Source organism: Pseudomonas sp. 3296 (assembly GCF_031456615.1).
Taxonomy (GTDB): Bacteria; Pseudomonadota; Gammaproteobacteria; order Pseudomonadales; family Pseudomonadaceae; genus Aquipseudomonas; species Aquipseudomonas mucoides.
Genome location: NZ_JAVDUY010000004.1, coordinates 574,818 through 615,240, shown reverse-complemented (window position 1 = coordinate 615,240; position 40,423 = coordinate 574,818). Strand labels below are relative to the sequence as shown.

The following is a 40,423-nucleotide window of genomic DNA, read 5'->3' as shown; positions in this document are numbered from 1 at the left end:
GTTGACCCGGCGACTCCGCGCAGAGGGCGTCAAAGTGCCTATTGTCGGGGTAACGGCCAATGCCCAGGCAGATGAAGGAGAGCGCTGTTTGCAGGCCGGTATGGACGGTCATCTGACCAAACCCGTTTCGCTTGCGAAACTACGAGAGGCCTTGCAGGCAGTAGGGGCTTCTGTCGCAGGTGTTCCAAAGGTAAATGTGATTGCACATCTGAACGAAATCAGACCGGCGATGCGTGATTTGTTTATTTCGACAACGAGGCACGATTGGACGGCCATGATGAATTCGTTGTCAGAGGGTAATGCTACGGCAGTTACTCAGCATGCACATCGGATCAAAGGAGCGCTTGTTACGATCGGTGCGATGGACGCAGCCCAGTTTTGCTCACACCTTGAAGAGATTGCCGCATCTGGTCATCTGTCTCTGATTGACGAGTACCTTGGTAGCTTAAAGGAATATTTGAATCCAATTTTGGAGGAGTCTTCATGACCCTTAAGGTGATTCTGGCAGACGATCATCCGATTGTTCTGTTTGGGGTGCGTATGGCCCTTGAACGTGAGCCAGGAATTGAAATTTGCGGGGAAGCACAAGACTCGACTGCACTGGTCGAGTTGATGGACAAGGTGAGCCCGCATGTGCTGATCAGTGATTTTTACATGCCAGGCGGGAAACATGGAGATGGGTTGACGTTGGTTTCGTTTGTCAAACGGCGCTATCCAGACGTCAAGCTGATCATTCTCACGATGATGACTAATCCATCAATATTGGAAAATATCGTTAATGCGGGTACGGATGGGGTTTTGCTCAAGAGTGGAGGGCACGATAACCTTGTGGATGCTATTCGGGCTGTTGTCAACGGCAAGAAGTATATAGGCGCTGCCGTTAAGACAATGCTCGATGATGCCAAGGTTAGTAACTTGAACTCGCGTGGAGACCCGGGACAAAAGGCTTTATCGAACAAAGAGTCGGAAGTCATGCGACTGTTCGTGGGCGGGCATACCGTTTCTGAAATAGCCAATATGCTCAATCGCAGTGTGAAGACCATCAGTCATCAGAAAATATCAGCTCAGCAAAAGCTGGGGATCGCTAACGACAAGGAGCTGTACGAATACGCATTGCGAAATGGCCTGCTTTGAAAAGCGTCGTTCCACCGATCCTGAATCAGGCAGTCGTTTTTACTTTAAAGTTGGCGCGCAGTATCCGTGTCGTACCTGGTTTTTCGTCTGCGCCTACACAGAGCTTTGATCATTTTCAGGCAGTGACTTAAGCCCAGTAGCCCATCGCCGATGCTGCAATCCAGGATTTTCGTTGAAGTGGCGTGAGTCGGAGAAAAACGCCAGCATTTTGGCTCAGATGTATTCCAACGTTACGATCATGGCATGGGGAGGGACGGCTAGTGGTAAGGAGACCACCGCCTGTGAGTGCATTACTCGCATCTTGACCAATGCACTTGTAGCGCCAAGAGTACTCAAGGAAAAGCTGACGAGGCTATCGCAGTTAGTAAGATGGATTTGCGCAAACTGTCGTTCACTTGGTGTCGTTGGAGCGTCGATGCTGACGTTGCAAGGAGGTGAATAAAGTCCACCTGAAAATTGAATGACACCATCGGCTGCCTGAACAGAGACGAGCGTTGAGAATCCAAAAACCAAGGTGAAACAAGTCAGTTGATAGGTTGATTTTCTCATCGTGTCGTACCTCTTGTTTTAACGACTCGTAAAGACGAGTGTGTACGTCCAGTTTAGCGGCAGGGCGATAAGTAACTTGAGGCCGCTTTTCCTTGGCGGTTGAACCACGATTCCGCGTGCTTATGTGGATCGCCTTACAACAACGAAATCGGGTAGCTGATGAAGAGGCGGTGGTTTTTGAAACCTTGGCTTTGGCGGCAACCCCCAGGCGCCCAAAGTTGTCAGCAGGACGTGCATCGCTATCGATCGGCAAAAGTTGTGTGCCAGCAGTACCTTTGCCGCCATCAAGCTTCTGCGAATAAAGCCCCAGTACATCAACACCAAAACCTACCGGCCCTTGGGTATAGCCGGAGCGTGCATCGAGGATAAAGTTTTGCGTCCATTCCTCCGCTTTGTTTTGTGGGGCGGCAGCATTCGGGTAGGCAGGATTGACGAAGTTCGATTGATGCAGGCGTTGCGCAGATTGAGAGTGGCCGCAGCGCCTTCGATGAAACCGCTGTTTTCATCGGCCTGAGCGACCGTTGCAGAGCCAGCACTGAGTGCCAGGGTCAGGCCGATCAATGAGTAGTGGGCGGGCACGTTACGGCGAAAATAAGTGTGGTGCATGGGGGCTGTCTCGCGATGAATTATTAGCGTCTGGAGAAGAGGTGTATTAGTGGTTGGAAACCCGACGACGGAGCAGGTCATCGATGGCCCTGATCGCCAGCGGATAACCGTCCGCCCCCATGCCGCAGATCACCGCATTGACCACGCCGGACATGATCGAGTGGCGATGCAATTCATCGCGGGCATGGATGTTCGACAGGTGCAGTTCGATCAGCGGTGTGTCGAGCAGCTTCAGGGCATCGAGTACCGGAATCGAGTGAAACGAAAAACCGGCCGGGTTGATGATCAGTGCAGCGCCTTGTTCAAACGCTTCCTGAATCCAGTCGACCATCACGCCTTCGTGGTTGGTCTGGCGAAAGTCGCAGACCAGGTCAAGTTCCTCGGCCAGCCTTTCACTGATCTGGCGAATTTGATCGAGCGTGGTGTGGCCGTAAATCTGCGGCTCGCGACGACCCAGCAGGTTCAAATTAGGGCCGTTGAGGATGAAGACGGTGCGGTTCATGGTCGTCCTGCTGCGTTATTTGGAAAGAATGGCTGAAGCGCGAGTGTCGACGGCGTCGTCGTTGGCGACCGCGTTAAGGTCGATGCCGCGGGTTTCCGGGCCGATGACGATCATTGCCAGCGAGATCAGGTTGATGACCGCGCACAGCGTCACCAGAGGCCATGGCGAATTGTTTGACTGGCTCATCATCCAGACGGCGATCATCGGCATAGGGCCGCCAATCACCAGGTTGGCGCCGGTGTAGGCCAGTGCCGAGCCCGAGTAACGAACCTGGGTCGGGAACGCTTCGGCGAAGGCCACCGGTTGAATACCGCTCTGAAACTGAGTGAAGCCCAGGAACAGCCCCATGATTGCCATGATGGCGGGGACGTTGAGCGTGTTGAGGATCGGGAAGTAGACGAACAGGATCAGCAAGGTCATGCATGAACCCAGGGCCAGCGCCTTTTTACGGCCCCAGCGATCCGCCAGATAACCACCGGCCAGCGCACCGAAAATGGCGCAGACGTTAGCCACCATCAGCGACATGAAGCCCGTCGACTGGCTGAAGCCCAAGTGCTTGGTCAGGTAGCTGAGGGAAAAAATCACGATCAGGTAGAACAGCGCAGCCGGCGAGCAGAAGAACAGCATCAAGCGCAGGATGGTTTTGTAATGGCTGCCGATGGCCGATTTGAGCGGGCTTTTTTCCTGCTTCACCGGGGTCTTTTTCAAGGCGACGAAGGCCGGGGTTTCATCGACTTTCAGGCGGATGAAGATCGCGACCACCACCAGTACGAAGCTCATGAGGAAGGGAATTCGCCAGCCGAAGCTTTCGAATTGCTCACTTGAAAGTGTCGCTGCCAGGCCCATCAACACGCCATTGGCCAATATCTGGCTCAGCGGTGAGCACAACCCGAGCATGCCCGAATAACGTCCGCGGCGATCGGGGGACGCGTGCTCCAGCGCCATCAGTTGTGCCCCGGTGGACTCACCGCCCAGGGCGAAACCCTGAACGATCCGCAGCAGCACCAGAAGGATCGGCGCCCAGATCCCCACCTGGCCGTAGGTGGGCAACAAGCCCATCAATACCGATGCCAGGCCCATCATGGTCACGGTGGCCAACATCAGGTTGCGGCGGCCGAGTTTATCGCCGAGGTAGCCACACGTAATCGCGCCCAATGGCCGCGCGGCCAGGCCGACGCCGAAGGTCGCCAACGAAGCGAGCAGGCCGGCAGTCGGTTCCATCACCGGGAAAAACAGCTTGGGCAGGATGGTCGCCGACACGGCGCCGTAAAGCGTGAAGTCAAACCACTCCAGGGCGGTGCCGATGGTTGCGGCGGTCACCGCTTTGCGAGGCATTCGCAAATCATGAGTCTCGTGACTGGTTGTGCTCATTGAGGTGCTCGTCTTTTTTTTATGGTTATGGGGTACTCCCACGATCCAGCACGGGCGAGCGCGCCAGCAGAAACGTCGAAGTGAGTGGACGTTAACCCATACGGTCGGCAGAATAATTATCGAAATCCAGACAAATAGATAAGCTGGCCTTATGGGTGCGGATTATGGAACTGCGTCACCTGAAAGCCTTTGTGGTCGCGGCCGACCTGCAACATTTTAGTCGCGCGGCCGAGCAACTGGGCATTGCGCAACCGGCGCTGAGTCAATTGATGCGCACGCTGGAATCCGAGCTGGGGCTGGTATTGTTCCGCCGGGAGAACCGTGGGGTGGCGTTGACTGCTGCCGGCGAGGCTTTTCTACCCCATGCGCGGCAGTCCATCGAGTCCAGCGAACTGGCAATCGCCGCTGCCCGGCGTGCCAGGCGGGGAGAGGTGGGCGAGATCAACATCGGCTACCACTCGGCATTGTTCGAGGCCAATTTGCCGCAATTGCTCCGGCATTACTTCAGCACGTTCCCCGAGGTCAAGGTGTCACTGGTTGACGCCGGTATTCGCGCGCAGTTCGACATGTTGCTCGACCACAAGCTCGACCTGGCTTTTGCCAGGGTGTTCAAGGATCACCTGCCGGACCGTCTGCGCACCCATCATTTCAGCCAGTCCAGACTCGTCCTGCTGATCCCGGACAACCATGAACTGGTCGACAGCTTCAACGGAGACCTGGCGACGCTACGCCATGAAAAGTTCGTGTTCTTGCAAGACAGCGCCGGCATCGGCCTGACCTCCCACACGCTCCAGGCCTGCCGGCAGAACCAGTTGCACCCGCAGAACATCATGTACGTGCCGTCGCTGATGAGCATTCCCGGACTGGTGGCTGCCGGCATCGGTCTGAGTATCGTGCCTGAAACCATGACCCGCCTGACCATGCCGGGCATACGAATCGTGTCCCTGGCTCAAGCGGAAATGGTCAGTGAGCTATCGCTGATTTCGCGGATTGACGAGCGATCCAGTGCGGTGCTGCACTTTATCGAAGAAGCTCATGGCTGGGGATGACCGATGTCGCAACGTCGCTCAACATTGATTGCCCTTTTGGTCGCGGTCACGTTCTTCATGGAGAACCTCGACGCCACGGTCATCGCCACCGCGCTGCCGGACATGGCCAAAACCTTTGGCGTGCCGGCGGTGGATGTGAACATCGGCATGAGCGTTTACATGCTTGCGGTGGCGGTGTTCATTCCGATCAGTGGCTGGTTGGCCGATCGCTTCGGTTCACGGCTGGTGTTCAGTTCGGCGATTGTTCTGTTCAGTCTCTCTTCGTTGCTTTGTGGCTTGAGTGACAGCTTGCCGGCCTTTGTCGCCGCGCGCGTACTGCAAGGCATCAGCGGCGCGATGATGGTGCCGGTCGGGCGTCTGGCGGTACTTCGCACGACCGAGAAGAAAGACCTGGTGCGGGCCATCTCCTTTATCACCTGGCCCGGTCTGGTTGCACCGATACTCGGTCCACCCTTGGGCGGGTTCATCGTCACCCATGCGTCCTGGCCGTGGATTTTCTACCTCAATTTGCCGTTGGGCGTGTTGGCCGTGATGGCTGCACTCGTGCTGATACCCCGGCGAGACCAAGCCATTGCGCGGTCCTTCGATTTCACGGGTTTCGCGCTTGCGGGCGGCGCCAGCGCTGCGTTGCTATTTGGCATGGAGCTGCTCGGGCAAAGTCCGGCCAATGGGCTGTCGGCACTGGTGCTCAGTAGTGCAGGTGGGATGCTCGGAGTCCTGGCCTGGCGTCATATGCGACGGCATGGGCAGCCGTTGCTGGCGCTGGAAGTATTGGCCATCCGCACCTTCAGCGTCTGTCTGTTGGGTGGGTCGATCTTTCGCATTGCCATCAGCACTTTGCCGTTTCTACTGCCGCTGATGTTTCAACTGGCCTTCGGGCTTTCTGCGCTGGATTCAGGGCTTCTGGTGCTGGCAGTCTTTGCTGGCAATCTGGCCATGAAGCCGTTCACAACCATGGTGATGCAACGTTGGGGCTTTCGGCCGGTGCTGATGATCAACGGTGTCCTTGGCGTACTGGCGATAGCGGCCTGCGCCTTACTGGACAAGCAGATGAGTTGGGCACTGGTCATGTGCATTCTGTTTGTCGGCGGTTTGTCGCGATCCATGCAGTTCACCGCGTTCAATACCCTGGGTTTTGCCGATGTCCCCAAGGCGCAGATGAGCGAAGCCTCGACCTTGTTCAGTATGTTCTTCCAGCTGAGCATGGCGATGGGGGTTGCCACGGGCGCGTTGCTGCTGCGCCTCTCAATGACCATCCATGGCAATACCGGAACCGCAGAGACGGTCGACTTTCAGCTGACATTCCTGTGTGTCGCCGTGGTGGCGGCGCTCGCATTGCTGGACATCTTGCGATTGCCATCGAAGGCGGGTGAGTCGGTATTGCAGCGGACTTAGATGGGAGCACGCCCAAGTGCTGAGCGCGGCCCCACGGGAAAACAGGAGGCATTCGTGGAGCAAAATATTCACAGATAAGTGGTATTGAAATAAATACTCCGCTAATTTACTCTCAGTTCCACGTTGTACGAAATCAACCGCTGTTAGCACCTAAAAAAACAAACAATCGGGAGCAAACATGAAAGCGAAAGTGATGTTGGGATTGTTCATGACGGCCGCAGTCTCACTGCCAGCCTGGGCCGCGGACTGGACCGTAGGTGCTAACGTTGGCAACGTGCCCTGGGAGTTCCAGGATTCCAAAGGTGAGTTTGTCGGCTTTGAAGTCGATGTTGTAAAAGAGGTGGCCAAACGCGCCGGAAAAAGTGTCGAATTCGTCAATATCCCCTTCAACGGCCTGTTCAGTGCCGTGCAATCCAAGCGTGTCGAGATTGCAATTTCTTCGATCACCATTACCCCTAAACGTCTCGAGTCGGTAGCCTTCGCGCAGCCTTACTTCGACAGCGACCAATCCCTCACCGCATTGACTACGTCCAAGGTCAAGAGCCTGGCCGATATGGACGGCAAAGTGGTTGGCGTCGATACCGGCTCCACCGGCGACATGTGGATCGGCCAACACAAGGACGAGTACAAATTCAACGATGTCTCGCGTTATGAAGGGCTATCGCCGGCCATGCTCGATCTGGCTTCCGGACGAATCGATGGCTACCTCAGCGACATTCCTGCGGTGCTCTATTACATCAAGGACAAACCGCAGTATTCCATCGTGGCGCGTATTCCCACTGGTGAACGCTACTCGCTGATGCATGCCAAAGGCTGGGCGATGAGCGATCAGGTCAACGACATCATCAGCAAGATGAAAGAAGACGGCACCTTAGGGAAAATCCACAAACAGTGGTTTGGCGCCGAAGCCGACAAAGACTCGAGCACCCTGCAGGTGACCGCTGTCCTCAAGTAAGCCCTGCCGAAAATGCGTGAAAGTGGCGACGCCCGTTCGCCACTTGTATTGACCGAGGTATCCCATGGATCTTTTGCAGACATTCTTCAACTGGAACGTGCTCGTCGATTCGCTTCCGCTGATGATGCGCGGTCTGGGCGTGACCATTTTGCTTGGAGTGGTGAGCATTGCCCTGGGCCTGGTGGGCGGGCTTTTGCTGGCATTGCTGCGGTTGTACTCCTACGCACCTGTTCGAGCGCTAGCGCGTATCTACATCGATATCATGCGCTCCATTCCATTGCTTGTTTTACTGGTACTCATCTATTACGCGCTGCCCTTTGTCGGCATTCGACTGTCGTCGTTTGCGGCCGCCGCCAGTGCGCTCTCGCTGGTCTCCTGCGCCTACAGTGCGGAGATTTTTCGTTCAGGCATCGAGGCTATTCCCCGTGGCCAGTTCGAAGCATCGGCTTCTCAAGGCATGAGCTTTTTCAACACCATGCGCGACGTTGTTTTACCGCAGGCTATCCGCATCGTGATGCCGCCCATGACCAGTAATTGCATCAACGTGATGAAAGACACGGCGCTCGCCTCAGTCGTAGCAATGCCTGACTTGCTGAAGCAGGCGACCCAGGCTCAGGCACTGGCTGCCAACCCGACACCGCTGGTAGGGGCTGCCTTGCTGTACCTGTTGCTGCTGTTGCCGTTGGTGCAGATGGTCAGTTGGGTTGAACGGCGTAATGCCTCTGGAGGGAAAACCGCATGAGCACCTTGATCGACATTGAAAAACTCGACAAGTATTACGGCAACTTCAAGGCGTTAAGCGATATCAACCTGCAGGTCGAAGAGGGTGAAGTGGTGGTCATTCTTGGCCCGTCCGGTTCTGGAAAATCGACCTTGATTCGCTGCATCAATCTGCTTGAAGACTATCAGCAGGGCGATATTCGCGTGGGCGGTGAGCGGGTTGAAAACGGTCCGCGACTCAGCGCCATCCGCAGTGAAGTCGGCATGGTGTTCCAGAGCTTCAACCTCTATCCGCACCTCACTGTCCTCGACAATGTGTCGCTGGCGCCGATCCGTGTTCGAGGTCTGAGTCGCCGTGATGCGCATGCCAGGGCCAAGGAGCTGTTGCTGAAGGTTGGCATGGGCGATCACGCGCACAAATACCCGAGCCAATTGTCTGGCGGCCAACAGCAGCGTGTTGCTATTGCTCGCACCATGGCCATGGAGCCCCGCGCGATTCTATTCGATGAACCGACGTCGGCACTGGACCCGGAAATGGTTGGCGAAGTACTCGATGTCATGCAGAACCTCGCTCGCTCCGGCGTCACGATGGTCGTGGTCACTCACGAAATGGGCTTTGCCCGTCGCGTCGCCGACCGGGTGATCTTCATGGAAAGTGGACGCATTGTTGAGCAGAACATCCCTGAACCATTCTTTACCGCACCTAAGGAACCCCGCACGCAAGCGTTCTTGCAGGCCATCTTGCATCATTGACTCAGGCTGGAGAAAGTAGAGTGAATTCTCTCGATATTGATTACGTTCGCAAGCAATTTCCAGGTCTGGCCGATGGCTATGCCTTCATGGATAACGCCGGTGGTTCGATGGTGCTGAGCGCCGTAGCAGAACGGGTCGTTGATTACATGCTCAACAGCAGCGTGCAATTGGGCGCGTCCTACCAACCTTCCGTCGACGCTGGGGCGCGAGTGATGCAGGCGCGGTATTCGGTGATGCAGTTGATCAACGCCGAGCATCCCGAAGAAGTGATCATGGGTGGTTCGACCACCCATTTGTTGCAAATACTGTGTCGTGCCATCGCCCCGTCAATCGTTCCGGGTGATGAAATCATCGTCACCAATTGCGATCACGAGGCGAACATCGGCCCATGGGTCAAGCTTTGCGAAAGCCGCGGTGCGACCCTGCGTGTTTGGCAGGTCAACCAGGACAGTTGTGAGCTGGAGCTGGATGACCTGCAGGTCTTGCTCAATGACAACACCCGCTATGTGGCCATGACCCACACTTCGAATATTCTCGGGTCGATCAATCCAGTTGCCGAGGTTGCACGACGTGTACATGCGGCGGGTGCCAAGCTGTGCGTGGACGCTGTTGCTTACGCGCCACACCGACTGGTTGATGTCCAGGCCAGTGGCGCCGATTTCTACGTCTACAGCTTTTACAAAACCTTCGGGCCACACTTTGCTGTGCTATGGGGGCGTCGTTATCTGTTGCTGGAGTTGCCGAGCCTTAACCATTTCTTTATCGGCCAGGAGGTGGTGCCTTACAAATTGCAGCCGGGCAACGTCAACTACGAGTTGTCCTTCGGTTGCATCGGCATTACCGACTACTTGCTCGACATCAGCACTCGGCTTGGTGCACAAGGTAGCGAGCGCGAGTGCATGCAGGCTGCGTTCGATGCCTTCGAGGTGCAGGAAGATTTGCTGGCCGAGCGTCTGCTGGCATTTCTGCGGGAGCGCGAAGGCGTTCGCATCATTGGCAAAGCGCATACTCGCCATCGAGTGCCAACCATCAGTTTTGTAGTCGAAGGCGTTCAGTCAGAGGCTGTAGTGCGTAAGGTTGATGAGCACCGGATAGGCATTCGCTTTGGTGACTTCTACGCGCGGCGCCTTATCGAAGCCCTTGGGCTTGATCAGTTTGGCGGGGTGGTGCGGGTGTCGTTGGCGCATTACAACACGCTGCAAGAAGTCGACCGCCTCATCACTGCGCTGGATCAAGCAATCAATGCGTTGCGTTGACGGGCGTACACACTTCTCATTTTACGAGCCTTCATTATGGCCTTACCTGAAACCCTTGCAGAGCTGCGTGAGTGTATAGCGGCCCAACACGAGCAACTGACCGGTCGCTTGCGCGATGCTGCCCGATTCCTGATCGACAACCCGCATGAGATCGCACTCAACACGGTGGCCGAACTGGGTAAGCGCTCGAGTATTGCGCCTTCCGCTTATATTCGGCTGGCTCAGGCCCTTGGTTTTGCGGGTTTCAAGGATTTGCAGCGGCTGTTCCGCGCGCCGTTGCAACAGGTTGCCGACAACCACAGCGAGCGCATTCGGCACTACGGTGGTGAGACGTTGCTGGAGGACCCAAGTGACGTCGGCGGCATTCTGCGTGAGTTCAGCCAGGCCAACATCGTTTCTCTGGAACACCTGGCCGAGGGCGGCGAGCAGGCCAACATCGAAGCCGCCATCGGCCATCTGAAGGCCGCGCGCACCACTTTCGTTATCGGCATGCGCCGTGCCTTTCCAGTGGCGGCGTATCTGAGCTACGCATTGAGTCGTGTGGGCCGGCGAACCGTGCACATCAGCGGTGCTGGCGGCACGTTGCCGGAGCAGGTCAGCGCCATTGCCGATGATGATTTGTTGATAGCCGTCAGCTTTCCGCCCTACGCCAATGACACTGTTGAAGCCTGTCGTCAGGCGCGGGAAGCGGGCGTGACGCTGGTGGCGATCACCGACAGCGTTCTGAGTCCAATCGGGCAGATGGCGGACACGGTGATTGAGGTCAATGACGCCGAACTATTGGGGTTTCGCTCGCTCACCGCTTCGTTCTGTATTGCGCAAACCCTGGCCATGGGGCTGGCCTTCAGCGAGTGGCAATCGGACAGCACCTTTAGCCATGATCGGTTGAAAGATATCGACTGCTAAGTCGCGACTTTCGCCACGTACTTATTTAACCAGTCACTTCAGGAGAATATCCCGATGGTTTCACCTGCACGCGATTTAGTGGGTTACGCAAGACAACGCCCGCAAGGCACCTGGCCGAATGGCGCACGTTTGGCCATCAGCCTGGTGATCAACTACGAAGAAGGCTCCGAACGTTCGCTCGCCATGGGCGACCCGGACCAGGAATCAATGACCGAATGGGGCAGCTATTCAATACCCGACGGCACACGCAATCTGGCGATGGAATCGATGTATGAGTACGGTTCTCGCGTCGGGATCTGGCGAATCCTGGATATTCTCGACCAGCAAGCGGTTCGCGCGACCTTTCATGCCTGCGCAGTAGCCTTCGAGCAAAACCCGGATGTTGCACGCGCTGCCGTCGCAGGCGGTCATGAAATTTGCAGCCACGGTTATCGTTGGGAGGAAGTGTTTCGCCTGACCGAAGAACAGGAGCGCGAACACATACGCCTGGCTATCGAGTCGTTCGAACGCACCTGCGGCAGGCGTCCCGTTGGCTGGTATTGCCGGTATGGTGCCAGCGTCAACACCCGTCGCCTGGTCGCGGAGGAGGGAGGTTTTCTCTACGATTCCGATGCCTACAACGACGATGTTCCCTACTTTGTCCAGGTTGAAGGTAAGCGTCATCTCGTGGTGCCTTACACCGCCGACGTCAACGATTTCCGCTATTGGAACTCTCCGGGGCTGTCGCAGGCATCGGACTTTTTCGAGTACATGAAAGAAAGCTTTGAGGTCCTTTACGAGGAGTCGGCTGAAGGACCACGCATGATGTCGATCGGGCTGCACCCACGCATGGTGGGCCGTCCAGGGCGGGTCAGGGCGATCAAGCAATTCATCGAGTATGCCAAGCAACACGACGGAGTCTGGTTTGCTACGCGCGAAGAAATCGCCCGTGCCTGGCTTGAACGAACTTGATTGCCTGGCAATCACGCCGGATTAGAAATTGATATGCACTATTCCCCACTGTGTTGAAAGAGTTCAGGGGGAAGTTCACCGATGCCTTTGAGCCGGGTTTCGAGAAAGTCGCGCAATACTCGAACTTTTGTGGAATAGCGTCGGTTGGGAAGATAAGCCATATAAATGTGTTTCCCTGTCAGCGAGTTAACAAAACGATAGTTCGGAAGAACGATTTGCAGTTCTCCACTCAAGAGGAGATCACGCACCAGCCAGATTTCGAACTCGGCAATGCCCAGGCCTCCACAAACTGCTTCGAGTAGTAGTTCCGAATTGTCCGACTGAAGATTGCCTTTCGGGAAAATCGAGTGTTTCACGCCATCGTTGGTGAAGTACCAATGAGGGTCGCTGTCTGGGTGTAAGTAAATGAGGCAGTTGTACTGGCTGAGTTCGGCAGGTGTTTGGGGATGACCGCAGCGCGCAAGATAGTCTGGCGTTGCGCAGAGTAGCGAATCGTTGCGGGATATTGGATAGGCGATCAAGTTCTCAAGGTGGTTCTCGCCCTCATGTATATCGAGGTCAAATCCCCCGGTGATCATATCGTTATGGTTGTCGGTCAGACGTAAATCCATCTGGATGCCAGGGTACATCTGTAAAAAAGGGGCGATCAGTGGTGCAAGGAAGCGCCTGCCGAAAGCCACGGGCGAAGTCAGTTTCAGCGGGCCGCTTGGTGCAAGATTGAGGTCACTGACGACACGTAGCGTGTCGTCCAGATCCGCAATCATCGACAGCGCGCGGGCGTGATAAATCTGCCCCGCCTCGGTGAGGGCGACGATATGTGTTGTGCGATGAAGAAGCGTTGTATGCAACGACTTTTCCAGCGTCGTAATCATTCGGGTCAATGTGGAAGGGGAGACGTGCAACTCTCGGGCTGCCGCGGAGAAGGTGCCCAACTCCACTACTTTGACCAGAGCCCTCATTACTCCCAAGTGATCAATACGTGCACTGTCAGACGTCATGTTCAGAGTTGCCTTTGCGCTGGTTGCAAAACCGAATTCCATCGGACGATGTTCCATCCATTTTCGCCAGTATATAGACTCATTTCGATCGAAGTGCGCACACCGTTCATAACTTCCGCCAACGTATTTGCCCGAGAGAATCGTTCATCTGCGGGGCTCATTGGAGTATCGAGATCATTATGGATTTTCCTGCACATGTTCCATTGGCTGTGGCTACTCGAAACCAACATGTGGAGCGCATTCACTGGGGATCAGTGGCCGTTGTTGATACCGAAGGGGTTTTGCTGGCCTATGCAGGCGATCCGGGAGCGATGATGTTTTCCCGTTCAACGCTCAAGCCGTTCCAGGCCGTTCCTTTCGTTCGTGATGGGGGTGTCGAGCACTTTGGATTCTCCGATGATCAAGTCGCCGTGATGTGCGCCAGTCACTCGGGGGAAGCATCGCACGTGAATGCCGTGAGCAGCATGTTGGCGAAAATCCGGCACGAAGTGACTGACCTGGGATGCGGTTGCCATCTACCGGACTTCTACGGCGCGAACAATCTGCCGCCGGCCGGCTTCCACTTCGATCAACGCCACCACAACTGCTCCGGGAAGCACACCGGGTTTCTTGCCTATTGCCGCCTTCACGGATTAGCCAGTGAGTCCTACCTGGCACCGGACCATCCCTTGCAACGTGACATCCAGCGTGTCGTCGCATCGCTGAGCGGTGTTCCGGAAAATCAGTTCTGGGCGGGCACCGATGGCTGTAACGCGCCAAATCTCGGGATGCCTCTGTCACGACTCGCCTTGCTGTGGGCGCGACTGGCCAGCGGTGATGCCGGTTCCGACGCCAGCCTCAGCCCTGTTTTGCAACGTCTGTTTGACGCCATGCGCGGCAATCCGCAAATGGTCTCCGGTACCGGCCGATCCGATCTGGGGATCACACTTGCATCAAATGGCGACTGGGTCGCGAAAACCGGTGCCGATGGTGTGCAGACGGTCGGTATCCGTAGCCGAGGGTTGGGTGTGGCGGTGAAAGTCAGCGATGGCGATTTCCCTACCGTGTTCGCCATCACCATTGCCGTACTCAAGCAACTGGGAGTGCTGGAGCAGGGAAGCGATAACCCGTTGTTGACACCCTGGGCAGATCCGGCATTGAACAATTGCAACGGCGCGCCGGTAGGCCAGTTGAAGGCTACGGTGCAATTGAAGTTCGTCTAGTGCGGGTGCCTTAAGGGCATACATCAGACCTCTAACGCAGATCAGAAACCATGCTACCGACTCACGCCAAAAACCAGCCCCACCCGGCCATTTCACTACGTGCGGTCAATAAGTTCTTTGCCAGCCAGCAAGTCCTGTTTGATGTCGATCTGGAGGTTCAGCCAGGTGAAGTGGTCGTGATTATCGGCCCCTCGGGCTCAGGTAAATCGACCTTGTGTCGCTGCATCAATCGCCTGGAAACCATCACCAGTGGTGAGATTTTCTTGCACGGCGAACGCCTGCCAGAAGAGGGCGGGGCGCTGGCGAAAATGCGTGCCAAGGTCGGCATGGTCTTCCAGAGTTTCAATCTGTTTGCACATCGGAGCGCGCTGCAGAATGTTGCCATGGGCCCCCGAAAGGTCCTTGGCATGAAACGTCAGGACGCCGACGCGTGGGCAATGCAACAACTCGAACAAGTTGGTCTGGCACACAAGGGGAAGTCTTATCCGGCGGAGCTGTCGGGCGGCCAACAACAACGCGTTGCGCTGGCTCGCTCGCTGGCAATGAAGCCCAGTGTGATGCTGTTCGATGAGCCGACCTCGGCACTTGATCCGGAAATGGTCAACGAGGTTCTAAAGGTCATGGTGGATTTGGCCCGCACAGGCATGACCATGGTAGTCGTCACCCATGAAATGGGGTTCGCTCGCTCCGCCGCCGACAGGATTATTTTCATGGACGCCGGCCGGATTGTTGAGAGCGCTCCACCGGAAATTTTCTTCAGTGCCCCGCGCTCAGAGCGTGCCCGAGAGTTTCTTTCCAAGATCCTGGCTCACTAATCAACACACCTGAAAACACAATAAAAAGAGAGATCATCCATGCGCTCAAACCGGTCCGTTACTTTCAGCGTTTCCCTCCTGGCTTCCTGCATGTTCGCCACCCTTGCATCGGCCGACACCGTCGATCAGTTTCCCGCCGATTCGACGATGGCGAAAATTCACCAGCGCGGAAAGCTGGTGGTTGGCAGCTCCTTGAATACGCTGATGTTCTCGTCCAAAAATCCCATGACAGGAGACGTTGAAGGCTTCGAGGCTGATCTGGCCAGGATGCTGGCGAAACAGCTCACAGGTTCCGAAGACAACATCGAGTGGGTCAGCACCACACCGGAAAACCGCATTCCTCTGGTGGAGAACAAACGCGTCGACCTGGTCATCGCCACCATGACAGTGACCGACGAACGCAAGCAGGTCATAGGCTTTGCGGGCCCGTATTACCTCGCCGGGCAGGATTCTCTGGTAAGGATCGACGATCATTCGATTAACAAAACCGCAGACCTCGACAACAAGACGGTCTGCGTACTGAGCGGCACGACCGTAGAGCGCAATCTCAAACCGTTAGCGCCTAATGCCAGGATCGTGACCTTCAGCGATGCCTCCGCTTGCGTCGAGGGGCTGATCGACAAGCGTTTCGACGCCTATGTTGACGACGGCGCTACGTTGGTCGGTGAGTCACTTCGCCAGCCCGGCAAGCTACGTGTGGTCGGTACGCCATTCACCGAAGAGCCCTACGGCATCGCCGTAGCCAAGGAAGACAAGGTTTGGCGTAACTGGATCAACAATCAGTTGGGGATGGCGATCCAGAGTGGCAAGTGGCAAGAAATGTACGGCAAGGATCTTGAAGCCGGACTGGGCGCACCGCAGGTGCCAGTGATCGAACAGTAAGATCTCCCGAGAGGCGACCTGATGTTTTATATCGAACGCTTTCTGGGGGGCATCGCGGTCAGCGTCGAGCTGACCCTGCTGTCCTTCGCCATTGCGATCGTTCTCGGACTGCTTCTGGCGATCATGAGGGTGAGCCCCTGGCCACCCTTTCGCTGGTTTGCCAGCAGTTACGTAGAGCTCATGCGGATGATGCCGCTTCTGGCGCTGTTGCTGCTGTTCACCTTTGGGCTGCCGAAGCTGGGCTTCATCTATTCGCTGTTCACTTCCACGGTCCTGGTCCTGGGGCTGTATACCGCGGCCTGGATCTGTGAGGTCGTGCGGGCGGGCATCAACACGGTATCGATCGGCCAAATCGAAGCCGCACGCAGTATCGGGATGCGCTTCGACCAGATACTGGGCGAGGTGGTATTGCCACAAGCCGTGCAGTCGGTCATTGGACCGCTGGGCAACCTGTTCATCATTCAAATCAAGGCGTCGGCCATTGGGGCGGCGATTGGTGTTGCGGACATCACCTATACCGCGCAGAAGATCAACTTCGACACAGCCCTGGCTGTGCCGACTTTCCTCGGCGCGATGGCCGCCTATTTGCTACTGACCCTGCCGGCAGGTTGGTTCTTTCGCTTTCTGGAGCAAAAAATGGCGGTGTTGCGATGAGCGCGGACAACTTGCTTTACGAACCGCCTGGGCCGATTGCCAGAAGGCGTAACCGGCTTATTTCGGTGATCGGCGTGCTACTGCTGTTGGCGTGCCTGATGACGGTGGGTCATCGACTCGACGCCAGTGGTCAGTTTGATGCCAAGCGGTGGGAAATTTTCCTGCATCCGGGAACGCTGCGCTTTTTGTTTGACGGCCTGATGGCCACTTTGCTGGCCGCCGTGATCAGCATGGTTTTGGCATTCAGCCTGGCGTTGCCTCTGGCACTGGCGCGGTTATCGTCCAGGCTCTGGTTGCGCACATTGGCTGCCAGCTATATCGGTTGTTTTCGCGCGGTACCGCTGCTTTTGTTGATTCTGTTTACCGTCATCCTGCTGCCCTCGATCGGGTTGCACTGGTCAGCCCTGGGTTATCTGGTTTTCGGCATGGTGCTGCACCACAGTGCGATGGCGGCGGAGATTATCCGCGCCGGTATCCTTTCGTTGGGGCGCGGGCAGAAAGAAGCGGCGTTATCGATCGGCATGCGCGAACACCAGGCGATGGTGTGGATTGTATTGCCGCAGGCGCTGAAGCTCATGTTGCCAGCGTTGATCAGTGCCGTTCTGGCGATTGTCCAGGACACTTCCCTGGGGTACATCATTCCCTATGAAGAGCTGTTGCGTCGGTCCCAGCAAATATCCAGCTTCGCCCCGCAATCACTGCTGCAATCAGCGTTTATTGTCACGGTGATGTATGGTTTTGTCAGCGCCTTGCTTTTAGCACTGCGGCGCTGGATCGAACGACGGCAGGCCTATACCTCTCGAGCAGTAATCACTGAGGAAGGAGGGGCTGAACTGAAGACGCTGATGTCGGCAAAATCGCAGACATCATCTTGATGAGCGGATTGGGAGGGTTGCGGAATGGGAATGCCACGCGACTGGTTGAATCCTCAGCCGATTGCTGCCTGTGGCGAGGGCTGCAATCGACCCACAACTGACCTTCAGTTCTTCTACGGCCGTTGACGGTTTCGCTGCTGTTTCACCGTATACATCTCGCGATCCGCCAGCTTAATGGCCTCGTCCACAGTGATGCTGTCCGGCATCACGGTCACTACCCCCACACTCGCGCCGGCGTATTGAATATCAGCAAGACCGTGGCCCAGCTCATATCGTCCTATCGTCGCTTTGGCCAGGCGATCCTGAAGCAGTTCGGCAGCATGTCGCCTGTCTTTTGCCTGGTCCGTGTGTTCGGAGGGGGTGCCCAAGGCGATCACGATGAATTCATCACCGCCGGTACGCCCGATGATATCGCTGGTTCTGAGGACCTGCTGCAGTTGGGCGGCCACGCCGCGCAGTAGCTGGTCGCCTGCCAGGTGGCCGTGCGTATCGTTGATGAACTTGAACCCATCCAGATCGATGACCCCCATCAGGATGTACTTGTCCTCACGCTGGGCCAGGGCGAACAGGCGCGCGGCATCGTTAAGAATGGCACGCCTGTTGGACAGGCCGGTGAGTGGATCGGTCAGGGCCAGCTTGGTCAACTCGGCGTTGGCAGCCTGGAGTCGCTCAACAAGCAGCCCACGTTCAAGGGAATATCCCAGCAACCCCGACAACAGCATCAGCAAGGGTTCGACTTCAAGAGAGCGGGCGACCTGATCCGAGCTGGCGGCACATACCGTCCCCAGCAGTTGCCCGTCCTGGGATCTGATGGGCGCGCTCACGTAAGTCATGATGCCCAAGGCTGCGGCGGCGTCCGAGTCCCCCCAAACGTCGGCAACGTTATCCGAGTACATGCGATTCTCGTCCAGCGCCCGCTTGCACAGTGTGTCAGTCCACGGCACGACCAGCCCTTCAGGAATCACCATGTCACCGACGTTGCGTGCGAACTCGACACGCTGGACACCCTCGTCGGTATCAATGGTCGTCAGATAGGTCGACTCCATACCGGTTACCTGGCTGAGCAGGGCCAACAAGGGACGCGTTAGCTGCTCCAGGGTTTTTGCTTTTGGAAGGGTATCGGAGAGAAGAGAAAGAATCTGATCCATTGGGGCGTGCCGATAGCTGAGGGGTATTTCGATTATCGGCCAATCCCAGGATTACTGAACAGGGCAGGGCTTCACCAACCTGAATGAGACTGCCCGTGCGCTCGCACATTCGCTTAAAGCGATGCCCGCTCCAGAAACTTCCTGATCTCAAAAGAGTAGGCGCCAGGATGCGAGAACCTGAACATGTGGCCAGTGCGCGGCATGATGACTTGCTGTGAGCCCTTGATGCCCTTCAGCAGAATTCCCGCGGCTTCTTCGCCGATCAGCTTGTCTTCCTCTGGAGTCAGGATCAGCGTGGGGACGTCAATCTTCTTCAGCAGCGCCGTGTAGTCCACCTTCTCGATCGAGCGCATCCGGTTGACGTAGGCTTTGTGTGGCGTCTGCTGGGCGAAGAAGGCGTGGCTCTTTGCGGTTGACCAAGGGATCTCGCCCTCCTTGTCAAACGATGATGCCAATTGAGCTGCGTGGACCCGAAGGGTCATCTGTCGATAAAAGGGCCCGGGGAAGAACGGTACGAACGCTGCCAGCGTCTTGAGCAGGGGTGAGGTGATCGGGCTCTTGGCAAAACCACCCGACAGCACCAGGCCCTTGAGGCCTCTGGGTTGGCGCGTCGCAACCGCGATCGAAGAGACTGCGCCGTATGAGTCGCCAACCAACACATAACTCTCAAGGTCCTTCACCTGGTCAGCGATGAAGTCGGCCAGTGACTCCAGATCGCACACGTCATTGGGCAAACAGAGGGTACGCATGGAACGGTTCTGCAAACAGGTCAACTGGTCAAGCTGCCACGGGGCCCCTGCGAAGCAAGGGACCATGACCAACGTCGACAGGTTTTTCATGAGGGACTCCTGGAGGGTTGAGTAGACGACCGAACTCTAGGAGGACCGAGGCATTCAATGCCAATGACATTTACACAGGCTGTCGATGCACGAGATTCATGGTTTCGGGGCGCTTTGGCCACGACAAGCCAGTGCCGCTGTTTAGTCGCCGATCATCATGTTCGTAATCCACTCAACGGCGGGCTCGTTGGCGCGCCCTCGTGCTCGAATAACGAGTACCTCCCAAGTGGATAGCGCCAAGGGCAGCTCAAAAAGGCTCAACTGCGCGGTCTCCTGCATCTGCAATGCGACCCGCTCGGCAATAATGGCAATCGATTGCGAAGCACCCACCATGAATGGAACCGCCAGAAAACTGGGGCAGGTGACGTTTACTTTGCGGCTACGGCCGAGGTTCTCCAGCGCATCGTCGACAACGCCCCGTGTACTGCCGCGCGGCGAGACCAGAATGTGGGGCAGGCGAGCGAAGTCATCCAGTTTCATGTGCAGCTTCTTGCCTCGCTTGACCAGCGCCGGGTGGCCCTTGCGAGCGATGCCGACGAAACGCTCCTTATGTACCAGCTGACAATCAAAGCGCTGTGGGACTTGGACAAATGAACCCGACCCCAGCACGATGTCGACCTCGCCAGCATCCAACAAACGCAGAGCGGATTCGACATCCGCCGGCCTGAGCGTCAGCACGGCATCCGGCGCAGCGGCCTGGATCTTGGCCAGAGCAGGGGTGACAACCGTCAATACGGCGTGATCAGTGGCCGCCACTGACAGCGTCGCTTGTAAACAACTGGGATCGAACGGGCCACGTGGACTGGCGACGAGCCTGACCGACTCGAGCACCGCCGCCACTCTAGGCATTAACTCGATGGCCAGCGGCGTGGGCGCGATCCCGCGGGGGTTACGAATGAACAGCTGATCATCAAACGCTGTACGCAGCCTCGATAAGGCGTGGCTGGTTGCGGACTGGGACAAATGCAATCTTTCGGCCGCGCGGCCGACGTGCTTTTCAGCCCAAAGCGCCTCAAGTACAACCAGAAGGTTGAGATCGAAACGCGTCAGATCCAGGGGCTTCATGTGGTATTGGCCTCTTCGTTCATAATTTGAAGGATGGCGGGTTACTCTGCGACCACATGCGCTCTTGGCTGAGCGTCAGTCGGGTGCCTTTACCGTTTTTCCGAGCCGACATTAACCGACATTCTTCAGAATTTACCATGAGCGAAATACACAGGATCGGCCAAGCCGTTGCAGACGATGAAGGCGCAGCGCGCGCATGCGCCAGGCAAGCGTATGCCCAGTATGTCTCGGTAACAGGACGGAAGCCGGCACCGATGCTGGCGGATTTCAGGGCTCAGATCGCGGCCGCGTTAGTCTCTATACGAATGAGAAGATGACCGACAATCTGTCCATTTTTCTTCGACTTGGTTATGTCGAAGTCCAGCGGCGCTCGGAGGATGGATTTGCTCGTGTCTACTTTGAAAAGCGCCTGGGTTGATAGGGTTACCAGGATAAAGACGGCGGGGTAACCACTGGCTGTTCAGAGCCGGTTGCCGCCATTCGCAAAGGACAGAAATCGACCGAAAACAACATCCGCAGCGAGTCAGACCGCCAACGTCGCAGACATTGAAACAACACCTCCTACTCCTGATCCGCAGCCACCTCCTTCCAACTGTCATCCGGATCAAAGCGCGTCATCGCCTTCGCCAGTTTTTCACTGTCAGGCCCCAGGTCTTTCTCGAACACCTGTCCTTCATGACTGATCATGAAGCTCATCACGCCGGTGTCATTGTATTTTTCTGGCCAGGCGATCAGTGCAAAGCCTCGGCTCATCTTGTCGCCGATAAGGTAGCTGTAGGCGCCACCGGGTGCTGAAGGACCCTGGCCATTGAGAATGCGGAAGTGGTAGCCATGCCAGCCTTCGCCGGCAATGGTCTTGCCGAACTCAGGGCCTAGCGGGCTGATCTGGCCGCTGTCGTCGTCCGCCCAATAGAGTCCGTCATGGGTGCCGGGGGTGCTGAAAATATTCTGCGCATACTCCAGCGCGCCATCACCGTCACGATCCACTGAGGCGTAGTCCATCTGGGCGTCGTGATAGGCCAGCGCCGCTTGCACCGCCGCCAGTTCGTTGCGTCCAATTTGACGTGCCCGGACCTCGGCACTGCCGGCCTTGATGTCGAAGCGCCAACCGTTGGTGCTTTTCACGATGGGAATCGGCAGTGTCCAGTGGTTGCTGCCGACCGACAGAATCGCGGTGCGGTCGTTGGTTTTTTCGATGTGGTTTTCTTCGTGGTACTGCTTTAGAAACGCCTCCACGTCTTTACGCTCTGCGCCTTCGCGAGGGATGAAACTGCGCCATTCCTTACCCAGCAACTCGGTCAGGCGTTCGTGATCGGCGTGTGTCGTACCCAGTGCTTCGACGAACGCTTGAGCGGCTTTTTCCGGGGTTGGGAATTCCTGCTGTGCTGTCGCCATGCACGACCACGCCAAACCGGCAGTTATCGCCAAGGCCTGAAGGAGCACACCCAGGCGTGCCTTCAATTGAGGAGAGTTATTCAACGACGGCCACCCCTTTGACTTTGACGTGCTGGCGGATTGGATGGCCGACTGACCTGATGGCCGGCGGCTCGCGAGGCGCTGGGGCGCTGGGCGGATGCCTGGCTGGCCCGGCCACGACTGGCTTGTGCGTTGACCTGGGACGGTGAGCGCGCGCCGGCGAAGGCGTTGTTGCGGGCACTGCCTTTGCTGGCGGCCGTCGTGGAAGGCCGGTTTTGCGTCGATTGGCGCGCCTGCGCGTTGCCCTGTCGCTGGTTCGTCTGAGCGGTCTGTTTTCTCGGCTGCTGATTCGCCTGATTGTTTCGGGCAGTGCCTTGGCTTCTGTCCGCAGCCTTGGCTCTGTCAGCGGCCTTCTGTCTATCCGCTGCGTTTTGTCTGTCGGAGGTCTGCGCTCTATTGGCCGTGTTCGGTCTGTCCGTACTGGCTTGCATCCGATTGCTGGCGTTAGCTCTGGAAGCATCACGCGCTTGATCACGGGCTTCGCGATTGCTGGTAGGAGGGCGTTCGATACCGGCCCTGTCCATTGAACTGCGGGCGTTTTCACGGGCCTGGGCGCGCTGGGCATTGTCCCCTCGATAGGCCTGACGCTGACTGGCACCGTCCAGTTGGCGGCCGTATTGCTCGCGGCTTCGGTTATCGCGATAGGGAACGCCATTGCGGTGCGCGGAGTTGTGTTCCCACTTGTTCTGATTCACGTTGATGCGGTTGTTGCCATTGATGTTGTTGTAGCGTTCAACGTCGATGTCGACGTCGTTATTGCCCCAGTCACACTCACCCCACAGCGCGCCGACGATGGCCACGCCGGTACCAAATGCCAGCCCGGCCATCAAGGCCTGGCCAGGGTAATAGGCCGGCGGTGGTGGGTAGTATGCAGGCGGTGAGGCCGGATACGGCCAGGTGCCGTAGGCGGTTGTCGGGTTATACGTGGGCACGTACACCACCTGAGGGTCGGCGGGCTGAATGATGATGGTGGAGCTGCTGGCAGGGGCCGGCGCCGGGGCTGCCGGAGCGGGTTCTGCTGCGGGGGCCGGTGCTGGCGCCGCATTATTCTGAATGGTCACGTTCTGATATTGATTGCTCTGCAGGTTGCCTGCTTCCTGCGCCTGACGACGCAAGCGTTGCACCCCGTTCATGACATCGTCGGGCTGCGCGAGGAAGGCATCACCCAGGCGTTGTACCCAGACAGGATCCTGCCCCAGCGTTGCCAACACCTGCGGGAAGGCTACCAGTGCCTGCACACTTGGGTCCCAGGGTTGGCTCGCCACCTGTTTGACCGCATCGTCGCCCTTGGCGTCCGGATGGGCTTTTGACCAGGTGACCGCTTCGGCAACTTCCCCGGGGTACGTGGAGGCCATCAGTACCTGCGCCAGCAGTGGATCGGGGTAAAGGGCAATCGGCGCCAGCATTTGATCCAGCTGTTCCTGGGTAAACACAGGATCTTTAGCCGGCAGCGCGGCGGACGCAGGGACTGGCGCCGTAGCGGCAGCGTTTGCGGGCGCAGGTGCGGTCGTACCGGCGGCCATGCCGTTAGACCCGCTCAACAATAGGACAGCCGACAGCGCGTAAAAGACTGGAATGCGCATTGCAACTCCCTGTAGTCAGGCAGGTTTGAATGAGTGGATCAATGCCCGGTAGGTTGAAGCCGACTGTGCAAGCCACAGGACTCGATTTCGACGCCGCTCAATAAGCGTAGCAAACAAAAAAAAACTTCCACTTATTTACGTTCTCTCGAAGCACCGCCACCACTGGCATCGGTTTCGTGCTCGTCTGCGAACGCCATGAGCACCTCCAGATCCAGCACATCCAACTGGATCCGGGTGATAAAGGCAGAGAAGGCGAGGTTGGCGGCGAGCAGGCGCAGATCGCTGGCCCAGGACGGCAGATGGACTGGCGCCGTGAGCCAGCCGGATTCGAACAGCGGCGCCAGGCGTACGGTATCCCCCAGGCTGAGGCGCCCGGCAAACAAATGGCCCACCAGCTCCGGCCGGTTGTCGCGGATCGCGATGCGCAGCAGGGTGTGCACGCCGAGCAAGCCGGTCAGGTAAGCGGCATCCTTGGTGAACGCCGAGCCGCCCCGCAAGTCGGCGCCGCGGAACACCCGTTGGGTCGAGCGAAACGACTCCTCTTGCGACTGGCCGGCCGCCAGAAAGCCTTCGAACACTTGAATGAAGTCGGCGCCCTCCAGTGCTTGCTGGACGGCAAGCACGCGCAAGGCCAGCCGACGCAAACGATTGATGTCCATGCTGCCGGTAAACAGCTCGGCCAGGGTGGCAATACCCTCCTGAGTCTGGGTTGTGCGTGGCGCGCCCAGGCCGAGGCTTTTGAGGTTGGGTTGGAGCGCGCCGTTTTGCGCGGTGGCGATATGCACGAAGGCCTCGTGCTGCAACAACTGGTTCTTGTCCAGTTCCGAAAACAGGGCGCTGGCACGCAGGCGGATGCGGCTCGCCCCGGCGATGGCTTTGGCGGCCAGGGTCGGATCGAGCACGACCGTGATTCGCCCCTCGCCGAAGAAGCGGTCCAGTTCCGGCTGCATCCAGGCCGCGAAGGCCTCGGCCGGGATCTGGGCCGGGCTCGGTGGAATCCGTGTACCGCCGAGCAGGGCATCGGTGGTGTTGAGGAAAAACCGGGCGGCGTCGAGCATGCTCAGTTTCAGGCGGTGGTAATAGAAATCCGGACGCCGATACAGCGCAGACGAATAGTCAGTGAAGGCGGGCGTGCCAATAGCCCCTAGCATGCGTCCGGCCGTGGCGTAACTTCGCGCCGTCATGGCGAGGTGGTTGCCGGCGGGATGCCCCACATCGCATCGCTCAATAAAGGCTTCCAGGGCGGTGATGTCGGCGCGGTGGTCACGGGGGCGCAGCTCGACGTCTGGCAACGCGGCTTTCCCGGCCCGCCAGTTCGCCAGGAAGGTTTCTTCGACCCCATCCGGCCAGGACAAGGCATCCAACACGCGGATTTTACGGGCCAGACCGGGCAGGGCGGCATCGAGTTCAGAGAGGGGGGCGGCGTGCATCGGAATCTCCCGGGGCGACGAGCTTGACCTGAAAAAGCTTAGTCGTTGCGGCCGATATACAAGCAACAAAACGTCTGTAGCCGCAGGCTTCGACCGCTGCTACAGAGTGCGATTCCGCTCATAGGCAATCGTGTTGCTTTGGAGACTCGCGCACACCGGCGGCGACAATTTTTTTTGTCACTACAATGAAGTGAAATCAAAAAAGAGCGCCGCCTGAAAGCGCTGTGCTTTGTCCTTTGAAAGCTTGCACCACACAGGATTTTTCAGCGAGGTAGGGCCCATGCCGAACACCGGGGAACAAAAGCGGGCACGGATACTCGACCCCGTCGATCGTGTCACAGAAGTGATTTTCGGCTTGCTCATGGCGATGACGTTCACCGGAACGATCAGCGTGGCGACGTCGGGCCAGGAGGCGGAACGGACAATGATGTTCGCCGCACTCGGTTGCAACCTGGCCTGGGGCCTCGCGGACGCTGTGATGTACCTGCTGCGAGCCTTGATCGACCGCACGCGCAAAAGCACGCTATACGCCAAACTCGGCGAGGCGGATGCGGCCACTGGTCAAGCGCTTGTGGCGGCTGCATTACCGACGCACGTGGCGGCAGCGGCCAAGCCAGAGACCTTGGAATTGCTACGCAGCCGTCTGGTCCAGTACCCGGCCGCGTCCGTGACGTCGGGACTCGGCTGGGATGATTTCAAGGGGGCGCTGGGCGTTTTTCTGTTGGTAGTGGCCTCGACCTTTCCCCTCGTAGTGCCATTCCTGTTACTCGACGACACGGCGCTCGCCGTGCGTTTATCCAATCTGGTCGGGCTCGCCGTGCTGTTCATCGCGGGGTGGATGCTGGCGCGATACGCCGGTGCAAAACCGTGGCAGGGCGGCGTGGCAATGGCGGTCACCGGCGCTGTGCTGATCGTTGCAATCATCGCTCTCGGTGGTTAAAAACAGAGGAGGGCGCAATCAATAGGCGCCACCTCCCATGCCAACATGCGCTGTACACCAAGGGGTTACAGTTCTATGAGCGATTCAGATTCTCCACCTTCCGCCCCGGAACCAGGGCGCATTGCCCGCCGCGTTGCAGGCACCGATCAGAGCCTGCTGGTGCGCTGGCTGCCGGGGCTGAACACGCTGCGCCACTATCAGATTGCGTGGCTGCGAAATGACATTGTGGCCGGACTCGTCCTGACCACGATGCTGGTGCCTGTCGGTATCGCCTACGCGGTGGCCTCAGGTGTGCCCGGCATCTATGGCCTCTACGCGACGATCATTCCGCTGCTCGCTTATGCGCTGTTCGGGCCCAGCCGGATTCTGGTGCTGGGACCGGATTCTTCGCTGGCAGCGGTCATTCTGGCGGTGATCCTGCCACTGTCCGGCGGCGACCCGTATCGCGCCGTCGCCCTGGCGGGAATGATGGCGATAGTGTCGGGTATTGTCTGCATCCTCGCCGGTATCGCGCGCCTGGGATTTATCACAGAGTTGCTCTCCAAGCCGATCCGCTACGGGTACATGAACGGTATCGCGCTGACCGTACTGATCAGCCAGTTACCCAAGTTTTTTGGCTTCAAGATCGAATCCGACGGGCCGCTGAGAAACATATGGGCGATCTTCACCGCCGTACTGCACGGAAAAACCAACTGGGTCACCTTCGCGGTTGGCGCCGCCACGTTGGTGGTGATCCTGTTGCTCAAGGGGCACAAACGCATTCCGGGTATTTTGATCGCCGTGGCAGGGGCAACCGTCGCCGTCGGTGTGCTGGACCTTGCCACGAAATACGGCATTTCGGTGCTCGGTGAACTTCCACAAGGCATGCCCGCGTTCGCCATTCCCTGGATCACTTCAGCGGATATGGTCCCGGTCCTGATCGGTGGTTGCGCCGTCGCACTGGTTTCGTTTGCCGACACCAGCGTGCTCTCGCGTGTCTATGCCGCGCGGTCGCGCACCTACGTCGATCCGAACCAGGAAATGGTCGGGCTCGGCGTAGCGAACCTGGCGGCCGGTTTTTTCCAGGGTTTTCCCATCAGCAGCAGTTCGTCACGCACTCCGGTGGCCGAGGCTGCCGGCGCCAAAACCCAATTGTCCGGTGTCGTCGGCGCGCTGGCGGTGGCTTTGCTGCTGATGGTGGCGCCGAACCTGTTGCAGGACCTGCCCAACAGCGCGCTGGCGGCGGTAGTCATCGCTTCGGCCATCGGCTTGATTGAGATCACTGATCTGCGGCGTATCTATCGCATTCAGCGCTGGGAGTTCTGGCTGTCCATCGCCTGCACCGTCGGCGTCGCGGTGTTCGGCGCCATCGAGGGCATTGGCCTGGCCATCTTGCTGGCGGTGATCGAATTCCTCTGGGATGGCTGGCGGCCGTACTCCGCCGTATTGGGACGTGCCGATGGGGTCAAGGGTTACCACGACCTCAAGCGTTTTCCCAATGCCCGGCTCATCCCCGGCCTGGTCCTGTTTCGCTGGGACGCCCCGTTGTTTTTCGCCAATGCCGAACTGTTTAACGACCGGGTGCTGGACGCCGTGGCGACATCGCCTACGCCCGTGCGCTGGGTCGTCGTGGCGGCGGAACCGATGACCAGCGTCGACGTGACGTCTGCCGACATGTTGGCCGAACTGGACGAAACCCTGCGTGCGGCTGGCATCGAGTTGTGTCTGGCCGAGATGAAAGACCCGGTCAAGGACAAACTGAAGCGGTTCGGGCTGTTTTCGCAGTTTGGCGAAACGGCGTTTTTTCCAACGATAGACACGGCCGTCGACAGCTACCTCGCGATGTACCCCGCAAACTGAGTGGACGACTAAACTGATTGGCAGTGAGCCAGCCAAGCGTTTTAACGGGAGGAATATCATGATTCGCAAATACAGCATGATGGCCCTGGCGACACTGGTCGTCGCCGTGGGTGTGCAGTCAGTATCGGTAACGGCTTACGCGACCGAGCAGGGAGAACAGCGGCGTGAAGCGCGGGATACACGGCAGACAGGGCGCTCGGATGCACGGCAAACCAAGGTCGATTGCAGGCAGGCCAGTGAGAAAAGCAACGCGCAATGCCGCCAGGACAAGCGCAGCACCAAACAGGACACGCGCCGCACTGCCCGGGACATCAAATATTGAGGTGCTGACCCCTACCGCCAGGGACCGGGCAGGCCGCTAGATGCCACTGAACATGCCAATGATCACCGCGTTGACCAGGTCAATGAAAAAACCACACACCAGCGGCACGATCAGGAAGGCCTGGTGTGCCGCGCCATATTTTTGCGTCACGGTCGTCATGTTGACGATGGCCGTTGCCGTGGAGCCGAGGGCAATGCCGCCGAAGCCGGACGCTATCACGCTGGCTTCGTAATTGCGGCCCATGCAGCGGAACACCACGAAATACGTGTAGAGCACCGTCAGCAGGATTTGCAGGGTCAAGGCGCACAGAATGAACAGCAACGCGCCACTGAGCTGCCAGAGCTGAAGCCCCATCAGCGCCATGGTCAGAAACATGCCCAGGCAGATATCGGAGATCAGCGACAGACCCAGGCGGGCGCCGCCCCAGGATTTCAGCCGTTGTTCATCCATCACCGCGAGAACGATGTGGTGAATGACGATACCCGCGAACAGGCAACTGACGAATTTGGGCAGGGTGATACCGGCATCGACCAGCAGCAGGTTGAGTCCGTAGCCGAGCATCAGGGTCAGGTTAAGCCACATCCACGCCCAGAGCACATCGTAGTAGTCCATTGACTGGTGGGGTTGCTGTTCAAGGACGCCGACTTCCAGGCTCCCGTCCCCGGAAGGTGTCAGTTGATGACGACGTATCAGGCGGTTGGCGATCGGGCCGCCGATCACGCACGCGGCAATCAGGCCGACAGTGTTACTGGCCATGCCCAGTTCATGCGCGTTAGTGATGCCCAGCTTGTCAACGAACAGCGGCGCCCAGGCCAGGGTCGTGCCCGCGCCCCCCGTCAGGGAGATAGACCCCACCATCAACCCGGCCTTGGGATCGAGTCCAAATGCTTCGGCCACGCCCATGCCCAGCGCGTTTTGCAGGACGATGAACACGCCCGCGAGCACCAGCAGGATCAGCAGCGGGACGCCGCCCTTGAGCAGCTGGCGCATGTCCGAGTTCAAGCCAATGCCGGCAAAGAAATACAGCAGCAGGGTGTCGCGAACATCGAGATCGAATTCGATCTCGATGTTAAGGCCGAAATAAAACAGGGTCGTCACTGCCGCACAGACAAAGCCGCCAACCACCGACTCGGGAATACAGTATTGGCGCAACAAGGCGTTGCGCTGGACAAGGGATTTGCCAAGAAAAAGCAGGAGGATGGCGAGGGTAAAACTCACGAGGCCATGAATCTGGAAGATCTGAGGAGTCATTCAGAGCCTGCCTAAAAATATGAACAATCATTATCAGGATTCGGCCGTCCGGTGTTTAGACCTGAGTCAACGAACGGTGGATGCAGCATAGCAGGCGGGTTAAATCCTTCCTGTCGCGCCCAAATGCTTGCTTGTCCAGGTCTTCCTCAAATTCACACGTATGATCATGCATTGACCTGCGACGGATAAATAGGAGAGGCCTGATGGCCACCTTCGAATCATGGTTCTATGACCGGCCCGTCGTGGTGCTGTCTGAACAGTTGGCCAATTCACCGGTGCCCGACGCGTTGAAGGGCAAGCTGCGTTTTTCCAATCTAACCCCCGGGGCCTTGATGGAGGAGCTGGCCGGGCAAGGCGTGCAACGGGTTTATGTCGATGGCGGGCAGTTGGTGCAGTCATTCCTGCGCGATGGGTTAGTGGCTGACATGGTGATTACCACCGTGCCCGTTCTGATCGGGTCGGGAAGGCCATTGTTCGGGGGCCTTCAGCAAGATGTTGACTTGAAACTGGTCTCCAGTCGCTGTTTTCCTTCCGGTTTGGTGCAGTCTACGTATCGGCTGGTCCGATGACCCTGACGCAGGCGCCAGGACGGGGCCGATCCGGGCCCCGGTCGCAGGAATTTGTAATGCGCAGCGTTGCCCGACACAATCGCGTCCCGATCCGGCCAACGGTGCCGGGCATTCGTGGTGAAGGGAACTGCAGTTGAACGAACAGACATTGTCCATGCGCCTGGAGCGCGTGGCGGCGCATGTGCCAGTCGGTGCACGCCTGGCCGATATCGGCTCCGATCACGGCTACTTGCCCGTGGCGTTGATGCGCCGTGGCGCCATCGTGGCGGCCGTCGCCGGTGAGGTGGCGTTGACGCCGTTCCATGCGGCTGAACGCACCGTGCGTGAGAACGACCTGGACGTGCGGATCACCGTGCGCCTGGCCGATGGGCTGGCGGCCATCGAGCCGGGCGACGGGATCACCGCGATCAGCATCTGCGGCATGGGCGGCGAGACGATTCGCGACATCCTCGACAGCGGCAAGGCGCGGCTGAGCGGGCAGGAGCGCTTGATCCTGCAGCCCAACGGCGGCGAGCAGCCACTGCGCCAATGGTTGATGGAAAATGGCTACCGCATTCTCTGCGAAGAGCTGCTGCGGGAAAATCGCTTCGACTACGAAATCATCGTTGCCGAGCGCGCTGGCCCGGTGATGTACACCGCTGAGGAGCTATACTTCGGCCCGCTGCAGATGCAGGCACGCAGTCCGGCGTTCCTGGCCAAGTGGCAGCGCCTGCTGCGCGAAAAGCAGAAGACCCTGAACCAGCTCGCCCGAGCACAGCAGGCCGTGCCGCAGGAGAAGCTGCAAGACATTTCCCGACAGGCGCGCTGGATCACTGAGCTGCTGGTGTGAGCCGGTCGTCCATTTAGGGCGACCACCCAATAAAACGATTGAAAAAAACTCCCATTAGCTTTAAACGGGAAGCTAACCGGCACATTGCCAGCAATCAGTAAGTGAGTATCGCCAGTTTTTGGCTCAGGGAGCGCTGATGAGTGTTCGTCCATTGACCGACGCCCCGCGGCAATCGAACGATTGCGACGTTGTCGCATCTCAACTGAATGGATATCTGGATACGGTCGGCATGACCTACGCTGGCAACAAGGACACCCTCGAGCAATTGTTCATCCCCGCGCGCCACTGGGCACACTCCACGGCGTGGGCGGTTTACCGCGCCGGTGAACAAACGCATCTGGTCGGGCAGGGCGACCCGCAGGTGCAGTGGCCGGCAAGCGTGGCGAATGAAGACTTTGACGCCTTTTGCCAGACCCGGCGCTTGCACCGCTGGCCGACCGGTAAAGGCGAAAGCGAGCTGGGTTGGCTACTTGCCCCCCTCGACGAAGCGGCGGACCCGGCGCTCGCCGATTTCGCCCAGCGCCTGGGCATTCAGGTCCAGACCAATACCCTGGCCCGCGCGCAGATTACTCAGCGTGTGCTGTATGAAATCACCTACCTGGCCAGTTCGACCCGCGACCGCTCGGTGTTTCTGGTGGGGGTTCATCAACTGCTGGCCAGCCTGATCGATGCCGAGAACTTCTATCTCGCGCTGTATGACCCGCACACTGGCAAGATCGACTACCCGTATTACGTCGACATCATCGACGTGGATGCCGTGGAGTCCCAGCACTATGAATACCTGGACCCTTCGCACCTGTCGTTGACCGGCCAGGTGTTGACCACCGGCCAGCCACTGCTGATCGACGCCGCCGGCATCATCGCGGCGCAGGCCGAGGACCGTTTCTACTGCGTGGGGGATCGTCCGGAGTTCTGGATGGGCGCGCCGTTGAAAAATGCCTCGGACGACGTCTTTGGCATGCTGGCCATGCAGGTCTACGACGTTTCCCGAACCTACAGCGCTGAAGATCGCGCGCTGTTTCTGGTGGTGGCCCGCCACGTGGCGATGGCGCTGGACCGGATTCTGCACCGCGAAGACCTGGAAGAGACGGTGATGCGCCGCACCCTGGAGCTGTCGGCCGTCAACGATGCGTTGAGGCAGGAAGTGGCCGACCGACAGCGCGCCGAGCATCTGCAAAGCGCGCTGTTCCAGATTGCCGAACTGTCGAGTCAGCCAGGCGACATGGCTGAGCTGTTTCAAACGTTGCATGGCATCGTCGGTGATCTGTTGTTTGCGCAGAACTTCTACATTGCGCTGTTCGACGACGCGATCAGTGAGGTGACTTTTCCGTATTACGTCGATGAGCGGCAGACGATTTGCCCACCGGCACGACGTGGATGTCGCGGCTTGACCGAGTACGTTATCCGGCGGCGTCGGCCTTGCCTGATTGACGTCGGCGAGGCTGAACGCTTGGCGGCGGCCGGTGAAATTGAACTGGCCAATGAGTCTGTTCGGTCTTTCTCCTGGCTGGGCATTCCCTTGTTCGATGGCGATGTGGTGCGTGGCGTGCTGGCGGTGCAGAGCTATACCTCACAGGTGCGCTATACCCTGCGTGATCAGGAGCTGTTGACGTTCGTCTCGCGGCACATCGACACCGCATTGTCACGTCGCACGGCTGCCGAAGCGATCCATGCCGCCAATCTCAAGCTGGAGGCACGGGTGCAGAACCGCACCCGCGAGCTCGATCACGCGAATGCCAAGTTGCAACACGAAAACTCTCACGATGCGCTGACCGGGCTGCCGAATCGTACTTACCTGCAACAGCGCCTCAGCCAGGCCTGGTTGGAGTTCGGCAGCGTCGGCGGGCACCTGGCGGTGATGTTCATCGACCTCGACCGTTTCAAGATGGTCAACGACAGCCTCGGCCACCATTTTGGCGACCTGCTGCTGATGCAAGCCGCCCAGCGTCTGCGCGGTTGCCTGCGCGAGACCGATATGCTGGCGCGCCTGGGGGGCGATGAGTTTTCAGTGTTGGCACCCGAGGCGCCGCTGGAGGTGGTGATCGAAATCGCCGAACGGATTCTGGTGGCGTTCGACCTGCCGTTTTTCATCAATGGCCATGAAGTGTTTTCGTCCTGCAGCATCGGTATCGTCAGCGCCGACAGTCAGTTCCATCACGAGCCGGCCGACTTGCTGCGCGATGCCGACGCGGCGATGTACCGGGTCAAGAGCGCTGGGCGCGACAGCTACGCGGTGTTCAATCAGGAAGTGCGCCGGGAGGTCTCGGACCAGGTCGAGCGGGAAGGGGCCTTGCGCAACGCGCTTAAACGGACCGACGAACTGCTGCCGTATTTCCAGCCGATCGTCAGCGTCGAAACCGGCGAACTGGTCGCACTTGAAGCATTGGTCCGCTGGCATCAACCGGGCGGCCGAGTGATCGCGCCGGGCGAGTTTTTGCCGGATGTCGAAGGTTTGCGCCTGATTGGTCGACTGGACCTGTACATGCTCACCAGCGTGGCGGTGATCCTCGCTCAGCCCGAGCATGCCAATTGGCCTGCGGTGCACGTCAATTGCTCCAGTTACAGCATGACGCGTCCAGACTTCGCCAGTGAAGTGCTTGCACTGTTGGCGCGGCACGGAGTTGCGCCCTCGCGGATCTGCCTGGAGTTGACCGAAGGTGCGCTGGTGGCTGAGCCGGCCATCGCCCGCCTGACCATGCAGCAGCTCGCCGACAATGGCATGTCGGTGGTGCTCGATGACTTCGGTGCCGGGTTTTCTTCCCTGAGCTATGTGCATCAATATCGCTTCAGCGGTTTGAAGATCGACAAATCGTTCATCCTCGAACTGACCACCAGTGCGCGCAGCCGCGCCATCGTCCGGGCGATTGTGCGGATGGCTGAATCGCTGGACCTGAGCGTGGTCGCCGAAGGTGTCGAGGATAAAGCGACACTGGAACTGCTGCGAGAAATAGGCGCGGGGCAGGCGCAAGGTTACTACTTCGCCAAGCCGATGGGGTTGGAGGCGTTGTTGGCGAGTTCGCTGACTACATCATCCAGTCTGGCGCTGGCAGGTGACTCGCCAACGGTTTACTCCAAGTGAACGTCGTTGTAACTCGCGCTCAGTTGAGCAGTGTTTTTCATCAGTCCGCGAAAACGTCTGAGCTTTGTGGCACTCGATTGTGCGCTTGGACTTGTAGATCAGGCTGCGTTTGTTCAGCTTGTGATAAAGACGAAAGATATTATCAGTCAGTAAGTTTTCAATGCTCGGTCATCCAGCGTGAAAATGGTGCGAAGCCTCTAGGGCAGCGACAGCCCCAGCACCCGTAGGTGCTGGATTTATATGAGAGTGTCAAATTATTACTTATGGAAGGAGAAAAACCACCTACTCTTGAAGAGCACGAATTGGTGGGTCTTGATAAGACTCATCTATCTCGATACCAGCGGCGCGAGCCTTTTCTTCAAGTGCTAATCGTGCCGCGTGATAGCTTTTCAGTCTTTTTGGCAAGAGTTCTTTCCAGTGAAGCCTGTCTTTCTCGTCACTGATGCCATCTTGCCAGAATTTCTTCTCTGATTGAAACTCCAGAGTAATTAGGTAGGTCGCTTTTTCAGTCGGGGCTTCGTCATCGTTTTGTCGCCATGCTTTCAGATGAAGATAGGCTCCATTGTTGTAGAAATACCAGTTATAAAAAGAGCCGATTTTAAGCCAGCGTTTCAGATCCAGTTTATAGTCAGGATCGAGCCACGGGTGACTGCTGACATATTGTCCTAGAACGTATTCGGGGCTACTGATTTTTTCGATCTGTGATCCTGATATTCTCGGGTCTTCTGGCAAGAAAAAATGAGACCAGCCGGATTCTTTTATTTTGCCTAGGAGTGTGTATATCAGAGTTCTATACTGTTCGTGGGTACTTCCTTTTGGGAGTCCACGCAGTATTATGTTTAGGGTCTCTATGTCGTCAGATGTTTTTTTATCAACAACAATGGTGACGTCAACGGCTTGCTCCAGACTTAATTTCCGTCCGTTAAAGCTCACGTTCACCGTGGGTAGGCTTTTATCGTTTGCAGATTTTTGTATTGTATACCAGCAAGTATCTACCTGGCTCATGCAGCTTTCAGTGAACGGAATAACACTGTTGGTCGTAGTGTCTTTCACCGGGTTGAGAAGTTTTAATTCAATTAGTTGGGTTTCGGATTTCATTGTAGAGGTCTCTAACATGTTTTGGCTTTCGTTGCAGCCAGCGAGAACAAAGAGCGCGAAAAAAAAGATTTTTTTCATTGCTGATTTGACCAAGTAGAGATTTTTTGTATTTCGCTTTCCATGTAGTGTTTCTCTGAATCCATTAAATAATGGTATTGATTCGCAATTTTTGTAATAAATACCATTCTATCTGTTTCGTCGTAGAGGTCGCCGTCGTCCATTTGGACCCTCAGTTCTGGTTGCTTGACGTCGCAAGCAGTGCTGAATGCTGCAACCCTGACTGGAACAAAGGGAGCCCATTCAAAACCGGCTTGAACCTTCAGCGTAGCTCGGAAGGGGGCGCTTTCGTATATTAAAGGCTGAAGGATTTTTCGTTGTTCGTGATTGGCTATCGCTATTAATGATGAGAGTTGCGTAGCGCGTTGTGCTCTTCCAAAGGGAAGTTTCTCAGTTTCACCAATTTTATTAAATCCTTCTGCAAGTTCATTTGTGAAGTGCAAATTATTTAGGGTGGCAAGCGCCTCTTCTGCCCAAGGCAAACTATCAATATTGGTTTTGATCTGCCCCTCACAACTGCGTGCATTACGCTCTGGCGCACACTCATCGAACTGTTTTGGATATTTGCTGTAAAACCAGTGCCAGACGAAAATATCCTGAAACAGCCAGAAGTTACCTTTACCCAAGGAGTTTTTGCCAATACGCAAAGGTGGCTGAACGAGGGGAGGCGTCAGCAGCAGATAAGGATCATTCGGAATAAAGTCCAACCCGCATTTGACCTGCTTGCTGGCAAACGCCGCCAACCCCATCCAGTAGAACCGGCCCTTGAGTTCCGGCTTTCCATCTTCCCCTTGCTCCAGATAGAAACTGGCGTAAGCGGCCGCGATTCTCGCCGCACGAGCGCTGAAGTCTGAGATCAGCTCGTATTTACTGGAGGCGGAGGAGCGTTTTTTGCTTAAACGGCGTATGGCTTCTTCCTGCCCCATCGCCCACAACTTATCGCAACCCAGTACGACTTCGTGGACAGAGCATTCTTTGTCATTGGTTTTGAACGTCGTGATTGGTTGCGCACTCATTTCGTTCTACTCGCTTCATAGTCATCTGCGCCGGCAGGCACAACCAGTTCATCCCAGACAAGGTGGGCTTTCACCGGTTCTTCGGCCTCTGTCTGGACTCGCGGATGGAGGCCATTAGCGTCGCTTCTCGATATTTGAGGGGCTGTCTCGGATGGCACGATCAGTGCTGCTTTGACTGATTTGACTGGTTGCCCTCGACGCGTAACGAACTTGAGCTGTTCGTCGTAGCGCTCAGCTATTTTCTTTGCATTCAGCAAACTTCCTGCCCGCGCCTGATCTGCAATAACGGGAATAAGCGGGGCGAGAATGCCAATCCCGCTCCCCGAACCCGGCGCCCCACCCGAATTGGTCTTCACCTCAGCCCCACTAATCGTCACGCCCCCGGCATCCACCTTGACGAAACTCCCGCCAGCCTTGGCCGTCAGTTCCATCCCGCCTTCAACCACCACCTTCTGCCCAGCGTGGTAGTGAATCTCTTCTCCCGCCTCGACAAACTGCGCCGTCCCCACTTTCACATGCTGGGTCACCGCCACGGTCAGGTGATCATCCGCCCGCGCTTCAGTCTTGCGGTCCAGATGGGTGATGCGATGCTCTTCAACCTTGAACTCGCTGAAGACATTGGCCTCGACCGTGTCGTGCCGCTCGTTGCCGATGCGGATTTTCTGGTCGTGTTCGATGTTTTCATCCCAGTCGCGCTGGGCATGCAGGTAGATTTGTTCGACGCCTTTTTTGTCTTCGATGCGAAATTCGTTGTAGCCCTTGCCGCCCGGTGAGCTGAGGGTCTTGAAGGTGCTGCGGGTCTTGTTCGCCGGCAGGTCGTAGGGGACGACGTTTTCCTTGTGGTACAGGCAGCCGGTGACCAGTGGCTGGTCGGGGTCGCCTTCGAGGAAGGTGACGAGGACTTCCATGCCGACGCGCGGGATGGCGATGCCGCCGTAGGCACTGCCGGCCCAGCCGGTGGCGACGCGCAGCCAGCAACTGGTGTTGTCGTTGGCCTGGCCGTCGCGGTCCCAGTGGAATTGCACTTTGACGCGGCCGTATTCGTCGCAGTGGATTTCTTCGCCGGGCGGGCCGGTGACGATGGCGGTCTGGCTGCCGAGGACTTGCGGTTTCGGGTGTTCGAGGGCAGGGCGGTAGTGCGCGTCCCACGGCGTGGCGAGGAAGCGGTTGCGGTAGCCCTGGTGGAAATCGTCTTTGTTGTGGGTGACGTCGCTGGTGATGTTCTCGCCGAGCACTTGCGGCTGTTTGCCTTCGTGAACCACTTCCAGCAGCAGCCAGAGGTCGTTCCATTCGACGCGCGGGTGTTCGCTGAGGGCCATGAAGTGGCCGCTGACCAACGTCGGTTCGTCACCTCTGCCTTCGGCGAGTTTGTAGTCGCTGCGATGGCGTTCCAGCGCACGGGTCGCCAGTTGTTTACCGCGTTCGCGCGTGAGAAAGAGGCCGGGGTAATTGTAGTCTTCGAGGTCCGGGGCGACGCCGCTCTTGGCGGTGCCTTCGGGTAGGATGCGTGGTTTCTCGAAGTCGTAGTCGCGGCGGCTGACGCGGCTGGTGCGGGTTTCCAGGCGCAGGTTGAAGCGTTTGATCACCGGTTTCTCGGCGGCCATGCCGGAGTCTTGCTGGTAGGCCACGGGCGCGAGTTTGCGGAACACCGTCTGGTCATCGCCGAACACCAGCGTGTGGCCGCTGGCGCTGTGCTGGAAGTGGAAGTGAATGCCTTCTTCTTCGCACAGACGCTGGATGAAATGCAGGTCGGATTCGTCGTACTGCACGCAATAGTCGCGGTCCGGGTAAACCGCGCCGAGCTGAAAACTGTACGCGTCAGCGAGGATGCCGCGCGCTTCCAGGACCTGCGCGATGATCTTCGGCACGCTTAACTGCTGGAAGATTTGCTGGTCGTGGTTGTGGCGCAGGTAGGCCAGTTGCGGGCACAGGCTGATGCTGTAGCGGGTCAGTTTTTTACCCGAGTCGCCTTGCTCGATTCGATAGACCAGGCCGTGGATGAGGCCTTTGCCGGTTGCGCCGAAGGTCAGGCAACCTGGTTTGTGCAGAATGTCTTCGAGTTTCAGGTCGGGTCGGGCGCTGACCAGCTCGATGTCGAAACAGAACGGCTGATTGAGGGCTTCACGGCCGACGAAACTGAGGACTTGCAGGTCGGCGCAAACACCTTCCAGCGTGAGGGAAATATGGGTTGCGTTAGCGTCCAGCATGCCTTGAATTCCGTCCTTTGGATAAGCTGGGGCGGATGGTGCAGCATTAAACGGCCCCGTTCAAGGCGCAAACGGCGTAGGTGCGGGGGGCTTGGGGGATAGGGGAAACCCTTAGTGGCACGGTTTGGGCCCGTAAGTATGGGGAGCTCACCTTGGTATATCGCTATCGAAGTGGCGACCAAGGCAACTCTGACGAGGACACAGTCCTCGCCATCGCGCTGAAATAATCATTTTGAAAATGTATACCGCACGATTTTTTAACAAAGCGTGAACAACTGGTGTGATCAATTAAGAGAAAAGTTCACCAGAACTTCCTCCGAACGCTGACACCCAGTGAGTCACCTTGAAGCGCACAAAGCCCCCCTCGAAGATTGCAAAACGTTTGCTGCTCAGACGGCTCGCGCTGTGCTCAGGCGTCACCTTTATCTGTTTGTCCATGGCGGGTGGCTATTGGCTGTACACACCACCAGCGCCCTACGTTCCGCTAAGTAGCCTGGACCCTGCGTCGGTGTCGATGATCGCTGTGGGCGACCAAGGCAGCGGAGACCTGCAGCAGTGGCGGGTAGGGCGGGCCATGGAACGCGTCGCCGCCAATGAGGGGCGCCTGAACATGGTGGTGTTCCTGGGCGACAACTTCTACGGCAAGTCGCTGGCCAGTACCCATGACTCCAGTTGGCAAACCCGGTTCGAGCGTGTTTATTGGGGCCACTGGCTGAGTCATGTGCCGTTCTACGCGGTGCTGGGCAATCACGATTACCCAGTGTCGCAAAAGTACGAGATCAAGTACGGACAACAACACAAGGGATCGGGCCGCTGGCAGATGCCGATGAGTTTTTACGCCAAGGATTTCGGTGAAGTCAACGGTCGCCCATTGGTGCGCATGGTGTTCCTCGACACGTCGGCGCCGCGTGAAAGTTTGCAGCAGCAAATCGACTTTATTGATCAGGCATTCCAGGCACCCGGTCCGGCGCCGGTGTGGCGAATCGCAGCGTCCCATCACCCGGTGCGCAATCAGGGCCAGCATGGTGAGGAGTCGGATCTGGTTGCCAGGCTTTTGCCGGCGCTGCAGCGCAACAACGTTGATTTGCTGTTGTCAGGCCATGACCACAATCAGCAATTGCTGTTGAGAGCCGGGGAACCAGCGTGGGTCATCTCCGGTGCGGGAGGGCAGAAGCTCTATACCCTGAATACGCCGACGCCCGATAGCGCGTTCACCGCGTCGCGGGCCGGGTTTGCCAAACTCGACCTGAACGCCGAGCAATTGAGGTTGGCGTATTACAACGATCAAGGCGATCTGGAAACCAGCTATCGCTGGGCCAGAGACTGCCAGTGGATGGCCAAAGGCTGTCTACGGCCCGAGGATTCCCAAGGGACCCTCGCGCAGTCGGCTCAATAGGCGCCGATAACTGGGCCCATTGGCGTTGCCTTTTGTAGCCGCGTCCGAGCCGGGGTCGCGCTCGACCGCAGTCCTGCCGATCACCCTGCACCTAGCGAATGCCCGCACCCGCCATCGACTCCGGTATCCACTGCGCCGTCGACAGCGGCTGGATGTACCGAATCCCGCCATGTGGGCCCACCACGCCATTTATGTTGTACGAGCCGCGCGACAGGTCGTACGTCATGAAAGGCGTGGCATCCGGCACCTGCTCGTCATAGCTCTGGCTGAGGAAGGCGAAGGAGCCCCGGTAAAGCTTGCCACTCGTGTCGTACTGATCGGAGGCGACCGCGGCCCAGGTGTCTTCATCCAGGTAAAAGCGGCGCTTCTGGTAGATGTGACTGGCACCGGGCTTGAGGTTGCCTTCCACCACGTAGACCCGATGTTTCTCCCAGCGCACGAAGTCCGGGGAAAGGTAGTTCGGAGTGGTCAGCGACTTGGCCTCCCGCGCGTAGGTCAGTTTGTAGGTGTTGTAGGGCACGATCATTTCTTGCTTGCCCACCAGCGTCCAGTCATACAGTTCCAGGGCGCGGGCGGTGCCGGGGTTCGGGGTGTCGTAGGCCAGGATTGAAATCTGTTTGACCCGGCGCTGGGCCGGCATGTACTGCCAGGCACGGCCAGGACGCTGCAGCGGGTTGGTGGCGTTCTTGAGCATGATCGACTCGCC

35 protein-coding genes and 3 pseudogenes (1 of these 38 running past the window's edge) are annotated in these 40,423 nt (G+C 57.8%); 23 read left to right on the top strand and 15 right to left on the bottom strand.

What is annotated here, in order from left to right:
• Together J2X66_RS14100 and J2X66_RS14095 are read left to right on the top strand one after the other, a co-directional pair.
• The coding region (locus J2X66_RS14100; RefSeq protein ID WP_310265239.1) for an Hpt domain-containing protein at positions 1-487 on the top strand (487 nt) is incomplete at its 5' end.
• Positions 484-1,134 carry a response regulator gene (locus tag J2X66_RS14095; RefSeq protein ID WP_310265236.1) on the top strand — a complete coding sequence of 217 codons (651 nt, stop codon included), beginning with the start codon at positions 484-486 and terminating at the stop codon, positions 1,132-1,134. The genes J2X66_RS14100 and J2X66_RS14095, both read left to right, overlap by 4 nt.
• Positions 1,135-1,855: 721 nt before the next feature.
• Here the strand turns inward: J2X66_RS14095 and J2X66_RS14090 are convergent.
• The 3 genes and pseudogenes from J2X66_RS14090 to J2X66_RS14080 all read right to left on the bottom strand — a co-directional run.
• Positions 1,856-2,289 (bottom strand): annotated as a pseudogene (locus J2X66_RS14090) (OprD family outer membrane porin); the annotation flags it as partial.
• A gap of 46 nt (positions 2,290-2,335) precedes the next feature.
• Positions 2,336-2,791, bottom strand: coding sequence for a type II 3-dehydroquinate dehydratase (locus tag J2X66_RS14085; RefSeq protein ID WP_310265233.1), 456 nt, complete (start codon positions 2,789-2,791; stop codon positions 2,336-2,338).
• A gap of 15 nt (positions 2,792-2,806) precedes the next feature.
• The gene (locus J2X66_RS14080; RefSeq protein WP_310265231.1) at positions 2,807-4,162 is read right to left on the bottom strand and encodes an MFS transporter; all 1,356 of its coding nucleotides are present in this window, start codon (positions 4,160-4,162) and stop codon (positions 2,807-2,809) included.
• Positions 4,163-4,326: 164 nt separating this feature from the next.
• On the opposite strand from J2X66_RS14080, the gene J2X66_RS14075 reads away from it, so the two are divergent.
• The 8 genes from J2X66_RS14075 to J2X66_RS14040 all read left to right on the top strand — a co-directional run bounded on the left by J2X66_RS14075 (position 4,327) and on the right by J2X66_RS14040 (position 12,147).
• Positions 4,327-5,211: a LysR family transcriptional regulator gene (locus J2X66_RS14075; protein ID WP_310265228.1), complete on the top strand. Its 885-nt coding sequence runs from the start codon at positions 4,327-4,329 to the stop codon at positions 5,209-5,211.
• Between the two features lie 3 nt (positions 5,212-5,214).
• Positions 5,215-6,606, top strand: coding sequence for an MFS transporter (locus tag J2X66_RS14070; RefSeq protein ID WP_310265225.1), 1,392 nt, complete (start codon positions 5,215-5,217; stop codon positions 6,604-6,606).
• 178 nt (positions 6,607-6,784) lie between these two features.
• Entirely contained in the window at positions 6,785-7,561 is a 777-nt protein-coding gene (locus J2X66_RS14065) for a transporter substrate-binding domain-containing protein (RefSeq protein WP_310265223.1), read from the top strand.
• Positions 7,562-7,625: 64 nt separating this feature from the next.
• Positions 7,626-8,303 carry an amino acid ABC transporter permease gene (locus J2X66_RS14060; protein WP_027923846.1) on the top strand — a complete coding sequence of 226 codons (678 nt, stop codon included), beginning with the start codon at positions 7,626-7,628 and terminating at the stop codon, positions 8,301-8,303.
• Positions 8,300-9,034 carry an amino acid ABC transporter ATP-binding protein gene (locus J2X66_RS14055; protein WP_310265219.1) on the top strand — a complete coding sequence of 245 codons (735 nt, stop codon included), beginning with the start codon at positions 8,300-8,302 and terminating at the stop codon, positions 9,032-9,034. Before J2X66_RS14060 ends, J2X66_RS14055 begins: the two co-directional genes overlap by 4 nt.
• Before the next feature lie 20 nt (positions 9,035-9,054).
• A complete protein-coding gene (locus tag J2X66_RS14050; RefSeq protein ID WP_310265216.1) occupies positions 9,055-10,290 on the top strand; it encodes a cysteine desulfurase-like protein in 1,236 nt (411 codons plus the stop codon).
• Between the two features lie 36 nt (positions 10,291-10,326).
• Positions 10,327-11,196, top strand: coding sequence for a MurR/RpiR family transcriptional regulator (locus J2X66_RS14045; protein WP_310265214.1), 870 nt, complete (start codon positions 10,327-10,329; stop codon positions 11,194-11,196).
• Between the two features lie 54 nt (positions 11,197-11,250).
• Complete coding sequence (locus tag J2X66_RS14040) at positions 11,251-12,147, top strand: allantoinase PuuE (RefSeq protein WP_310265212.1); 897 nt, start codon at positions 11,251-11,253, stop codon at positions 12,145-12,147.
• Positions 12,148-12,185: 38 nt separating this feature from the next.
• On the opposite strand, the gene J2X66_RS14035 is transcribed toward J2X66_RS14040, so the two are convergent.
• Positions 12,186-13,187, bottom strand: a complete 1,002-nt coding sequence (locus J2X66_RS14035; RefSeq protein WP_310265211.1) for a LysR family transcriptional regulator — start codon at positions 13,185-13,187, stop codon at positions 12,186-12,188.
• Between the two features lie 137 nt (positions 13,188-13,324).
• Between J2X66_RS14035 and J2X66_RS14030 the strand changes: the two genes are divergently transcribed.
• The 5 genes from J2X66_RS14030 to J2X66_RS14010 all read left to right on the top strand — a co-directional run bounded on the left by J2X66_RS14030 (position 13,325) and on the right by J2X66_RS14010 (position 17,573).
• A complete protein-coding gene (locus J2X66_RS14030; protein ID WP_310265209.1) occupies positions 13,325-14,347 on the top strand; it encodes an asparaginase in 1,023 nt (340 codons plus the stop codon).
• Between the two features lie 50 nt (positions 14,348-14,397).
• Positions 14,398-15,162, top strand: coding sequence for an amino acid ABC transporter ATP-binding protein (locus J2X66_RS14025; RefSeq protein WP_310265207.1), 765 nt, complete (start codon positions 14,398-14,400; stop codon positions 15,160-15,162).
• Between the two features lie 90 nt (positions 15,163-15,252).
• Entirely contained in the window at positions 15,253-16,044 is a 792-nt protein-coding gene (locus tag J2X66_RS14020) for a glutamate ABC transporter substrate-binding protein (protein WP_310265205.1), read from the top strand.
• Positions 16,045-16,065: 21 nt separating this feature from the next.
• Positions 16,066-16,698, top strand: coding sequence for an amino acid ABC transporter permease (locus J2X66_RS14015; RefSeq protein WP_310265203.1), 633 nt, complete (start codon positions 16,066-16,068; stop codon positions 16,696-16,698).
• Positions 16,653-17,573 carry an amino acid ABC transporter permease gene (locus tag J2X66_RS14010; RefSeq protein ID WP_310265200.1) on the top strand — a complete coding sequence of 307 codons (921 nt, stop codon included), beginning with the start codon at positions 16,653-16,655 and terminating at the stop codon, positions 17,571-17,573. The genes J2X66_RS14015 and J2X66_RS14010 overlap by 46 nt, the downstream gene beginning before the upstream one ends.
• 113 nt (positions 17,574-17,686) lie before the next feature.
• Here J2X66_RS14010 and J2X66_RS14005 read toward each other — a convergent pair whose 3' ends face one another.
• The 3 genes from J2X66_RS14005 to J2X66_RS13995 all read right to left on the bottom strand — a co-directional run bounded on the left by J2X66_RS14005 (position 17,687) and on the right by J2X66_RS13995 (position 20,625).
• A complete protein-coding gene (locus J2X66_RS14005) occupies positions 17,687-18,721 on the bottom strand; it encodes a sensor domain-containing diguanylate cyclase (RefSeq protein ID WP_310265197.1) in 1,035 nt (344 codons plus the stop codon).
• A 113-nt stretch (positions 18,722-18,834) separates the two neighbouring features.
• Positions 18,835-19,560, bottom strand: a complete 726-nt coding sequence (locus tag J2X66_RS14000) for an alpha/beta hydrolase (RefSeq protein WP_310265195.1) — start codon at positions 19,558-19,560, stop codon at positions 18,835-18,837.
• A gap of 141 nt (positions 19,561-19,701) precedes the next feature.
• Entirely contained in the window at positions 19,702-20,625 is a 924-nt protein-coding gene (locus J2X66_RS13995; RefSeq protein ID WP_310265192.1) for a LysR family transcriptional regulator, read from the bottom strand.
• 137 nt (positions 20,626-20,762) lie between these two features.
• On the opposite strand from J2X66_RS13995, the pseudogene J2X66_RS13990 reads away from it, so the two are divergent.
• Positions 20,763-21,043: pseudogene (locus J2X66_RS13990) on the top strand (hypothetical protein).
• A gap of 143 nt (positions 21,044-21,186) precedes the next feature.
• On the opposite strand, the gene J2X66_RS13985 reads toward J2X66_RS13990, so the two are convergent.
• From J2X66_RS13985 to J2X66_RS13975, 3 genes are all read right to left on the bottom strand, one after another.
• On the bottom strand, positions 21,187-22,020 hold the full coding sequence (locus J2X66_RS13985; protein ID WP_405046778.1) for a DUF2950 domain-containing protein: 834 nt from the start codon (positions 22,018-22,020) through the stop codon (positions 21,187-21,189).
• 80 nt (positions 22,021-22,100) lie between these two features.
• Complete coding sequence (locus J2X66_RS13980) at positions 22,101-23,684, bottom strand: DUF3300 domain-containing protein (RefSeq protein ID WP_310265189.1); 1,584 nt, start codon at positions 23,682-23,684, stop codon at positions 22,101-22,103.
• Between the two features lie 131 nt (positions 23,685-23,815).
• Positions 23,816-25,114, bottom strand: a complete 1,299-nt coding sequence (locus J2X66_RS13975) for a flavohemoglobin expression-modulating QEGLA motif protein (protein WP_310265186.1) — start codon at positions 25,112-25,114, stop codon at positions 23,816-23,818.
• Between the two features lie 280 nt (positions 25,115-25,394).
• Between J2X66_RS13975 and J2X66_RS13970 the strand changes: the two genes are divergently transcribed.
• From J2X66_RS13970 to J2X66_RS13960, 3 genes are all read left to right on the top strand, one after another.
• Positions 25,395-26,054, top strand: a complete 660-nt coding sequence (locus tag J2X66_RS13970; protein ID WP_310265183.1) for a hypothetical protein — start codon at positions 25,395-25,397, stop codon at positions 26,052-26,054.
• 75 nt (positions 26,055-26,129) lie between these two features.
• Positions 26,130-27,893, top strand: coding sequence for a sulfate permease (locus tag J2X66_RS13965; RefSeq protein ID WP_310265180.1), 1,764 nt, complete (start codon positions 26,130-26,132; stop codon positions 27,891-27,893).
• Positions 27,894-27,951: 58 nt separating this feature from the next.
• Complete coding sequence (locus tag J2X66_RS13960) at positions 27,952-28,215, top strand: hypothetical protein (RefSeq protein ID WP_059182665.1); 264 nt, start codon at positions 27,952-27,954, stop codon at positions 28,213-28,215.
• A 36-nt stretch (positions 28,216-28,251) separates the two neighbouring features.
• Here the strand turns inward: J2X66_RS13960 and gltS are convergent, their stop codons facing one another.
• Positions 28,252-29,466: a sodium/glutamate symporter gene (gene gltS / locus J2X66_RS13955; protein ID WP_310265176.1), complete on the bottom strand. Its 1,215-nt coding sequence runs from the start codon at positions 29,464-29,466 to the stop codon at positions 28,252-28,254.
• Between the two features lie 209 nt (positions 29,467-29,675).
• Here gltS and J2X66_RS13950 point away from each other — a divergent pair.
• From J2X66_RS13950 to J2X66_RS13940, 3 genes and pseudogenes are all read left to right on the top strand, one after another.
• Positions 29,676-30,035, top strand: a pseudogene (locus J2X66_RS13950) (dihydrofolate reductase family protein); the annotation flags it as partial.
• 133 nt (positions 30,036-30,168) lie between these two features.
• Positions 30,169-30,864: a tRNA (adenine(22)-N(1))-methyltransferase TrmK gene (locus tag J2X66_RS13945; protein WP_310265173.1), complete on the top strand. Its 696-nt coding sequence runs from the start codon at positions 30,169-30,171 to the stop codon at positions 30,862-30,864.
• Positions 30,865-31,000: 136 nt separating this feature from the next.
• Positions 31,001-33,943, top strand: coding sequence for an EAL domain-containing protein (locus tag J2X66_RS13940; RefSeq protein ID WP_310265172.1), 2,943 nt, complete (start codon positions 31,001-31,003; stop codon positions 33,941-33,943).
• A 282-nt stretch (positions 33,944-34,225) separates the two neighbouring features.
• On the opposite strand, the gene J2X66_RS13935 is transcribed toward J2X66_RS13940, so the two are convergent.
• The 3 genes from J2X66_RS13935 to J2X66_RS13925 are packed head-to-tail and all read right to left on the bottom strand — an operon-like array spanning position 34,226 to position 38,321.
• Positions 34,226-35,119 (bottom strand): hypothetical protein, encoded by an 894-nt coding sequence (locus J2X66_RS13935; RefSeq protein WP_310265171.1) that lies wholly within the window; start codon positions 35,117-35,119, stop codon positions 34,226-34,228.
• The gene (locus J2X66_RS13930; RefSeq protein WP_310265170.1) at positions 35,116-36,114 is read right to left on the bottom strand and encodes a DUF2515 family protein; all 999 of its coding nucleotides are present in this window, start codon (positions 36,112-36,114) and stop codon (positions 35,116-35,118) included. Before J2X66_RS13930 ends, J2X66_RS13935 begins: the two co-directional genes overlap by 4 nt.
• Positions 36,111-38,321 carry a type VI secretion system tip protein VgrG gene (locus J2X66_RS13925; protein ID WP_310265168.1) on the bottom strand — a complete coding sequence of 737 codons (2,211 nt, stop codon included), beginning with the start codon at positions 38,319-38,321 and terminating at the stop codon, positions 36,111-36,113. The genes J2X66_RS13930 and J2X66_RS13925 overlap by 4 nt, the downstream gene beginning before the upstream one ends.
• Before the next feature lie 514 nt (positions 38,322-38,835).
• On the opposite strand from J2X66_RS13925, the gene J2X66_RS13920 reads away from it, so the two are divergent.
• Positions 38,836-39,717 (top strand): metallophosphoesterase, encoded by an 882-nt coding sequence (locus J2X66_RS13920; protein ID WP_310265287.1) that lies wholly within the window; start codon positions 38,836-38,838, stop codon positions 39,715-39,717.
• Between the two features lie 91 nt (positions 39,718-39,808).
• Here J2X66_RS13920 and J2X66_RS13915 read toward each other — a convergent pair whose 3' ends face one another.
• Positions 39,809-40,423: the 3' end of a DUF1329 domain-containing protein gene (locus tag J2X66_RS13915; protein ID WP_310265167.1), read on the bottom strand. The gene runs 708 nt beyond the window's last position; the window shows 615 of its 1,323 coding nt (coding positions 709-1,323); its start codon lies off the right edge, out of view; it ends in the stop codon at positions 39,809-39,811.

Bases quoted from the DNA above. Each gene is read 5' to 3' on its own strand.
- J2X66_RS14095 (WP_310265236.1), top strand. From the start codon at position 484: ATGACCCTTAAGGTGATTCTGGCAGACGATCATCCGATTGTTCTGTTT.
- J2X66_RS14085 (WP_310265233.1), bottom strand. From the start codon at position 2,791: ATGAACCGCACCGTCTTCATCCTCAACGGCCCTAATTTGAACCTGCTG.
- J2X66_RS14080 (WP_310265231.1), bottom strand. From the start codon at position 4,162: ATGAGCACAACCAGTCACGAGACTCATGATTTGCGAATGCCTCGCAAA.
- J2X66_RS14075 (WP_310265228.1), top strand. From the start codon at position 4,327: ATGGAACTGCGTCACCTGAAAGCCTTTGTGGTCGCGGCCGACCTGCAA.
- J2X66_RS14070 (WP_310265225.1), top strand. From the start codon at position 5,215: ATGTCGCAACGTCGCTCAACATTGATTGCCCTTTTGGTCGCGGTCACG.
- J2X66_RS14065 (WP_310265223.1), top strand. From the start codon at position 6,785: ATGAAAGCGAAAGTGATGTTGGGATTGTTCATGACGGCCGCAGTCTCA.
- J2X66_RS14060 (WP_027923846.1), top strand. From the start codon at position 7,626: ATGGATCTTTTGCAGACATTCTTCAACTGGAACGTGCTCGTCGATTCG.
- J2X66_RS14055 (WP_310265219.1), top strand. From the start codon at position 8,300: ATGAGCACCTTGATCGACATTGAAAAACTCGACAAGTATTACGGCAAC.
- J2X66_RS14045 (WP_310265214.1), top strand. From the start codon at position 10,327: ATGGCCTTACCTGAAACCCTTGCAGAGCTGCGTGAGTGTATAGCGGCC.
- J2X66_RS14040 (WP_310265212.1), top strand. From the start codon at position 11,251: ATGGTTTCACCTGCACGCGATTTAGTGGGTTACGCAAGACAACGCCCG.
- J2X66_RS14035 (WP_310265211.1), bottom strand. From the start codon at position 13,187: ATGGAATTCGGTTTTGCAACCAGCGCAAAGGCAACTCTGAACATGACG.
- J2X66_RS14030 (WP_310265209.1), top strand. From the start codon at position 13,325: ATGGATTTTCCTGCACATGTTCCATTGGCTGTGGCTACTCGAAACCAA.
- J2X66_RS14025 (WP_310265207.1), top strand. From the start codon at position 14,398: ATGCTACCGACTCACGCCAAAAACCAGCCCCACCCGGCCATTTCACTA.
- J2X66_RS14020 (WP_310265205.1), top strand. From the start codon at position 15,253: ATGTTCGCCACCCTTGCATCGGCCGACACCGTCGATCAGTTTCCCGCC.
- J2X66_RS14015 (WP_310265203.1), top strand. From the start codon at position 16,066: ATGTTTTATATCGAACGCTTTCTGGGGGGCATCGCGGTCAGCGTCGAG.
- J2X66_RS14005 (WP_310265197.1), bottom strand. From the start codon at position 18,721: ATGGATCAGATTCTTTCTCTTCTCTCCGATACCCTTCCAAAAGCAAAA.
- J2X66_RS14000 (WP_310265195.1), bottom strand. From the start codon at position 19,560: ATGAAAAACCTGTCGACGTTGGTCATGGTCCCTTGCTTCGCAGGGGCC.
- J2X66_RS13995 (WP_310265192.1), bottom strand. From the start codon at position 20,625: ATGAAGCCCCTGGATCTGACGCGTTTCGATCTCAACCTTCTGGTTGTA.
- J2X66_RS13985 (WP_405046778.1), bottom strand. From the start codon at position 22,020: ATGGCGACAGCACAGCAGGAATTCCCAACCCCGGAAAAAGCCGCTCAA.
- J2X66_RS13980 (WP_310265189.1), bottom strand. From the start codon at position 23,684: ATGCGCATTCCAGTCTTTTACGCGCTGTCGGCTGTCCTATTGTTGAGC.
- J2X66_RS13975 (WP_310265186.1), bottom strand. From the start codon at position 25,114: ATGCACGCCGCCCCCCTCTCTGAACTCGATGCCGCCCTGCCCGGTCTG.
- J2X66_RS13970 (WP_310265183.1), top strand. From the start codon at position 25,395: ATGCCGAACACCGGGGAACAAAAGCGGGCACGGATACTCGACCCCGTC.
- J2X66_RS13965 (WP_310265180.1), top strand. From the start codon at position 26,130: ATGAGCGATTCAGATTCTCCACCTTCCGCCCCGGAACCAGGGCGCATT.
- J2X66_RS13960 (WP_059182665.1), top strand. From the start codon at position 27,952: ATGATTCGCAAATACAGCATGATGGCCCTGGCGACACTGGTCGTCGCC.
- gltS (WP_310265176.1), bottom strand. From the start codon at position 29,466: ATGACTCCTCAGATCTTCCAGATTCATGGCCTCGTGAGTTTTACCCTC.
- J2X66_RS13940 (WP_310265172.1), top strand. From the start codon at position 31,001: ATGAGTGTTCGTCCATTGACCGACGCCCCGCGGCAATCGAACGATTGC.
- J2X66_RS13935 (WP_310265171.1), bottom strand. From the start codon at position 35,119: ATGAAAAAAATCTTTTTTTTCGCGCTCTTTGTTCTCGCTGGCTGCAAC.
- J2X66_RS13930 (WP_310265170.1), bottom strand. From the start codon at position 36,114: ATGAGTGCGCAACCAATCACGACGTTCAAAACCAATGACAAAGAATGC.
- J2X66_RS13925 (WP_310265168.1), bottom strand. From the start codon at position 38,321: ATGCTGGACGCTAACGCAACCCATATTTCCCTCACGCTGGAAGGTGTT.
- J2X66_RS13920 (WP_310265287.1), top strand. From the start codon at position 38,836: ATGATCGCTGTGGGCGACCAAGGCAGCGGAGACCTGCAGCAGTGGCGG.